This window comes from Pantoea ananatis LMG 2665, assembly GCF_000710035.2.
In the GTDB taxonomy this organism is placed as follows: domain Bacteria; phylum Pseudomonadota; class Gammaproteobacteria; order Enterobacterales; family Enterobacteriaceae; genus Pantoea; species Pantoea ananatis.
In genome coordinates this window covers 460,016-517,076 of sequence record NZ_JMJJ01000005.1, presented here as the reverse complement: position 1 = coordinate 517,076, position 57,061 = coordinate 460,016, and the positions used below count along the sequence as shown (strand labels likewise).

Annotated in this window: 57 protein-coding genes, 1 tRNA gene and 1 other annotated feature (2 of these 59 cut by a window edge); of the genes, 25 read left to right on the top strand and 33 right to left on the bottom strand. The window is 53.1% G+C overall.

The genetic code is table 11. The features are described from left to right. The 4 genes in view from EL29_RS10380 to EL29_RS10365 are tightly spaced (each overlapping or abutting the next) and all read right to left on the bottom strand, a layout consistent with a single transcriptional unit that may run on beyond the window. Positions 1-221, bottom strand: the 5' portion of a protein-coding gene (locus EL29_RS10380) for a glycosyltransferase family 2 protein (RefSeq protein ID WP_014594069.1). The gene continues 484 nt to the left of window position 1, outside the view; 221 of the gene's 705 nt are visible here — the first part of the coding sequence; the start codon lies at positions 219-221; the stop codon falls past the left edge of the window. Further along, positions 218-1,759, bottom strand: a complete 1,542-nt coding sequence (locus tag EL29_RS10375) for a protein kinase family protein (protein ID WP_014594068.1) — start codon at positions 1,757-1,759, stop codon at positions 218-220. Before EL29_RS10375 ends, EL29_RS10380 begins: the two co-directional genes overlap by 4 nt. Next, positions 1,756-2,130, bottom strand: a complete 375-nt coding sequence (locus EL29_RS10370) for an HAD family hydrolase (protein ID WP_024471924.1) — start codon at positions 2,128-2,130, stop codon at positions 1,756-1,758. The genes EL29_RS10375 and EL29_RS10370 overlap by 4 nt, the downstream gene beginning before the upstream one ends. Beyond that, positions 2,127-2,915, bottom strand: coding sequence for a hypothetical protein (locus tag EL29_RS10365; RefSeq protein WP_014594067.1), 789 nt, complete (start codon positions 2,913-2,915; stop codon positions 2,127-2,129). Before EL29_RS10365 ends, EL29_RS10370 begins: the two co-directional genes overlap by 4 nt. Positions 2,916-3,593: 678 nt before the next feature. Here EL29_RS10365 and gnd point away from each other — a divergent pair. After that, the gene (gnd, locus tag EL29_RS10360; protein WP_028715322.1) at positions 3,594-5,003 is read left to right on the top strand and encodes an NADP-dependent phosphogluconate dehydrogenase; all 1,410 of its coding nucleotides are present in this window, start codon (positions 3,594-3,596) and stop codon (positions 5,001-5,003) included. A gap of 47 nt (positions 5,004-5,050) precedes the next feature. On the opposite strand, the gene EL29_RS10355 is transcribed toward gnd, so the two are convergent. From EL29_RS10355 to hisL, 14 genes are all read right to left on the bottom strand, one after another. After that, positions 5,051-6,349, bottom strand: coding sequence for a succinylglutamate desuccinylase/aspartoacylase family protein (locus EL29_RS10355; protein ID WP_028715321.1), 1,299 nt, complete (start codon positions 6,347-6,349; stop codon positions 5,051-5,053). Between the two features lie 104 nt (positions 6,350-6,453). After that, positions 6,454-7,251, bottom strand: a complete 798-nt coding sequence (locus EL29_RS10350) for an ABC transporter substrate-binding protein (protein ID WP_028715320.1) — start codon at positions 7,249-7,251, stop codon at positions 6,454-6,456. A gap of 66 nt (positions 7,252-7,317) precedes the next feature. Beyond that, positions 7,318-7,794, bottom strand: coding sequence for a YbaK/prolyl-tRNA synthetase associated domain-containing protein (locus tag EL29_RS10345; RefSeq protein WP_013026357.1), 477 nt, complete (start codon positions 7,792-7,794; stop codon positions 7,318-7,320). After that, positions 7,781-8,116, bottom strand: a complete 336-nt coding sequence (locus EL29_RS10340) for a helix-turn-helix domain-containing protein (RefSeq protein ID WP_013026356.1) — start codon at positions 8,114-8,116, stop codon at positions 7,781-7,783. Before EL29_RS10340 ends, EL29_RS10345 begins: the two co-directional genes overlap by 14 nt. Beyond that, positions 8,113-9,429 (bottom strand): type II toxin-antitoxin system HipA family toxin, encoded by a 1,317-nt coding sequence (locus tag EL29_RS10335; RefSeq protein ID WP_028715319.1) that lies wholly within the window; start codon positions 9,427-9,429, stop codon positions 8,113-8,115. The genes EL29_RS10340 and EL29_RS10335 overlap by 4 nt, the downstream gene beginning before the upstream one ends. Positions 9,430-9,542: 113 nt before the next feature. Beyond that, positions 9,543-10,154, bottom strand: coding sequence for a bifunctional phosphoribosyl-AMP cyclohydrolase/phosphoribosyl-ATP diphosphatase HisIE (hisIE, locus tag EL29_RS10330; RefSeq protein WP_013026354.1), 612 nt, complete (start codon positions 10,152-10,154; stop codon positions 9,543-9,545). After that, positions 10,148-10,924, bottom strand: a complete 777-nt coding sequence (hisF, locus tag EL29_RS10325; protein ID WP_028715318.1) for an imidazole glycerol phosphate synthase subunit HisF — start codon at positions 10,922-10,924, stop codon at positions 10,148-10,150. The genes hisIE and hisF overlap by 7 nt, the downstream gene beginning before the upstream one ends. Then, positions 10,906-11,643 carry a 1-(5-phosphoribosyl)-5-[(5-phosphoribosylamino)methylideneamino]imidazole-4-carboxamide isomerase gene (gene hisA / locus EL29_RS10320; protein ID WP_014594060.1) on the bottom strand — a complete coding sequence of 246 codons (738 nt, stop codon included), beginning with the start codon at positions 11,641-11,643 and terminating at the stop codon, positions 10,906-10,908. Before hisA ends, hisF begins: the two co-directional genes overlap by 19 nt. Further along, positions 11,643-12,233 carry an imidazole glycerol phosphate synthase subunit HisH gene (gene hisH, locus EL29_RS10315; protein ID WP_028715317.1) on the bottom strand — a complete coding sequence of 197 codons (591 nt, stop codon included), beginning with the start codon at positions 12,231-12,233 and terminating at the stop codon, positions 11,643-11,645. The genes hisA and hisH overlap by 1 nt, the downstream gene beginning before the upstream one ends. Then, positions 12,233-13,300 carry a bifunctional histidinol-phosphatase/imidazoleglycerol-phosphate dehydratase HisB gene (gene hisB, locus EL29_RS10310; protein ID WP_014594058.1) on the bottom strand — a complete coding sequence of 356 codons (1,068 nt, stop codon included), beginning with the start codon at positions 13,298-13,300 and terminating at the stop codon, positions 12,233-12,235. The genes hisH and hisB overlap by 1 nt, the downstream gene beginning before the upstream one ends. A gap of 2 nt (positions 13,301-13,302) precedes the next feature. Beyond that, on the bottom strand, positions 13,303-14,373 hold the full coding sequence (hisC, locus tag EL29_RS10305) for a histidinol-phosphate transaminase (RefSeq protein WP_013026348.1): 1,071 nt from the start codon (positions 14,371-14,373) through the stop codon (positions 13,303-13,305). Beyond that, positions 14,370-15,677: a histidinol dehydrogenase gene (gene hisD, locus EL29_RS10300; protein WP_022623381.1), complete on the bottom strand. Its 1,308-nt coding sequence runs from the start codon at positions 15,675-15,677 to the stop codon at positions 14,370-14,372. The genes hisC and hisD overlap by 4 nt, the downstream gene beginning before the upstream one ends. A gap of 3 nt (positions 15,678-15,680) precedes the next feature. Further along, on the bottom strand, positions 15,681-16,580 hold the full coding sequence (gene hisG, locus EL29_RS10295) for an ATP phosphoribosyltransferase (protein ID WP_013026346.1): 900 nt from the start codon (positions 16,578-16,580) through the stop codon (positions 15,681-15,683). Between the two features lie 52 nt (positions 16,581-16,632). Continuing rightward, positions 16,633-16,753: a sequence feature (His leader region), on the bottom strand. Further along, positions 16,729-16,776: a his operon leader peptide gene (gene hisL, locus EL29_RS10290; RefSeq protein WP_100396937.1), complete on the bottom strand. Its 48-nt coding sequence runs from the start codon at positions 16,774-16,776 to the stop codon at positions 16,729-16,731. Its footprint overlaps the feature before it by 25 nt. Before the next feature lie 179 nt (positions 16,777-16,955). On the opposite strand from hisL, the gene EL29_RS10285 reads away from it, so the two are divergent. Then, a complete protein-coding gene (locus tag EL29_RS10285) occupies positions 16,956-17,783 on the top strand; it encodes an SDR family oxidoreductase (protein WP_013026345.1) in 828 nt (275 codons plus the stop codon). 33 nt (positions 17,784-17,816) lie between these two features. On the opposite strand, the gene EL29_RS10280 is transcribed toward EL29_RS10285, so the two are convergent. The 3 genes from EL29_RS10280 to puuD are packed head-to-tail and all read right to left on the bottom strand — an operon-like array spanning position 17,817 to position 20,437. Beyond that, positions 17,817-19,094: an NAD(P)/FAD-dependent oxidoreductase gene (locus tag EL29_RS10280; RefSeq protein ID WP_013026344.1), complete on the bottom strand. Its 1,278-nt coding sequence runs from the start codon at positions 19,092-19,094 to the stop codon at positions 17,817-17,819. Positions 19,095-19,121: 27 nt separating this feature from the next. Beyond that, on the bottom strand, positions 19,122-19,679 hold the full coding sequence (gene puuR / locus EL29_RS10275) for an HTH-type transcriptional regulator PuuR (protein WP_013026343.1): 558 nt from the start codon (positions 19,677-19,679) through the stop codon (positions 19,122-19,124). Further along, entirely contained in the window at positions 19,676-20,437 is a 762-nt protein-coding gene (gene puuD, locus EL29_RS10270) for a gamma-glutamyl-gamma-aminobutyrate hydrolase (RefSeq protein WP_013026342.1), read from the bottom strand. The genes puuR and puuD overlap by 4 nt, the downstream gene beginning before the upstream one ends. Before the next feature lie 209 nt (positions 20,438-20,646). Between puuD and EL29_RS10265 the strand changes: the two genes are divergently transcribed. Beyond that, positions 20,647-22,065: a glutamine synthetase family protein gene (locus EL29_RS10265; RefSeq protein WP_028715316.1), complete on the top strand. Its 1,419-nt coding sequence runs from the start codon at positions 20,647-20,649 to the stop codon at positions 22,063-22,065. 372 nt (positions 22,066-22,437) lie between these two features. Continuing rightward, entirely contained in the window at positions 22,438-23,796 is a 1,359-nt protein-coding gene (locus EL29_RS10260) for an APC family permease (protein WP_028715315.1), read from the top strand. Positions 23,797-23,846: 50 nt separating this feature from the next. Here the strand turns inward: EL29_RS10260 and ygbI are convergent, their stop codons facing one another. Next, positions 23,847-24,617, bottom strand: a complete 771-nt coding sequence (gene ygbI, locus EL29_RS10255) for a DNA-binding transcriptional repressor YgbI (RefSeq protein WP_028715314.1) — start codon at positions 24,615-24,617, stop codon at positions 23,847-23,849. A 264-nt stretch (positions 24,618-24,881) separates the two neighbouring features. On the opposite strand from ygbI, the gene ltnD reads away from it, so the two are divergent. From ltnD to EL29_RS10230, 5 genes are all read left to right on the top strand, one after another. Then, positions 24,882-25,787, top strand: a complete 906-nt coding sequence (ltnD, locus tag EL29_RS10250) for an L-threonate dehydrogenase (protein WP_013026338.1) — start codon at positions 24,882-24,884, stop codon at positions 25,785-25,787. After that, positions 25,787-27,049, top strand: coding sequence for a 3-oxo-tetronate kinase (gene otnK / locus EL29_RS10245; RefSeq protein ID WP_013026337.1), 1,263 nt, complete (start codon positions 25,787-25,789; stop codon positions 27,047-27,049). The genes ltnD and otnK overlap by 1 nt, the downstream gene beginning before the upstream one ends. Then, entirely contained in the window at positions 27,042-27,668 is a 627-nt protein-coding gene (gene otnC / locus EL29_RS10240) for a 3-oxo-tetronate 4-phosphate decarboxylase (RefSeq protein ID WP_014605475.1), read from the top strand. Before otnK ends, otnC begins: the two co-directional genes overlap by 8 nt. Continuing rightward, positions 27,668-28,453, top strand: coding sequence for an HPr family phosphocarrier protein (locus EL29_RS10235; RefSeq protein ID WP_013026335.1), 786 nt, complete (start codon positions 27,668-27,670; stop codon positions 28,451-28,453). Before otnC ends, EL29_RS10235 begins: the two co-directional genes overlap by 1 nt. A gap of 128 nt (positions 28,454-28,581) precedes the next feature. Beyond that, positions 28,582-29,937: a GntP family transporter gene (locus EL29_RS10230; RefSeq protein WP_014594048.1), complete on the top strand. Its 1,356-nt coding sequence runs from the start codon at positions 28,582-28,584 to the stop codon at positions 29,935-29,937. Positions 29,938-29,984: 47 nt separating this feature from the next. Here the strand turns inward: EL29_RS10230 and sbcB are convergent, their stop codons facing one another. Continuing rightward, complete coding sequence (gene sbcB, locus EL29_RS10225) at positions 29,985-31,406, bottom strand: exodeoxyribonuclease I (RefSeq protein WP_028715313.1); 1,422 nt, start codon at positions 31,404-31,406, stop codon at positions 29,985-29,987. Between the two features lie 198 nt (positions 31,407-31,604). Here sbcB and dacD point away from each other — a divergent pair, with 198 nt between their 5' ends. The 3 genes from dacD to tmaR all read left to right on the top strand — a co-directional run bounded on the left by dacD (position 31,605) and on the right by tmaR (position 34,518). Then, complete coding sequence (dacD, locus tag EL29_RS10220) at positions 31,605-32,762, top strand: serine-type D-Ala-D-Ala carboxypeptidase DacD (RefSeq protein ID WP_014605477.1); 1,158 nt, start codon at positions 31,605-31,607, stop codon at positions 32,760-32,762. 213 nt (positions 32,763-32,975) lie between these two features. Next, the gene (locus EL29_RS10215; protein ID WP_024471873.1) at positions 32,976-34,031 is read left to right on the top strand and encodes an FUSC family protein; all 1,056 of its coding nucleotides are present in this window, start codon (positions 32,976-32,978) and stop codon (positions 34,029-34,031) included. A 160-nt stretch (positions 34,032-34,191) separates the two neighbouring features. Beyond that, positions 34,192-34,518, top strand: a complete 327-nt coding sequence (tmaR, locus tag EL29_RS10210; protein WP_013026330.1) for a PTS system regulator TmaR — start codon at positions 34,192-34,194, stop codon at positions 34,516-34,518. A 100-nt stretch (positions 34,519-34,618) separates the two neighbouring features. On the opposite strand, the gene EL29_RS10205 is transcribed toward tmaR, so the two are convergent. Continuing rightward, the gene (locus EL29_RS10205; protein WP_015699965.1) at positions 34,619-35,677 is read right to left on the bottom strand and encodes a LacI family DNA-binding transcriptional regulator; all 1,059 of its coding nucleotides are present in this window, start codon (positions 35,675-35,677) and stop codon (positions 34,619-34,621) included. A gap of 92 nt (positions 35,678-35,769) precedes the next feature. Then, positions 35,770-36,684 (bottom strand): ketopantoate reductase family protein, encoded by a 915-nt coding sequence (locus EL29_RS10200; protein WP_028715312.1) that lies wholly within the window; start codon positions 36,682-36,684, stop codon positions 35,770-35,772. Between the two features lie 269 nt (positions 36,685-36,953). Between EL29_RS10200 and EL29_RS10195 the strand changes: the two genes are divergently transcribed. The 5 genes from EL29_RS10195 to EL29_RS10175 all read left to right on the top strand — a co-directional run bounded on the left by EL29_RS10195 (position 36,954) and on the right by EL29_RS10175 (position 40,842). Continuing rightward, positions 36,954-37,976 carry an LLM class flavin-dependent oxidoreductase gene (locus tag EL29_RS10195; protein WP_028715311.1) on the top strand — a complete coding sequence of 341 codons (1,023 nt, stop codon included), beginning with the start codon at positions 36,954-36,956 and terminating at the stop codon, positions 37,974-37,976. Positions 37,977-38,456: 480 nt separating this feature from the next. Further along, a complete protein-coding gene (locus tag EL29_RS10190) occupies positions 38,457-38,939 on the top strand; it encodes an Hcp family type VI secretion system effector (RefSeq protein ID WP_028715310.1) in 483 nt (160 codons plus the stop codon). Between the two features lie 30 nt (positions 38,940-38,969). Further along, the gene (tssD, locus tag EL29_RS10185) at positions 38,970-39,452 is read left to right on the top strand and encodes an Hcp family type VI secretion system effector (protein WP_028715309.1); all 483 of its coding nucleotides are present in this window, start codon (positions 38,970-38,972) and stop codon (positions 39,450-39,452) included. 35 nt (positions 39,453-39,487) lie between these two features. Beyond that, positions 39,488-40,318, top strand: coding sequence for a hypothetical protein (locus EL29_RS10180; protein ID WP_013026324.1), 831 nt, complete (start codon positions 39,488-39,490; stop codon positions 40,316-40,318). 302 nt (positions 40,319-40,620) lie between these two features. Further along, positions 40,621-40,842 carry a SymE family type I addiction module toxin gene (locus tag EL29_RS10175; protein WP_013026323.1) on the top strand — a complete coding sequence of 74 codons (222 nt, stop codon included), beginning with the start codon at positions 40,621-40,623 and terminating at the stop codon, positions 40,840-40,842. 225 nt (positions 40,843-41,067) lie between these two features. On the opposite strand, the gene aldA is transcribed toward EL29_RS10175, so the two are convergent. Then, the gene (gene aldA / locus EL29_RS10170) at positions 41,068-42,495 is read right to left on the bottom strand and encodes an aldehyde dehydrogenase (RefSeq protein ID WP_028715308.1); all 1,428 of its coding nucleotides are present in this window, start codon (positions 42,493-42,495) and stop codon (positions 41,068-41,070) included. Positions 42,496-43,325: 830 nt separating this feature from the next. Here aldA and rhaT point away from each other — a divergent pair. Beyond that, on the top strand, positions 43,326-44,360 hold the full coding sequence (gene rhaT, locus EL29_RS10165; RefSeq protein ID WP_014594040.1) for an L-rhamnose/proton symporter RhaT: 1,035 nt from the start codon (positions 43,326-43,328) through the stop codon (positions 44,358-44,360). Between the two features lie 36 nt (positions 44,361-44,396). Here the strand turns inward: rhaT and rhaR are convergent, their stop codons facing one another. Both rhaR and rhaS read right to left on the bottom strand, forming a co-directional pair. After that, positions 44,397-45,263 carry an HTH-type transcriptional activator RhaR gene (gene rhaR, locus EL29_RS10160; RefSeq protein WP_014605481.1) on the bottom strand — a complete coding sequence of 289 codons (867 nt, stop codon included), beginning with the start codon at positions 45,261-45,263 and terminating at the stop codon, positions 44,397-44,399. Positions 45,264-45,277: 14 nt separating this feature from the next. Next, a complete protein-coding gene (rhaS, locus tag EL29_RS10155; protein WP_014594038.1) occupies positions 45,278-46,099 on the bottom strand; it encodes an HTH-type transcriptional activator RhaS in 822 nt (273 codons plus the stop codon). A gap of 288 nt (positions 46,100-46,387) precedes the next feature. Here rhaS and rhaB point away from each other — a divergent pair, with 288 nt between their 5' ends. From rhaB to proR, 6 genes are all read left to right on the top strand, one after another. Next, positions 46,388-47,869 carry a rhamnulokinase gene (rhaB, locus tag EL29_RS10150; protein WP_028715307.1) on the top strand — a complete coding sequence of 494 codons (1,482 nt, stop codon included), beginning with the start codon at positions 46,388-46,390 and terminating at the stop codon, positions 47,867-47,869. Then, positions 47,853-49,109 (top strand): L-rhamnose isomerase, encoded by a 1,257-nt coding sequence (locus EL29_RS10145; RefSeq protein ID WP_024471870.1) that lies wholly within the window; start codon positions 47,853-47,855, stop codon positions 49,107-49,109. The genes rhaB and EL29_RS10145 overlap by 17 nt, the downstream gene beginning before the upstream one ends. Positions 49,110-49,119: 10 nt before the next feature. Next, positions 49,120-49,962 (top strand): rhamnulose-1-phosphate aldolase, encoded by an 843-nt coding sequence (gene rhaD, locus EL29_RS10140; RefSeq protein ID WP_028715306.1) that lies wholly within the window; start codon positions 49,120-49,122, stop codon positions 49,960-49,962. Next, a complete protein-coding gene (gene rhaM, locus EL29_RS10135) occupies positions 49,952-50,266 on the top strand; it encodes an L-rhamnose mutarotase (RefSeq protein ID WP_024471869.1) in 315 nt (104 codons plus the stop codon). The genes rhaD and rhaM overlap by 11 nt, the downstream gene beginning before the upstream one ends. A 284-nt stretch (positions 50,267-50,550) precedes the next feature. Next, the gene (locus EL29_RS10130; protein WP_028715305.1) at positions 50,551-50,877 is read left to right on the top strand and encodes a type II toxin-antitoxin system RelE/ParE family toxin; all 327 of its coding nucleotides are present in this window, start codon (positions 50,551-50,553) and stop codon (positions 50,875-50,877) included. 31 nt (positions 50,878-50,908) lie between these two features. Next, on the top strand, positions 50,909-51,211 hold the full coding sequence (gene proR, locus EL29_RS10125; RefSeq protein WP_028715304.1) for a transcriptional regulator ProR: 303 nt from the start codon (positions 50,909-50,911) through the stop codon (positions 51,209-51,211). A 521-nt stretch (positions 51,212-51,732) separates the two neighbouring features. Here proR and EL29_RS10120 read toward each other — a convergent pair. Further along, positions 51,733-51,808: transfer RNA gene (locus EL29_RS10120), tRNA-Asn, on the bottom strand. Positions 51,809-52,128: 320 nt separating this feature from the next. Between EL29_RS10120 and EL29_RS10115 the strand changes: the two genes are divergently transcribed. Further along, positions 52,129-53,250, top strand: a complete 1,122-nt coding sequence (locus EL29_RS10115; protein ID WP_028715303.1) for a Gfo/Idh/MocA family protein — start codon at positions 52,129-52,131, stop codon at positions 53,248-53,250. Positions 53,251-53,329: 79 nt separating this feature from the next. Here EL29_RS10115 and EL29_RS10110 read toward each other — a convergent pair whose 3' ends face one another. The 4 genes from EL29_RS10110 to EL29_RS10095 form a co-directional block, all read right to left on the bottom strand. Next, a complete protein-coding gene (locus tag EL29_RS10110) occupies positions 53,330-54,157 on the bottom strand; it encodes a glycosyltransferase family 8 protein (RefSeq protein WP_015699982.1) in 828 nt (275 codons plus the stop codon). A gap of 1 nt (position 54,158) precedes the next feature. Then, complete coding sequence (locus EL29_RS10105) at positions 54,159-55,556, bottom strand: D-arabinono-1,4-lactone oxidase (protein WP_013026309.1); 1,398 nt, start codon at positions 55,554-55,556, stop codon at positions 54,159-54,161. A gap of 73 nt (positions 55,557-55,629) precedes the next feature. Further along, a complete protein-coding gene (locus EL29_RS10100; RefSeq protein WP_013026308.1) occupies positions 55,630-56,268 on the bottom strand; it encodes a TetR/AcrR family transcriptional regulator in 639 nt (212 codons plus the stop codon). Between the two features lie 170 nt (positions 56,269-56,438). After that, a protein-coding gene (locus EL29_RS10095) for a LysE family translocator (RefSeq protein WP_014594030.1) crosses the window boundary here: on the bottom strand, positions 56,439-57,061 show its 3' portion. The gene runs 4 nt beyond the window's last position; only the last 623 of its 627 coding nucleotides appear in the window; its start codon lies beyond the right edge, outside the window; the stop codon is at positions 56,439-56,441.

Below are 57,061 nucleotides of genomic sequence, written 5' to 3'. Positions count from 1 at the left end.
TCTTTGATACCAATTTTATTTATTTCAGAAGCCACGAAGGAGGGCGTGTCGTAGACATCGCGACAAATAAATATAAATTTTTCGGAGTCATAGTAATCTTCAAATGTTTTGACTGACCATTCAAATAGAGTTTTTCCATGAGCTTCAAGTTTGTACTTAGGTTGAGTATAGCCTGCTTTGAAGAAACGGCTGCTGAGGCCAGCCATAGGAATAATGATCATTGTTTTACTTCCTTATAAAGATTTATAGCTGTTGCTACAAATGCTGCCTGCCGATCCGGCCTGTCATAATGTAAAGGTAACATTGATAAGAACAATGTTGTCGTAATCGCGAGAATTTCTTTATAAGAAAAAGCTGATTTTTCGAATTGTTTTTTTACTAAATCGCTAAGATCAGCGCTGCTATCAGGGATAGTTAATTCAAGTGTTACACCATCATCATTAACAATAAACCTGTCAGAAATTATGTAATCGTATTTACCAATTGCTGAGTGTAATATTTTAGCAAGATCATAACGAATGTCACCATAGATACTTATTATCCCATTAAAGTCGATTCCTCTGGGATCAATAACTTTAATGTCGTTTTTCTTGAAATCGTACAAAATATTACTGAAACAAAAATCACCATGGATGAAAGTACTTTTTGATTCTTTACTAATTAGATCATGCATCTCATAAAGCATTTTTTTAAGCTCAAACTTATTTCCTTCAGAGTCTTGAATGATCTTTTTGTAGCGAGGATTGTCTTTAGTAAATTCGTCAAGGCGGTCTTCATTCTTAGATACTAATGATGTGTAGAAATCTTCATTAACAGAACTCGCAGGAATTTCATAACATTTTTCTATAAAGTTAAAGCAAGACGTTATGATGTGAGCCCAGATAGCCTTGGGATGGTTACCATAAACAAATAATTCGGTGAGAGTAGGAGAATAAAGGTATTCAAGCTTATATTTATAAACTTCGTTTTCATCACCATGACTTATCAGCATCGGAGCGTAATAAGCCATTTCTTCTGGGATTTTACTAAACCAATTAGCTTCCGCCTGAAGCTTTCCTTTCTTAGCCGAGCGTTTTTCTACGTAATACTTGTTTATAGTCAGTTCATTGAACGCTCTTGCTGTAGAAACAATTGTCTTGGAGTCATAAAAAGTATTTAGATGACCGAAATCGAGCCAGTCTTCGCGATATTGTTGGCTAAAAGGTGTTGTTTCGTGATATTTTACCAAACTTTCTGCGAGTTCAAATTTAGAGCTTATTAAGTTGCGGATTAACAGTTGTGGTTTAGATATAGCCAAAATGCCGCAAAATACGGATTCATTACTTTCAAACGCATTATTCATGACCATCCATGAATAATTGAAGTCTGAGTGTGCAGTAAATATAACATCTTTATTTTTTTCATCAATATTTAAAGGTGAACGTAATAAGGTATCACCGTAATAAATAACAACGTGCTCATCTTCGGCACTACAACTCGAAGCCAAGCTAAAAGCAATGCTTTGACCAAGAGAAAAATTTTCATCAATACGAATTATTTCCACAGATAATTCGGATAAAACCTTTTCATCCCATGAAGACATATTATAACTCTTGGGTAGCGTTAAAAATATCTTCTCATCTTTACTTTCTTCACGGATGTGTTTTATTTGATAAGTGTATAGTCTTTTATTTCCTACGGGAAGAAAAGCTGGGGGGAGTTGTCCAAACTCGGCACGTAGATCCTGATCAACATACTGAGCTGATAATATGATAATCATTTTTCTTTCCTTAGCAGCTCAATTATCTCATCATAAGACATATTAATAAATTCACTCGGGCGAACAGCCTTATCATCTATATAGAATCCTTCATGACCGCACCATGGTTTTCCGACATAGATTTCGTCGTAAGGTATCTCATTTTCTTCTAACCACTTAATGATAACCGGTAATGTATTCTTGTTAATAAGCCCTACATTGTTATTAAACGAATTCATATTTCTACTTGTGTTTAAGACTATAGTAAAACCCAGGGCCTTGTATTCTCTGATTTTTTCTAGCAAGTCCCTGTTGACAATGGCATCTTCATATCCATTTTCACCTTTACCTTTTGTCAGGGTCATATCAATGTCAACAATCAGTTTTTTCATGGTATATGTTTCTTTAAGTTGTCGATTATGCAGAATTTAACGATAGTCCTGAGTACAATCATTGGAATACCGACATAGCATTTTATTTTTCTATATAAGTATACTTGTTGCTTGATTATTTCAAAGATGCTGAGCGTATTTAAATAGGCTCTTTTTTTCTCGTTTAATTTGTAAAAAGGTGATTTTATAAATTTAATTTTAAAACCTGATTCCATTAAGTTATATATCATTAATTGGTCGCTAACATAACCATACTTTTCTTTGAAATATATCTTATGGATAGTCTTTTTAGAGAATATTATTTTTTGTAAGGGCGCAAGGAGCGGTCTGCCTTTAATAAAGTTTGTTTTTATAATCTGCTCTGCGGATTTAATATTTAATTCTTTTTCAGAAGTATTTTCTTTTAATTTCATCCAACTATTTATGAAATAGTCATTTATATATAAATCACTGTCCATTTCTAGAGAAGGAAAGTTCTCAAGTAATAAATCATCTCCACAAAAGTAGAACGAAAATGTCTTAAAGTTAAAGTTTCTTGTTGCGTTATCGACTAAAAACTTCCAGTGAGCGGTTCTGTCAAGTTGAGAATCTGGATGAATAATGAGCACGTTTTCATTTTTGTCGAAAAACGATCTACAAAAATCAGCACTTTTTTTGTTAGGTAGGCTGATAAGAAAGCTCAATCTTCTTGACTTTTCGCAATATAGATCACTCACTTTATTTATCAATTCAATATCTACGTCTTTCATTGGAATAAGAAAGAGATGATCATACGTATCAAGCATTAGGGTGACCGTTTGATTTGGTATCGTTGTAGCCTACTGATTTTATTGGTTTCTTGAAGGCACGCTACCGCCCCAGGCTTTACAGCTACCAGTGCACTAGGTTGAAGTCTTCAAATTTTTTTTTCAAAAGCTTTGCTACAACAAAAGCTTATGCTGCAGTTTTTGGGCTATTTTTACAAGTTGGCGCATGCCATTCGCATTTTAATTCCCTTAAAAAACAGCAAGTTGAGGTGATTGTCAAGCAATCATAAAATAATTTATACGCATAAATTTAAATGAAAACTAGTAAGAACTTTCTGTAATGCAGTTGGCATTCTCATGTTTGTCTAGGTTTCACCTTTTATGCTAAATCTCCATAACTATACGCTTTTCCGCATAAATTCACCAACTCCACCAATACTGTTTGGTTTTTTTATATACTATTTATATGGTTATTTTTACATACTCTTACGCTTGTGCAACTCTCACTGCCTAAGTGATAGCTAATCTTACCTTTGATCGAACTTACAAGGGCTTAACTAACTCTTAAGTCTATAAATCTATGGGGTTTTAATAACCTTTGGTGTTTTCTAAATCGCATCAATCACTACCTCTTTTGAACCAGAGTGAGTTAACATGTCCCTCACTTTTGTTCATACACAGTTGTGTGTGATGTGACCCTTCAGACAGGAGTAAAAAATGTCCAAGCAACAAATCGGTGTTGTCGGTATGGCAGTCATGGGCCGCAACCTGGCTCTTAACATTGAGAGCCGCGGTTACACCGTTTCTGTCTTCAACCGCTCGCGCGAGAAGACCGATGAAGTGATTGCTGAGAATCCAGGTAAGAAGCTTGCGCCGTTCTACACCGTTGAAGAGTTTGTTGATTCACTGGAAAAACCACGCCGCATTCTGCTGATGGTGCAAGCAGGTGAAGCGACTGACAAGACTATCGCCTCACTCACCCCGCATCTTGATAAAGGCGATATCCTGATTGATGGTGGTAATACCTTCTACAAAGATACCATTCGTCGCAACAAAGAACTTTCTGATCAGGGCTTTAACTTTATCGGCACCGGCGTTTCCGGTGGCGAGGAGGGCGCTCTGAAAGGTCCATCTATCATGCCCGGCGGTCAGAAAGAAGCGTACGAGCTGGTTGCCCCTATTCTTGATAAGATTGCTGCTCGTGCTGAAGATGGTGAAGCTTGTGTTTCCTATATCGGGCCGGACGGTGCGGGTCACTATGTGAAGATGGTTCACAACGGTATCGAATACGGTGACATGCAGCTTATCGCAGAAGCGTATGCGCTGCTAAAAGGTGCATTGGGTCTGAATAACGAAGAGCTGGCCGCGACCTTTACTGACTGGAACAATGGTGAACTAAGCAGTTACCTCATCGATATCACCAAAGATATCTTCACCAAAAAAGATGAAGATGGTCATTATCTGGTTGATGTTATCCTTGATGAAGCCGCCAACAAAGGTACGGGTAAGTGGACCAGCCAGAGTTCTCTGGATCTCGGTGAACCACTGTCACTGATTACCGAATCTGTATTTGCGCGCTATCTGTCTTCACTCAAGACTCAGCGTGTAGCGGCTTCAAAAGTTCTGAGCGGTCCCCAGGCCAAAGCCTTTACGGGTGATAAAGCGGAATTCGTTGAAAAAGTACGCCGTGCGCTCTATCTGGGCAAGATTGTTTCTTACGCTCAGGGTTTCTCACAGCTGCGTGCTGCGTCAGAAGAGAATAACTGGGATCTGCACTACGGTGAAATCGCTAAGATTTTTCGTGCTGGCTGCATCATCCGTGCTCAGTTCCTGCAGAAGATTACTGATGCTTATGCAGCAGATGCGGGTATCGCTAATCTGTTACTGGCACCTTACTTCAAAGATATTGCTGATCAGTATCAACAGGCGCTGCGTGATGTGGTTGCTTATGCTGTACAGAACGGTATCCCAACGCCGACGTTCTCAGCAGCCATTGCGTACTACGATAGCTACCGTTCAGAAGTGCTGCCCGCTAATCTGATCCAGGCACAACGTGACTATTTTGGTGCTCACACCTATAAGCGTATTGATAAAGACGGTGTGTTCCACACTGAGTGGTTAGATTGATCATCTGACATCAAAGCACTATAAGGCTTCCCTCGGGAAGCCTTTTTTTACCCCACCAACAAATCCCCACTCCGCACCGACTTCTCTCCCGCCAGCCTCAACACCAGCATCCCTGCCGTGGCAAATCTGGCCCAGTGCCGGGCATAAAGTATCCCGCCAAACTCCGCCACCAGTGGCGTGATATGGTCCGTTACCGGATCGACAATCTCCGCCACCACTTCACCTGGCCTGATAAGGGCGCCCAGCGGTTTACGATGCAGAATCAGTCCCGAGACGGGCGAGTGAACGTATTCGCAACCGGCAAGCGGGGTGGGCGGATTTTTCAGCGCAGGTGATGATGCTGACGTACCCTCGGTGTGACGCTGCTTAATAATCCTGCTTTCATCGGCAGCCTGAGCAAGACCCGGAGCCCCGAGTCCTGTACCGCTCTCATCAACGCCGACTAAATCTTCGCCTCCGCTGGCGACGGATACCAGCTCATCCCCGCCAATCACCGGTGCCGCGACCTCGACAGAAACGGCAGCCTCATCGGCGGTAATGTAGCCCGATTCCTGCAGCGCGCTGATAATCGCATCGGCATCCTGTTCCGCCTGCTCTGGCGACACGTCGCGTACGCCACGGAGTTCAAGGGTTACGGGTAATAAACCCTGCGGCATGGGGAACTGTTCGGCAAAACGTTCTGCCAGCGTCAGCCAGGGCTCACAACAGGCTTCATCAAATGGCTCCCCGCCGGAAACTTGTGCCAGCAGCTGAACTTCACTACCTAACCAGCGTGCCAGCGGTTCGACCGCAGGCCATGCGTGCGGTGTGGTATAGAGGTGCGGCAGGGCTTCCCAGTCGCAGTGTAGATCGATCATTAAATCCGCCTGGCTCGCCATGCGCATGAGCGTGAACCGCTGCGCTTCCAGCTCCGTTTTCGGTACGGTATCGCGGTAGTAGCGATCGATTGCATCACGAATCAGTCGCTTGTTTTGGGTTTCGTTTGGCGTCAGTACGCCAGCCAGATCGTTAGCCAGCGTGGTGCCGAGTGATGGAAACTTACGGTTAAAGTCTTGTCCAGTCTGCGTATGGAAGCGTCCCAAATGGGTGCCATGCCAGTGCTGGCCTAGCGCAATAGGATTTGAAACCGGGATCAGGGTGAAAGAGGCTTTTAACCGTCCGGCTGACTCCAGCGTTTGCAGACGTTGTTTCAGGTACCACGCAACCGCCATGCCAGGTATTTCATCGCCGTGTAAGGCAGCCTGGATATAAACCTGTCGCGTAGCGTCATCGCCAAAATGAAAACTGATAATTTCACGCTGGGTGCCGAGAGAGGCGCTTAACAAGGGGTGATGTTGTTGGTACATACCGTGTTAATGTCCTTTTGTCGGTTCAGGGCGACAAGGGCCGCCCATAAAGTCATTGAGTATAGCCCTGCACAGGCAGGAGAGCGAAAAAGCCCGCCATGACGTTACTTCTGAATCGAAATATCGGTTGAGAAATAGCGCTTCTGAATCTTATCAAAGGTGCCATTTTTCTTAATTTCATCAAAGGCTGTATCCAGCGCGGTCTTCAGCTCGGCATCCCCTTTACGCAGACCAATCGCCGTGCCCGGTCCAATAATCGGATCCTGAACAATCGGGCCTGCCAGCGCAAAATCTTTGCCCTGCGGCTGTTTCAGAAAACCATTGGCGGCCTGCGCCGCGTCGGTAAAGACCGCGTCAAGGCGTCCGGCCACTAAATCGCTTTCCACCTGAGCCTGATCGCCGTAAGGCACCACAGTCACGCCATGCGGCTGCCATTTTGCGCGGGCATAACGTTCCTGCACCGTGCCCTGTTCAACACCCACCGTTTTCCCTTTCAGCGACTCTGGCGTCGGTAACAGGCCAGACCCTTTGCGTGCGATAAGCTGAGCGTGGGTATCGTAAAGCGGCTGGGTAAAGTCTATTTGCTTCAAACGCTCTTCTGTAATGCCCATGTCAGACAGGATGGCATCGAATTTACGGGCTTTAAGTGCCGGGATCATGCCGTCGAACTGACTTTCCACCCACACGCACTTCGCCTGCATTTGTGCACACAGGGCGTTGCCTAAGTCGATATCGAACCCCACCAGTTTGCCCTGCGGTGTTTTTGATTCGAAAGGCGGATAGGTGGGATCGACGGCGAAGCGGACCTGTTCGATTTTTGCCTGTGCGCCGAATGCGCAACCAGCAAGCACGGCCAGTGCCAGCGCAGCGCGCAGGCGAATTTTGAGGGTTTTCATTGCCATAGTTCAGATCTTCTGTTGTCGTAATGTTGTATCACGCAGAGTACCTTTCGACCGGGGTGATGGCAATTAGAGGATGATTTTCACAGTGTTAGCCCCACAAAGTGCACGGTAATCCTGGATGTTCAGGATCACTGAGTGGTCCAGCACGCCCGCATTAAACGCAATCTCATCGTAACGTTCAAACAGCAGCGGATCGACTATCGGCAGCAAATCAGGATGAAAACTGAACGGGGGAATCGCACCAAATACACAGCCCGTCAGCGCATCGACCTCCGCAGGTGAGGCAAGGGATGCCCGACGTCCTCCCACCGCTAAGGCCACTTTACTGAGATCGGCCTGCTGGTCGGCGGGCAGTACCGCCAGAACATGCTGTTTGATCCCATTGCCTTTCACATGGCACACCAACGCCTTTGCACCCTGACCGATTTCCGTGCCACGAATCGTTGCCACCGCTTCACATTTGCCGGTCGCTTCGTGCTGCATCAGGCGATAACGTGCGCGATTTTGGTCGAGTAGGGCAATTAATTTTTCATGAGTAGTCACGGTTCTCTCCCTGAGCAGTGAGTTGCAGCATCAGTGTCTGCAGCATATGTGGTTGACGCGGTAGCACGCCAGTTTTCAGACCCAGCGGTCTTAAGGCCCGGTTGAGCGTACTCAGGGTCGTATTTTCTCTGTCCTGCTCGATATCTGATAGTGTCCGGCGGCTAATCCCTGCCAGCGCTGCATAGCGTTCCTGTGAAAATCCCAGCACGTTTTTGCGAAGCTGCATCAGGAGTTCACCCTGTGACAATTTTTCTTCAAGAAACTGCTGAAGAAGGTTTAGCAGCATTGCCTCGCGTTCAAACGGTGACAGCGTTTTCTTCATAGTTGCCAGCCTTCAATACGCTGATCCAGATAATCAAAGCCAAGAGCCGGCATAGTCAGAATCGATGCTGGTATACCTCGCTGAAGCAGACGCTCTTTGAGTCCGATAAGCTGTCGGGCCAGTACGGCCAGCTCAGCCAGTAATCTGTCCGATGGCACCAGGTCATCCAATGCGGCAGCAATCTTTTGCCATTGATATTGTCCCCCCTCCTCAAAAGGCGCCCCCCATTGCGTCGTGCGTACCACGCCTTCAGGATCCGCTTTCATCGGCGCAAAATCATAGATGGGTGCAAGCCACATGCCGGTGTCCTTTTTCAGAATCGCGCTGTTACGACCATGATTATCAGAATTGCCAAACGCAATATTCAGCATGTCACGTTTTACCCACTCAATGACGAACGCCTCTTGCGCGCGTCTGTCAGGATTAAGGTGTGTAATCAGCGTGCTAATTACCTCAAAATGATTGAGATAGCTGCCTGGCGGTTTTCGCATTATTGAATAGACAGATTCCAGACCATACATCACTTTTTCGCCCGCGATGTAAGACACATCAAAGCGGGGTAACCATAAGGAAGGATAACGGCTACCTTCACACAACTTCATTTTTTCACAGGGAATGGTGTCGAAACCCATCGACGCTAATTCATGATAGTAGTGGTATTCGGCGCGAAGTATGTCGCAATCGATCGCGCTGCGCGCACCGCGCGGATACTTCACCAGATAATGCGCATCCTGATTGTGTACATCGTCCTGCCAAGTATCTATCCATACCTCATCCTGTGGCGTATAGCGCAATAAGAGTTTTGGCGCTTCACCGCCAGCCCCGGTCGCTCCACCGCTGGCTGCACCCATTTGCTGAGCGTACGCCAGAAAATCACTGTCACGTTCGATGGCCCATTCAGACGGAAAACGTCGGTCACGTAGCTGACTTTGCGCGGGTAACGCGGGTATCGACTCTTTGATGCGCTGGTTTCCCACTGGTGCAATTGTGCCAGATTTCAGCAACCAGAAATCCTGCTCAGCGGCAGACTTTCCCTGTAACCCAAGCTGCTGAATCCAGTAACGTCTACTGGCACCTGCAGGCATAATGTCATCCAGAAAGGTAAACCACGGACGAGCCGCATAGCTGCCAATAAGCATGACCGGGTAATTCAGACTGCAGCTGGCATAATCATTCCGATCAAGATATTCAACAGCGTAGTCAAAGTTATAGGCGAGTAAAGCGGGACTTTCACGTCCCTGGTGGGGATGTTGGATATTGAGCTGGGCAGCATCATGCCAGCGGCCCTTAATAAACAGCTGGAGTGTGAGCATGACAACTCCTGTTGAGCAACATTATGCTCAATAATAGCGTTTAATTAATTTTTTGAGAAGGATACTGCTCAGAATCCGCATAAAAGTGGAATTCTGAGCAGTATATTGCACCGTTATTTATGACGGGCGCGCAGATTACTGATGATCGTGCTGAGATCTAAATCCTGGTCCTGCAGCAGAACCAGCAGATGATAGATCAGATCCGAGGCTTCGTTAGTCAGCTCTTCGCGATCGTTCACCGTCGCCGCCAGTGCGGTCTCCACGCCTTCTTCACCGACTTTCTGCGCGATGCGCTTGGTGCCGCTGGCATAGAGTTTCGCGGTGTAAGAGCTGTCCGGATCGGCGCTTTTACGTGACGCCAGCAGTTGTTCCAGCTGATAAAGGAACGTCCAGTCCGGTGCAGCAGGCGAGAAGCAGCTGGAGGTGCCTAAGTGGCAGGTTGGGCCAATCGGGTTCGCCAGCACCAGCAACGTGTCGTTGTCGCAGTCCGGCGTGATGCTGACGACCTGCAAAAAGTGGCCTGAGGTTTCACCCTTTGTCCACAAGCGGTTTTTGGTGCGTGAGAAAAACGTCACGTTACCGTCCTGCAGGGTTTTATTCAGCGCATCCTGATTCATATAACCGTGCATCAGAACTTCACCCGACACGTTGTGCTGGACGATAACCGGCATCATGCCTTGGGTCTTTTCCCAGTCTAACCGGGACAGCTGTTGTTCAGTTAACACGCGCGAATCTCCACACCGTTGTCGATCAGAAAGCGTTTCAGCTCGCCGATATTAATAATCTGTTTGTGAAACACCGAGGCCGCAAGAGCACCGTCAACGTTGGCCTGCTCAAAGGCCTCAAGGAAGTGGACCATGGTACCGGCTCCGCCAGAAGCAATCAGCGGCACCTTGCACACGTCACGGACTTTCTTGAGCTGCACCAGGTCATAGCCGTTGCGTACGCCGTCCTGATTCATCATATTCAGGACAATTTCGCCTGCGCCCAGCTTTTGCACTTCCTGTACCCAGTCCAGCGTTTCCCATTGGGTGACGCGCGTCCGGGATTCATCGCCCGTATACTGGTTAACGTGATATTTACCGCTGGCATCATCGAACCAGGTATCAATGCCCACCACAATGCACTGCACGCCAAAGCGGTCAGCCAGGCGGGTAATCAACGAAGGATCGGCCAGGGCAGGGGAGTTAATGGAGATTTTATCCGCGCCAAACTCCAGAATCCGGGCCGCATCTTCCGGGGTTTTAATGCCGCCGGCCACACAGAAAGGAATGTCGATAACCTCCGCCACGCGTGAAACCCAGCTTTTGTCTACAACGCGGTCGTCCGATGAGGCGGTGATATCATAAAACACCAGTTCATCGGCACCTTCCTCCGCATAGCGCTGCGCCAGCGGCACGATGTCGCCAATAATTTCATGGTTGCGAAACTGAACGCCCTTAACCACCTGACCGTCGCGTACATCAAGACAGGGAATTATCCGTTTTGCCAGCATGCTATTGCCTCCGAAACTGTAAATTTACCTTCCAGCAGCGCACGTCCGACAATCACGCCCTGAACGCCGCTACCGCGTAAGGCGGCAATATCACTGAGTTCACCAATACCGCCCGAAGACTGAAACGCAATCTGTGGAAAACGTGCGGTCACTTCTTTATACAGGTCGACGTTAGAACCGCTGAGCGTACCGTCACGGGAAATATCTGTGCACAGAACATGCTTCAGGCCAACGGGCTGAAACTGTTCGATGACCTCTTCCAGCGTGATACCGGACGCTTCCTGCCAGCCGCTGATGGCGACCTCTTTGCGGTTCGCCGCATCGATGCGCACGTCCAGCGCCAGCACGATGGCGTCCGGGCCAAATTCGTTAAACCAGGCTTTGACTTCCTCAGGCTGTTTGACGGCAGTCGAACCGACCACCACCCGGCTGGCACCGGCATCCAGCAACGCTTTTACGTCATCCCGGTTACGGATACCGCCGCCAACCTGCACGACCGCCTCAACGCCGTTGAGCAGCTTCTTCAGTAAGGCAATCTGGCGTTTAGCCGGATCTTTGGCACCGGTCAGATCAACAAGGTGCAATACCGTTGCCCCCTGGCCGGCGTAGTCCTGCAACCGGGGCAGCGGATCGCTGCCGTAATCACGCTGTTGCGCATAATCACCCTGATGGAGGCGCACGACCTTGCCATCGATTAAATCTAAAGCGGGGATAATCATCACATCTCCAGGAAGTTTTTCAGCAACTGTGCGCCCACTTTGCCAGAGCGTTCCGGGTGGAACTGCACGCCAAAGAAGTTATCTTTCTGCACTGCGGCGGTAAAGGCCTGGCCATAGTGGCACTGGGCAATGGTGCTGGCATTCACCGGCATGGCATAGCTGTGGACGAAATAGAAATAGCTGCCTTCGTCGATGCCGCGAAACAGATGATTGCCCGCCTGAGCGGTAATCTGGTTCCAGCCCATGTGGGGAAGCGGTAATCCCTGTGTATCCATCAGCGAGACAGGATGGTCGATAATGCCCAGCGTCGGCACGCCACCGTTCTCTCCACTGTGGCTGCCCAGCAGTTGCATACCCAGACAAATACCCAATACCGGTTGCGTACAGGCCTTGACCAGCTCAATCAGCTCGCGCTCCAGCAGCTGGTTCATCGCGGCCTGCGCGGTTCCCACGCCCGGCAAAAACAGCTTATCGGCGCGCAGCACCACGTCAGGATGACGGCTGACTTCCGGCGCGTAGCCCAGACGCTCAACAGCCCATTTTACCGACGACAGGTTGGCACAGCCCGTATCCAGGATCACCACGTTCATCAGAGCACTCCTTTCGAGCTCGGCAGGGTATTTCCCTCAACGCGAATGGCCTGGCGCAGCGTGCGGCCAAAGGCTTTAAACAAGCTCTCTACGCGGTGATGGTCGTTTTTACCTTTCGTCTTGAGATGCAGGGTACTCATCATGGCGTAGGACAGCGAACTGAAGAAATGTTCCACCATCTCCGTGCTGAGATCGCCCACGCGCTGGTAGCTGAATTCGGCTTTGAATTCGATATGTGGACGACCAGAGATATCCAGCGCGCAGCGCGCCAGGCACTCGTCCATTGGCAGCACAAAACCAAAACGGCCAATGCCGCGCTTGTCGCCAAGGGCTTTCAGCAATGCCTCGCCCAGCGCCAGACCGGTATCTTCAACCGTGTGGTGGTCGTCGATATACAGATCGCCTTTCACTTCGATATTCATACGAAAGCCGCCGTGCACCGCAATCTGATCCAGCATGTGATCAAAGAAGCCCACACCGGTGTTAATCTTGCTGCCGCCTTCGCGATCCAGCCACAGTTCAACGCGAACCTGGGTTTCTTTGGTGTTGCGCTGCACCAGTGCGTAACGATCGCGTTGCGTCAGCTGCTGCTGAATGGCCTTCCAGTCCTGACCTTCTGCACCATAGCGAATACCCTGAATGCCCATATTCTCGGCCAGCTGAATATCGGTCTGACGGTCGCCAATCACATAGCTCTGAGCCGTGTCGAGAGCGCCCTCTGCCAGCCAGGCTTCCACCATTTTGGTTTTTGGCTTGCGGCAGTCGCAGTCATCTTCTGGCTTATGGGGACAGATCAAAATATCGCTAAAGCGAATGCCCTGGGAAGCCAGAATCTGCATCATCAGATTATGCGGGCCATCAAAATCGGCCTGAGGAAAACTGTCCGTGCCCAGGCCGTCCTGATTGGTGATCATGACCAGCTGATAGCCCGCGTCCTGTAATGCCAGTAAGGCGGGGACAACATCAGGTTCGAACGCCAGCTTATCCATCCGATCTACCTGAAAATCCTGCGGAGGTTCAGAGATAATCGTGCCGTCGCGGTCAATAAAAAGGGTCTTCTGACTCATGCTTACTCCAGAGATAAGGCTTGCAGCGCGGCGATCAGGCGCTCGCACTCTGTTCGGGTTCCTACAGAGATACGCAGACAGCCTGCAAGGCCGGGGTTCTTGTTTTGGTCACGCAAAATAATGCCCTGATCCCACAAGGTTTTAAATACCCTGGGCGAGTCAGTAAAGCGCACCAAAATATAGTTGGTTTCGCTGGGAAATACCTGCTCGACCGCGCGAATCCGCGGTAACTGCTCAAACAGCCAGCTGCGATTGGCATTCAGCTCGGCTACGTGCTGACGCATCAGGGCAATGCCTTCTTCGCTCAGTGCCTGGCCTGCCACGTCGGCGACCGGGGTGGCAAGCGGATAGGGCGCAATAACTTTCATCAGCAGATCGATAACCGTCTTATTGGCCAGCGTAAAGCCACAGCGCAGGCCCGCCAGCGCGAAGGCTTTTGATAACGTACGCAGGATCACCAGGTGCGGGTAATCCTTTAACCAGCCCGCCAGCGTCGCCTCGGGACAGAATTCAATATAGGCTTCATCCGCCACCACCAGCGCTTTTCCGGCGGTCATAGCCAGCAGCTGACGGATAGCGTCCTGATCGATCAGGTTACCGGTGGGATTATTCGGGCTGCACATATAGACGACTTTCACGCCGTCCAGCTGTTCGGCGATGGCGGGCAGGTTTAACTGCCAGTCTTCCCGCGCCGGAACGGTACGGTATTCAATGCCGATGGTTTCGGCACTGACGCTGTACATGCCGTAGGTCGGCGGGCAGAAAAGAATGGCATCTTTGCCCGGCTCGCAGAAGGCACGCATCAGCAGCTCAATGCCTTCATCTGCGCCACGGCTGACCAGTACCTGCTCTGGCGTAAGCCCGGCATAGGCCGCATAGCGGGTGATAACCTGTTTCGGCTGGCACTCCGGGTAGCGATTCAGGGTTTGCTGCGACAGCTCGAAGGGCACCGGCAGCGGGAATTCGTTGGCATTCAGCCAGACATCGCCATTGCCCCCCAGGCGGCGAGCTGACTGATAGGGCGTCAGCGCACGCACGTTGGCGCGTGCCAGCTGTTCAATTTCCTGACTCATGCTTGCTCCTTGAGTGCGGCAACGCGCAACGTGACGGCATTTTTGTGGGCGTGCAGCTGTTCAGCGGCCGCCAGGGTTTCGATGGTCGCCGCCAGGTTCAGGAAGCCCTGCGGCGTCAGCTCCTGTACCGTCATGCGTTTCTGAAAGTCGGCCAGGCCCAGGCTGGAGCATGTCGCGGTATAGCCGTAGGTCGGCAGCACGTGGTTGGTGCCCGAAGCATAATCTCCTGCGGATTCCGGTGACCAGTCGCCCAGGAAAACCGAACCGGCGCTGGTAATCTGTTCCACCAGATCCCGTGGCGTGCGGGTTTGCAGAATCAGGTGCTCCGGACCATAGCGGTTGGAGATCGCAATGCATTGCTGCATATCCCGAGCGACGATCAGGCGGCTGCTTTCCAGTGCCTGGCGGGCTGTCGCCGCACGTGGCAACTGGGCCAGCTGATCCTCCACCGCCTCGGCGACGCGCTCGGCCAGCGCCAGCGAAGGCGTCAGTAAAATCACCTGCGAGTCAGGGCCGTGTTCCGCCTGCGACAGCAGATCAGAGGCAACGAAGGCCGGTGTGGCACCTTCATCGGCAATCACCAGCACTTCCGACGGGCCAGCGGGCATATCAATCGCCGCGCCATCAAGGCACTGGCTGACCTGACGTTTGGCTTCGGTAACCCACGCGTTGCCCGGACCAAAAATTTTATCTACCTTAGGGATGCTTTCGGTGCCAAAGGCCAGGGCGGCAATCGCCTGTGATCCACCCACCTGGAACACTTCTTCCACACCGCAAAGTTTGGCCGCGTAGAGAATTTCATCAGCAATCGGCGGGGGCGAGCACAGCACCACGCGACCACAGCCCGCAATCCGCGCCGGGGTAGCCAGCATCAGAACGGTAGAAAACAGCGGGGCAGAACCGCCCGGAATATACAAGCCCACCGATTTCATCGGGCGCGTAATTTGCTGACAGCGCACGCCGGGCTGCGTTTCCACATCCACCGGCGGCAGGATCTGCGCACGGTGAAAGGTTTCAATATTGCCAATGGCCACGGCCATCGCCTGTTTCAGCTCGTCACCAAGGCGATCGCTGGCCGCCTGCATCTGCTGTGGCGTAACGCGCAGGTCGTCTGTTTCAACCTTGTCAAAGCGCGCGCTGAATTCTCGTAAAGCCGCATCGCCTTCCTCTTTCACTCTGACCAACACATCGCGCACGATCTGGCTGATGCTGTCAGACGAGGCGAGCGCAGGGCGTGCCAACAGCGCCTGCTGCGCCTCGCTGCTGCAGGCTTCCCAGTTCACGGGCGTCATGATTCTGCTCATCGTTTACTCCAGCATTTTTTCGATTGGCAACACCAGAATTGAACTGGCACCCAGCGCTTTGAGTTTTTCCATGGTTTCCCAGAACAGCGTTTCACTGCTTACCATGTGCATCGCCACGCGGCTGACATCGCCGGCCAGCGGCAGAACGGTAGGGCGCTCGGCGCCAGGCAACAGGCTGATCACGTCTTCCAGACGCTCACTCGGCGCGTGCAGCATGATGTATTTGGATTCGCGCGCTTTAATCACGCCCTGAATACGGGTCATCATTTTATCAATCAGCTCCTGCTTGGCCGCTGGCATCTCGCCGTCGCGCTGAATCAGCACGGCTTTCGAGCGATAGATGACTTCGACTTCGCGCAGGCCGTTCGCTTCCAGCGTCGCGCCGGTGGACACCAGATCACAGATGGCGTCGGCCAGACCGGCACGCGGGGCTACTTCGACCGAGCCGTTTAATAAACAGGATTTAAAATTGATGCCTTGCTTGTCGAGGTACTGCTTTAACAGGTGAGGATAGGAGGTGGCGATACGGGCGTTATTCAGGCACTGTGGGCCGGTATATTCGTCATCAACCGGCATTGCCAGCGACAGGCGGCAGCCGCCAAAATCCAGGCGACGTAGCGTGAAGTAACGCGGGTCTTCGCCCTGCGCGCGGCGGTCCAGCATCTCTTCTTCCAGCACGTTCTCGCCGATAATGCCCAGATCCACTACGCCGTCCATCACCAGTCCCGGAATATCGTCATCGCGCACCCGCAGGATATCAATAGGCATATTTTCCGCAAAGGCGATCAGACGCTGTTGCTGAAGATTAATTTTGATACCACAGCGCGCCAGGAGCTCGCGTGAATCATCGCTTAATCGACCTGATTTCTGCATAGCTATGCGTAAACGGCTATTGTCTAACATTGTTCCTGTCCCCTTGATTGACCTGTCCTGAATGATTGATTTGCGTCAGCCCATAAAAAAACCCCCGGAAGACGATCTTCCGGGGGTTCTCTTGCGTTCGCACCACTGGAAGATCCTAGACGTCTTCCAGCACACATCGCCTGAAAGACTAGTCAGGGTGATGGTGGTGATGATGGTTGAACTGAACGCGTGTCATAAAATTCTCGATTAATGAAATCTTATTCATTTGTGTGGAATTAACCTAACGAAGATAGTTGAAATTGGCAACTCTTTTTTAATGTTGATATTCGCAAAGCGCCGAAACACTTTGAACTGGTTTGCAACTCAGGGGGAGCTTAAGATGGAAGAATCTTTGAGTCTGCAGCAGGAGACAACATGAAAAAGGTCGCAATAGTAGGACTGGGTTGGCTGGGCATGCCGTTAGCCATGGCGTTGAGCGCCCGAGGCTGGCAGGTGACCGGCAGCAAAACCACGCCGGATGGCGTTGAAGCGGCCCGTCGCTGCGGGTTAGACGCGTTTCAACTGGAACTGACGCCCGACCTTATCTGCGATGCTGAAGATCTGGATGTGCTGTTCGACGTTGACGCCCTGGTCGTTACCTTACCCGCCAGTCGCACGGCAGAGGGCGGGGACGCCTACGTCCAGGCGGTACAAAACGTGGTAGACACGGCGTTGGCCCATAGCGTACCGCGCATTATTTTCACCAGCTCAACCTCCGTGTACGGCGGCAGTTCGGGGATCAAAACGGAAAAAAGCCTGCTGCAGCCGGAAACTACAGCGGGCAAAACGCTGGTGGATCTGGAAAACTGGCTGCACGATCTGCCCGGTACCAGCGTGGATGTTCTGCGTCTGGCGGGGCTGGTGGGGCCTAAGCGTCATCCGGGACGTTTTTTGGCCGGTAAGCAGGCGCTACCCAACGGTTCCCACGGGGTCAATCTGGTTCACCTTGATGATGTGGTGGAAGCGATCATGCTGCTGCTGCAAACGCCCAGGGGCGGCCGGACCTTTAACCTGTGCTCTCTGAAACATCCGTCCCGCGCGCACTTTTATCCCGGCGTGTCACGCCAGCTCGGCATGACGCCGCCGACTTTCGCCGCCGAGGCGAGTGACGACAGCGGTAAGCTGATAGACGGTTCGCGTATCTGTCATGAGCTGGGTTTTGAGTACCGCTACGACGATCCCCAAAAAATGCCGCTGGAATAACGCTGGCGCTGCCCTGCACGCGCAACCCGGTATTTACACGCCGAGCCTGTCGCGCAGCGCATACCATGCGGCGCCCATCGCCGTCAGTGGCACTTTAAACCGCCGTCCGCCAGGGAAGGGCAGATGCGGAAGCTTCGCAAAGGCGTCGAAGCGCTCCGCATCGCCGCGCAGCACTTCGCTGATAAGCTTGCCGGAAAGGTGAGTACAGGTGACGCCGTGACCGCTGTCGCCCTGCATAAAATAAACGTTGTTTTCCAGCCGACCAAACTGCGGCATGCGCGACAGCGTCAGCAAAAAATTGCCGCTCCAGGCGAAATCAATTTTTACGTTGTGCAACTGCGGAAAGGTGCGCAGCATCTTGGGACGGATCATTTTCTCCACGTCGCCAGGTTCCCGCGCGCCGTAAACGACGCCGCCGCCGTATAGCAGGCGGTTATCTGCGGTCAGGCGGAAATAATCCAGCAGATAGTTACAGTCCTCGACCGAATAGTTATTGGGTAACAGCGCAAGCGCCCGATCGCGCGACAGCGGTTCGGTCGCGATAATCTGCGAGCCGCACGGCATGCTTTTCCGGCTCAGGCGTGGTTCCAGCTCCGAAGGTAAATAGGCGTTACCCGCGAAGATCAGAAAAGTGGCACGCACTTCACCTTGTGCTGTTTTCACCCGGTTTGGCGCACCATAGTCAACGCTTAACGCAGCAGAATGCTCATAAATGCGTCCGCCGTGACGACGAATCGCTTCGGCTTCGCCCAGCGCCAGATTCAGTGGATGCAGATGCGCACCACGTTTGTCGAGTAATCCGCCGACATAGCGTTCTGTCGCGACTTCCCGCCGAATGCCCCGTTCGTCCAGCAGTTCCAGCTCATGATTGCCATAGCGCGCCCAGGCCGCTTTTTGTTTCGCCAGATGCGCCATCTGACGAGAATTAAAGGCGGCAAAAATGCCACCCGGGCGGTAGTCGCAGGCGATCGCATAACGATCGATACGATCGCGGATAATATCCCCGCCTTCAAACATCATGCTGCCCAGCATTTTCGCGGTGTCTTTGCCATAACGCTGTTCAATCACATCTACATCCCGGCTGTAGGAGTTCACTGCCTGTCCGCCGTTGCGACCGCTGGCACCAAAACCGACCCGTGCGGCTTCAAGCAGTACCACATCATAGCCCGCCTCGGTTAAAAACAAACCGGCTGACAGGCCAGTAAAGCCCGCGCCGATAATGCAGACGTCACACTGAATGCTTTCCTGTAATACTGGCCAGGGCGCATGTGGATTCATTGTTGCGGTGTAGTAATTTTCCACATAATTCATATTTAGCTCCTTGGCAGACGGCCCCCATCAAAAATTGGCGGGCGTATGGGCACTGACGATGCGGCAGGGCACATCGGCAAGGTTGGTAAAGCTGTGCGGCAGGCCGGTATCAATGACGTAACTCTCACCGGCAGACAGGTGAAATTGCTGGCCGTTTATCTCCAGAACGATCTGACCTTCCAGCAGCGTACCGGTTTCTTCGCCCGCGTGGTGCAGTTTTTCCCCGGTACTGGCACCGGGAAGATAGGTCTCCAGCAGCATGCCCAGGGCGCGCTTTGGGGTGCCGTTATCAATCAGCTTCAGTGAAACGCCCCGGCTGCCGATCTCCAGCAGATCCTCGGGCCGGACAACCACGTTGGGCGCATCCTGGCTGTGAGGTTCGGAGAAAAATTCCGACAGCGACAGACCATAAACTTTCAACAGTTTTTGTAGCGTGCTGACCGCCGGGCTGACCTTGTCCTGCTCAATGGTGCTGATGGCACTGTGCGTCAGGCCAGCCAGTTCAGCGACGCGCCGTTGAGATAATCCCATCGCCTGGCGAATTTGCGACAGCCGACGTCCGGGAGCCTGATTCGCATCATTCATTGCTGCTTTTCCCGTTGATAATGACGCGCGGCCTGAATAAAGCCGTTAAACAGCGCAAAGGACGGCGTTGCGGGTTTCAACTGCCACTCGGGATGCCACTGTACTGCCAACGCAAAAGGATGCCGGCTGAGGCTGACCGCCTCAATCAGGCCATCTGGCGCCCGGGCTTCAATGCGCAGCTGTGGCCCGGTTTCGCGTATCCCCTGATGATGAACGGAATTCACGATTAACGGCGCCGGGCCGAGCAGCGCGGCCAGTAGCCCTCCGGGTTCAATATTCACATCATGGGCAGGTGCGTACTGTTGCGACAGCGGGGCAGCGTCATCGTCGTGATGGCGCTGAAACTGTGGATGCTGATTAAGATGACGGTAAAGTGCGCCGCCGTTGGCTACCACCAGCTCCTGCATGCCGCGGCAGATGCCAAAGAGCGGGAGTTGCTTACCCACGGCGTGTGTGATCAGATTAAAGGCCAGCCTGTCCCGTCCGACATCCGCGTCGGGTTCTTCGCCTGCTTCACCATACAGCCAGGGTTCAAGGTTGCTGGGGCTGCCGGTCAGTAAAATTCCGTCCAGCGCAGCCATAGCGTTTTCTGATAGATGAGGGGCAGCCATAAGCTGATGAGGCAGCGCAAGCGGCACGCCACCGGCGGTAACGACGGCATCAAGATATTTATTGTGCACCGACTGAACCGGATGCCCGTGATGATGCGTCTGACACATCACTACGCCGATCAACGGCTTGTCAAAAATAATGCCCATCTTTCCCCCTCAACAGCTGTTCGAAATATTTGACGAAAAGGGCATATCTGATGGTTAAGTGTGCAATATTTTGTCAATCTAGCAACCCACTGCCGGATCTTCAAACAGATTTGTTACATTTGCACACTTTTTGTGTTAGCGCTATGTTAGAGGTGTGGCGGTTTTTTTGAGCATTACGCACTCCCATTTTGTGGTTAAAGGCGGATGAAATCATGACTAACCTGGTAGAAGTAGAAGACTTCACGTTGCACAGTGAAGAGAGACGAACCAGCGCGTTCCAGCAAGAGGTTAAAAACTGGCTGGAGCGCCACCCTGAAACCCAGTACGTTGATATTTTACTTAGTGATTTAAATGGTGTTTTTCGCGGTAAGCGTATTCCCGTCTCCGCGCTGGCTAAGCTGGAAAAGGGCTGCTACTTTCCCGCCTCGGTCTTTGCCATGGATATTCTTGGCAACACCGTTGAAGAGGCCGGACTGGGACAATCCCTCGGTGAGCCCGATAATCTTTGCCTTCCCGTTCCCGGCACGCTCGTTCCCTCCGCCGCCGATCCGCAACACATTGCACAACTGCTGCTAACCATGTGCAACCAAGATGGCACTCCCTTTGACGTTGAACCCCGAAATGTCCTGAACCGGCTGTGGCAACAGCTGCGTAACCGTGGACTGTTTCCGGTGGTAGCGGTAGAGCTGGAGTTCTATCTGGTCGATAAAAAGCGCGACGCGGAAGGTTTTATTCAGCCGCCCTGCGCACCGGGCAGCGACGATCGCAATATGCAGAGCCAGGTCTATTCCCTGGACAATCTTGATCACTTCTCTGAAGTCTTACGGGATATCGATACCCTGGCCCGCCTGCAGGGCATTCCTGCCGACGGCGCGCTGGCGGAAGCGTCACCGGGGCAGTTTGAAATTAACCTGCATCACACCCGGGATGTCCTGAGCGCCTGCGATCATGCCATTCAGCTTAAGCGCCTTATCCGGCAGGTGGCTGAGAATCACGGTATGACCGCTACCTTTATGGCGAAGCCCTATGAAGACTATGCGGGCAGTGGGATGCACGTACACATCAGTATGCTGGACGCGGCCGATCACAACGCCTTTGCCTGCGACGACGGCAGCGACTCTCCGCTGCTGAAGCGCACCCTGGCCGGTATGATCGATTTAATGCCGGCCTCCATGGCGTTGCTGGCCCCTAACGTCAATGCCTTCCGCCGTTTTGTCCCGGAGGCGTACGTGCCGTTGCAGGCCTCGTGGGGCCATAACAACCGCACGGTGGCGTTGCGCATTCCCTGTGGGGATATTGAAAGCCGCCGAATCGAGTATCGAGTGGCGGGAGCGGATGCTAACCCCTATCTGGTGATGTCCGCGATTTTAGCTGGCATGTTGCACGGTCTGGATACGCAACTGCCTTTGCCGCAGCCGGTTAAAGGCAATGGTCACGAGGCGGAAGGGTTAGCGTTACCCATCCGTCAAAGTGATGCCCTTACCGAGTTTGAAAGCAGCTATCCTTTACAAAAATTACTGGGTGAGAAATTTGCCAAAGTGTGGTTTAGCTGTAAAAATTATGAGCTAATGCAGTTTGAAAGGTTAATCACTGCCACAGAAATCGACTGGATGTTAAAGAATGCCTGATTAATTTTTTGCATTCTCTGCGACAACGTCTTGAAATAATGCGTTGGGTTGGGGCAAAATACGCCTCCTGCAAATTCAGAACATAACCGACGCTCACCGCGTCGGTTATTTTTTTGCATGTTACAACAGAGTGAATTTTCACTGACACAAACGAGGCCGGGCGCGTACCCGGATAGATAAACACTGAAAACACGCACCCGCGTGAGATTGAGGATGTAAAGATGGGGTTGTTTAACACACTGCCAGCGCAGGCTGGTACACGTTTTCGTGATGACTACGGCGCCGCTGCCGCAAACCTTACTCCCTGTCGCTTAATGCGCAGTATCCTTGTGAATCAACCCAGTCAGGTTGCTGCGCAAGGAGGACTGAAGCATGTCGCTTAATACCTCTGCTGCACCACAACGTGCTCAACTGAAAAAAACGCTGACTTTACTTCCGGTCGTCATGATGGGCTTAGCCTACATGCAGCCTATGACCCTGTTCGATACCTTTGGTATTGTGTCGGGCCTGACCGATGGTCACGTTGCCACCGCCTATGCTTTCGCCCTGATTGCGATTCTGTTCACTGCCGTGAGTTACGGTAAGCTGGTACGCCGCTTCCCATCTGCGGGCTCCGCTTATACCTACGCTCAAAAGGCAATCAGTCCGCACGTCGGTTTTATGGTGGGCTGGTCATCGCTGCTGGACTACCTGTTCATGCCGATGATCAACATCCTGCTGGCAAAAAACTATTTTGAAACCCTGGTACCAGGCATCCCCTCGTGGATTTTCGTGGTGCTGCTGGTGGGCTTTATGACGCTCTCCAACCTTAAGGGAATCAAAACCGTCGCCAACTTCAACAGCGTGATCGTGATCCTGCAGGTTGTGGTGATGGTCGGTATTACTGCCATGGTGATCTACGGTGTGGCGCACGGTGAAGGTGCAGGAACAGTGGTAAGCAGCAAACCGTTCTGGTCGGAAAACGCCCACGTGGTGCCGATGATTACGGGAGCGACCATCCTGTGTTTCTCTTTCCTGGGTTTTGACGGCATCAGTTCGCTGTCGGAAGAAACGAAAGATGCAGAACGTACCATTCCGCGTGCGATTTTCCTGACCGCGCTGATTGGTGGCCTGATGTTTATCGTGGCCTCGTACTTCCTGCAGCTGTACTTCCCGGACATCTCGCGCTTTAAAGAGCCGGATTCCTCACAGCCGGAGATCATGCTCTACGTCGCGGGCAAAGCGTTGCAGGTCGGTATCCTGATCTTCTCCGTGGTCACCGTACTGGCTTCCGGCATGGCGGCGCACGCGGGCGTATCACGTCTGATGTACGTAATGGGCCGTGATGGCGTATTCCCGGAGCGTTTCTTCGGCTATATCCATCCGAAATGGCGCACGCCGTCACTGAACGTGATTCTGGTCGGTGCCGTCGCGCTGATGGCCATCAACTTCGATCTGGTTACCGCGACTGCGCTGATTAACTTTGGTGCGCTGGTGGCGTTTACCTTCGTTAACCTGTCGGTGATTGCGCAGTACTGGGGACGTGAAAAACGTAACAAAACCCTGAAAGATCACTTCCAGTATCTGGTTCTGCCGATGCTGGGCGCGCTGACCGTTGGTGCGCTGTGGGTTAACCTGGAGCAGAGCTCGATGGTTCTGGGCTTGATCTGGGCCGCCATTGGTATTCTCTACCTGGCCTTTGTGACCCGCAGTTTCCGCAATCCGGTTCCCCAGTTTAGCGAAGAAGTGTAATCCCCCTGGTCCTGCTCTGTGCCCAATAACGGGACAGAGCAGGGCTGTTCTTATTCGCTTTTTCCGGCCATCATCAGTTCCCAACTTCCTGCCTGTAACGCATTTCGTCCTGCGGTATTCAATTGATCATCCGTCACGATCACATCAAACTTCTCCAACGGTAAGGCCAGCCACGTCGCGATTTTATCGTACTTAGAGCTGTCGCTTAGCAGGATGCGTTTGCTGCTGACCTCGCACACGGCCTGTTTAACCGCCACCTTGTCTTCATCCGGCGTAAACAATCCGCGCAGCCCCCAGCTTGAGGTGGACACAAAGGCGATATCTATCGCAAGTTGACGCAGGTGGCGTGCCGCCGCATCGCCAATGCAGGAGCGGTTATCCCGGCACACCGTACCGCCGGTGTGAATCACCCGACAGCGACTCGCCTCCATCAGCAGATTGGTCACCATAAAATCATTAGTGACGACCAGCAGATCCTCCCGATCGGCAATTTCCCGCGCCAGCGCCAGCGTGGTGGTGCCGGCATCCAGATAGATGCAGCTGTCAGGCGGAATAAGCTGAGCGGCTAACTTGCCAATGGCTTTTTTTTCTTCATTGAACAGGGCCGTTTTGGTCAGATGTGAGGGCTCGCTCGCCAGCCTGTTAGCGGAACGAACACCGCCCGACACCGAGAGTACCGCGCCCTGTTCTTCCAGCTTTTGCACATCCCGGCGAATAGTCATATGTGACACGCCAAAACGCTCCGTAAGCTCGTTAATGCTCATTACGCCGCGCTCTGCCACCAGAGCCAGAATCTGTTGATGACGCTCAACCGGAATCATAACCACCTCGTTTTATCATTTTTTCACATTGTAGAGCATCGTCATGTGAAGAAACATGGAAATTTTGACTCCATTTTTCTTGAAAAACCGCGCATTAACCGCCCGTGAGTGGGAGTAGCAAGCGGTGAGTGATGTGAAAAAATGTTTTACAGCGGCCTCTGTGAGTTAATTTATGTGAATAAGAACACGTTTTTGCGCGTCGTTTATTGGCACTATTAACAACAGAAATCAAAAATTCACTTAAATTAACAATGGAGGCCAGCGATGCCAGTTTCACATATTTGTGTCATAGGCTTAGGCTCAATGGGAATGGGCGCCGCGCAGTCCTGCATTCGTGCCGGGCTGTCAACCTGGGGCGTGGATCTGAATCCGCAGGCGCTGGATGCGCTGCGTCAGGCGGGCGCGCGCGATGCTCAGACGTCGGCGCATGCCTTTGCCAGCCAGCTTGATGCTGTGCTGCTGCTCGTGGTGAATGCCAAACAGGTTAACACGATCCTGTTTGGCGAGCAGGGGCTGGCCGCCAGGCTGAAGCCAGGCACGGCGGTAATGGTTTCTTCCACCTTGTCCGCGCAGGATGCACAGCAGATCGCCGCAAAACTGGCGGACTATCACCTCCTGATGCTGGATGCACCGGTATCCGGCGGGGCGGCCAAAGCCGCCAGCGGCGAGATGACCGTGATGGCGTCCGGCAGCGACGAGGCGTTTGCTGCCCTGCAACCGGTACTGGATGCGGTGGCCGCGAAGGTTTATCGCGTCGGCACGGAAATCGGTCAGGGATCGACGGTCAAGATTATTCATCAGCTGCTGGCTGGCGTGCACATTGCCGTCGGGGCCGAAGCCATGGCGCTGGCCGCCCGCGCCGGGATCCCGCTGGAGACGATGTATGAGGTGGTGACCAATGCGGCCGGCAACTCGTGGATGTTCGAAAACCGTATGCGCCATGTCGTCGATGGCGACTACCGACCGACATCCGCGGTAGATATCTTTGTCAAAGATCTCAACCTGGTCGCCGAGACGGCGAAAGCCCTGCATTTCCCGCTGCCGCTGGCCTCCACCGCACTGAATATGTTCACCGAGGCCAGCAATGCCGGTTATGGCCGTGAGGATGACAGTGCGGTCATTAAAATCTTCAGCGGCATTACGCTGCCTCAACGCGAGGGGGAAATCTGATGCGGTTAGGGGTCATTGCCGACGATTTTACCGGCGCAACCGACATTGCCAGCTTTCTGGTACAGAACGGGCTTTCTACCCTTCAGTTTAACGGCATCCCGAAACAGGCCGCTGTGCCGGATGCACAGGCCATTGTGGTCAGCCTGAAATCGCGGTCCTGCCCGCCCGCGCAGGCCGTCAGCCAGTCGCTTGACGCGCTGCGCTGGCTGCAGGCGCAAGGCTGTGAGCGCTTTTATTTTAAATACTGCTCCACGTTCGACAGCACCTCCGCGGGCAATATCGGTCCGGTGACGGATGCGCTCATGGCCGCACTGGATGAGACGCTGACGGTGATCTGCCCGGCGTTGCCGGTGAACGGGCGCACCGTTTATCAGGGTTATCTGTTTGTGGGTGAACAGCTGCTGTCGGATTCCGGCATGCGCCATCATCCGGTCACGCCAATGACCGACAGTAACCTGCTACGGCTGATGGAGAGCCAGAGCACGGGAAAAGCCGGGCTCATCTCTGCGACCACGATAGAGCAGGGTGCAGGCGCGATATCACGGCAACTTGAGCAGCTGCGTGCTCAGGGGGTGAATTACGCGGTGCTTGATACGCTTACTGAGCAACATCTGCTGAACCAGGGCGAAGCACTCACCTCGATGCGGCTGGTCACGGGCGGCTCCGGGCTGGCGATTGGCCTGGCGCGCCAGTGGTCAACGACCCACCGCGATGACCCGCAAGCACAGCGCGCGGGTTACCCACAGGGCCAACGGGCGGTAGTGCTCTCGGGCTCCTGCTCACAAATGACCAACCGCCAGGTCAATGCCTATCGCCAGCAGGCATCCGCCCAGGAGATCAGCGTGTCGCGCTGCCTCAGCGACGAAAAGTACGCCGAGGCGTTATGCGACTGGGTCGCAGAGCATGCTGATGAGCCCCTCGCACCCATGCTCTATGCCACAGCGGATGCGCAACAGCTGCAGTCGATTCAACAGCACTATGGCGCACAGCGCAGCAGTGAGGCGGTGGAGCAGCTGTTTGCCCAGATAGCTCGCACGCTGAAGTCCCGGGGCTGGCAGCGCTTTATCGTCGCAGGCGGCGAAACCTCTGGCGTGGTCGCCCAAAGCCTGGGCGTGACTGCATTCCATATTGGTCCGGTGATTTCGCCCGGCGTGCCCTGGGTGAGAGATATCGGGCAGCCGTTGTCACTCGCGCTGAAGTCAGGCAATTTTGGTGATGAACAGTTTTTCCGCCGCGCACAAACGGAGTTTTCCCATGACTGAACAACAGGCCCGTGAAGAGATGGTCAGGCTGGGCGCATCTTTCTTCCAGCGCGGTTATGCCACAGGATCGGCCGGTAATCTTTCGCTGCTGCTGGACGATGGCACCCTGCTGGCGACGCCCACCGGCTCCTGCCTGGGCGAACTGGATGCCCAGCGCCTGTCTAAAGTGACGTTACAGGGGGAGTGGATAGCCGGGGATAAACCCTCAAAAGAGATCGCCTTTCACCGGGCGCTCTACCTGAATAACCCCGACTGCCGGGCAGTGGTTCATCTGCACAGCCACTATCTGACCGCGCTCTCATGCCTGCAAAATCTGGACAGCCAGAACTGCATCCGCCCGTTTACGCCCTACGTGGTAATGCGGGTGGGCGATGTGCCGGTGGTGCCCTACTATAAACCCGGCGACGCGCGACTGGCGGAAGATCTGGCTCTTCTGGCGCCGCGCTACCGTGCTTTCCTGCTGGCGAACCATGGTCCGGTGGTGGTGGGCAAATCCCTGCAGGAAGCCGCGGACAATACCGAAGAGTTGGAAGAAACCGCACGCCTGATGTTTACCCTGGGCGACCGGGCCATTCGCTATCTTACCGCCGACGAAGTCGCCGAACTCAGGAGCCGATAATGCCAACGTTTGCAGCTAACTTATCTACCCAGTTCAATGAGGTGCCCTTTCTGCAGCGCTTTGCCGCCGCTGCACAGGCGGGCTTTGACGCGGTTGAATTTCTGTTTCCTTACGACTATCCGGCTGAGCAACTGAAAACGCTGCTCGATGACAACGGGCTTAAACTGGTGCTGTTCAATACCGCACCGGGCAACGTGGCTGCGGGGGAATGGGGGGTTTCAGCCATTCCCGGCCGGGAAGCGGAGGCAAGAGCCGATATCGACAGGGCTCTGGACTACGCGCTGGCGCTGGATTGCCCACAGGTGCACATCATGGCGGCAACCGTCCCTTCCGGTGCCGATCGCCAGCAGTATGTTGAGACGTTCATCGGTAATATGCGTTATGCAGCAGAACGCTTCGCCCCACACAACATCCGGTTGTTAATCGAAGCGTTAAATCCCACCACTAAACCCCATTATCTCTATGCCAGCCAGTATCAGACGCTGGAGATGGTTGAGCTCATCGATCGTCCCAACGTCTTTACCCAACTGGATCTGTTCCATGCCCAGATGGTGGACGGCAATCTCAGCCACCTCATTCGCCACTACGCCGGGCGTTATCAGCATGTGCAAATCGCCGCCGCGCCCAGTCGTCATGAACCTGACGAGGGCGAGATCAACTATCCCTGGCTGTTCAGCCTGCTTGATGAGGTGGGTTACGAGGGCTGGATCGGCTGCGAATATTTCCCGCGCGGGGACACCGTGGAAGGGCTGAGCTGGCTGGCGCCCTGGGCGAAACACCGCTGAGTTAAGGTTAAAAAATCACACCGGTGCTGCGGCAGCGGTGCAGTTCTGGTCGTCTTTAAAACGGACCAGCACCAGGTAGAGCTGTAGCCAAAAAACGCTAAAAAAGATAACTATTCCAGAGGTTTACTATGACGACTGCGTTGCTGTTAGCCATTGCGACCGCCAGCATTGTGATTTTGCTGTTGCTGGTCATTAAAGCCAAAGTCCATCCCTTTGTCGCCCTGTTGATTGTCAGCCTGCTGGTGGCGATCGCCACCGGTATTCCGGCTGAAAAAATCATGGAAACCATCATCAGCGGTATGGGTGGACTGCTGGGGCACATCACCATCATTATCGTGCTGGGAGCCATGCTCGGGGCGATTATCGAAGCCTCGGGCGGCGCCGAGTCGCTGGCGCAGCGCTTCAGCAAAACGCTGGGCCTGAAACGCACTGTCGCTGCACTGACCATGGCCGCCTTTATTCTGGGCATCCCGGTGTTTTTTGAAGTGGGTTTTATCATTGTTATCCCGCTGATCTACGGCTTTACCAAAGTGGCGCGGGTTTCTCCCCTGAAGTTTGGCCTGCCAATGGCCGGTGTGATGTTAACGGTACACGTGGCGCTGCCCACCCATCCGGGTGCCGCGGCCGCTGCGGCCATTTTGCACACCGATATGGGCTGGCTGATGATGTTGGGGATTCTGGTCTCGGTGCCGGTCGGCATTTTAGGTTATTACGTCGCAAAGGTGATGAACCGTCGCCAGTATCATCTGTCGGTCGAGGTGCTGGAGCAGCTGCAGATGGCGAAGCCGGAAGGCGCGCAGAAGAAAAATGAACCTGCACCGCCGGGTGCGCTGACCATAAGCGGTTTGATTGTGGTGCCGATTGTGCTGATTGTATTAGGTACGCTGTCTCACTCGCTGCTGGCGCAGGACAGCCTGCCAGGTAAAATCATGACGGTTATTGGCACACCGCCCATAGCGCTGCTGATTGCGTTGGGCCTGGCCGCCTGGCTACTGGGCATCCGCCGTGGCTGGAGCAAAGATAAGCTGGAAGATCTGACCGGCCGGGCCATTCCGGGATCGGCGAGCGTGATTCTGGTGGCGGGCGCGGGTGGGGCCTTTGGGAAGGTGCTGGTGGAGTCCGGCGTCGGTAAAGCGCTGGCGCTGGCGCTGGAAACGCTGCACCTGCCGTTAATCCCCGCGGCCTTTATTCTGTCGCTGGCGCTGCGCGCCTCGCAGGGATCGGCTACCGTCGCGATTCTTACCACCAGCGGCCTACTGACGCAGGCCGTGACCGGCATTGATGATATGCACCGTGTTCTGGTCACGCTGGCAGTGTGCTTTGGCGGGCTAGGGCTGTCTCATGTCAACGATGCGGGCTTCTGGGTGGTGACGCGCTATCTGGGCCTGTCGGTAGCGGATGGATTAAAAACCTGGACGGTACTGACAACCCTGATGGGGATGACCGGTTTTGTTCTGACGTGGGCGCTGTGGTTTGTGATTTGATATGTTGGCCGGGAAAGGCGATTCGCGTTTTCCGGCCAGTCTGAGCGTCAGGACACCAGTTCCTGCGCATACAGATACAGCGCTTTTAACTGGGCCAGCTTTTCCTGATCGCTTTCATGCAGGCTGGCCAGCGATTCCAGCTCCATCAGAAACGACTGCACCTTATCCGGATTCAGTACTTCGCGACGGTGCTGCAGCCAGCGCTGTTGTTCAGCATCATCCAGGGTGCCGGGGAAGTTCCGCGCCCGATAACGAAACAGCAGCTTCGCCACGCGCGGACTGTCAAACGTCAGATCCAGCGCGGGCAGGTTAGCCGGCGCCGTCTGGCGAATAATGTTCATGCCCGCCCGATCGGCATCGCTAAAGAAGCCATCGTAGAGCTGGGTATCCACATCATCCGACGGCGTAAAGGGTTCCGCATCGGCAAATATCGCCACCAGCTTTTCACGTATTTCAGGATGCTGACGCAGCGTCGCCAGATTATCCAGACAAGACTTGCGATCGATGCCCAACCGCCCGGCATCTTCAGGCCGCAGGGTATTCGCCGGAGCCAGCACGGGGCACTTATTGATGTGCACCAGCTTAACGGGAATGGCTGATTGATCGCCCAACTCGCTTTTGCGCGTGTAGAGACGTTCGCGCAGGCTGTCGGTATCCAGTGTTAAAAGCGGCGTCATATCGCCGGCCAGGTCGACCACGATCAGCGCATTGCGGTTATCCGGATGCCAGGCAAGCGGCACCACCCAACTGGTATTGCCGCGTGCTGCGCCAAACATGCCGGAAACGTGCACCAGCGGCTTCATCTGTGGAATATCGATCAGGGTCATGAGTTTGTTTTTGTTGCGATGCGTAAACAAAAACTCGAACAGCTTAGGCTGTTTCTCTTTCACCAGTTTCGCCATTGCGAGTGTGGCATAGACATCCGACATCGCATCGTGGGCGTTTTCATGGGCTACGCCGTTGGCTTTGGTCAGGTGCTCCAGCCGGAAGCTGGGAAAACCGTCTTCATTTTCGGGCCAGTTGATGCCTTCGGGCCGCAGCGCATAGCAGGCACGCATCACGTCCAGCAAATCCCAGCGAGAGTTACCGTTTTGCCAGCTCCAACCGTAGGGATCGTAGAAGTTGCGGTAGAAAATATTGCGTGTCACTTCATCGTCGAAGCGCACGTTGTTGTAGCCCACCACGCAGGTTTGTTCGGCGGTGAACAGGGCATGAATGCGGGCGGCAAACTCGGCCTCGCTGACGCCCCGCGAGGCGGCAATTTGCGGCGTAATACCGGTAATCATTACCGCTTCAGGCTGGGGCAGATAGTCGTCCGGCGGACGGCAGTAAAACACCTCTGGCTCGCCAACCGGATTAAAGTTGCTGTCGGTACGTAACCCGGCAAACTGCGCCGGACGATCCCGTGACGGACTGGTGCCGAAGGTTTCGTAATCATGGAATAAGAAAGTGAATTCAGAGGCGGGCACGTCGCTGTCCTGTCTGCAAAAAAATCAACGTTCAGGATAGTCTTCTGCGCTCGCCAGCACAACCGTACTGACCAAAGCTGCGTGGTGGCACCCGGCAGTTCATATTTTTTTTCAATTTAATTAAACCTTCTTAAGGCTTTTGCCGTAAAACGTCCGGCTGTTCCCGTCTGTTTTATTTGTGCAACTAAGGATGAAGTGTTGAAAAGGCGTCTGTTAATTACCGTAACTGTTTTTTGGGCTTCGCTGGCACAGGCCGACGATATGCCGTTTCCCGTGACGCCACCGGCGATCGATGCCGCATCATGGGTGCTAATGGATGCCACCACGGGGCAGGTGCTTACGGCGGGCAATCCCGACGAACGCCGCAATCCGGCCAGCCTGACCAAGTTAATGACGGGCTATGTCGTTGACCGCGCCATCGATCAAAAGAAAATTACGCGCGACGATATGGTCACCGTGGGGAAAGACGCCTGGGCCGCAGGCAATCCGGTCTTTAAAGGTTCATCGCTCATGTTCCTGAAACCAGGCGATAAGCTGAGCGTGCGCGACTTAAGCCGCGGTGTCATTATCGATTCGGGTAACGATGCCTGCGTGGCGCTGGCCGATTATGTCGCGGGCAGCCAGGACAACTTTGTGAAGTTGATGAATCATTACGTGGAGAAACTGGGCCTGACCAATACCCATTTCGAAACCGTCCACGGTCTGGATGCGCCAGGACAGTTCTCCAGTGCGCTGGACATGGCAAAGCTGTCTCGCGCCATCATCGACGGCGAGCCGGATTTCTATGCCATGTACCGTGAGAAAACCCTGACCTGGAATGGCATCACTCAGAACAACCGCAATGGTCTGCTGTGGGATAACAGTCTTCACGTGGATGGTCTGAAAACAGGTCATACCGAAACCGCAGGATTTAATATCATCGCCTCAAATGTGGTCGGTCAGCATCGCCTGATTGCCGTGGTGATGGGCGGTAAAAGCGCGAAAGGGCGCGAAGAGCAGGCGCGTAAACTGCTGGTCTGGGGCCAGAATACGTTCGACACGGTCCAACTGTTCCATGCGGGCAAGAAGATCGGCAGCGAACACGTGTGGTACGGCAATCCGCATCAGGTTGAGGTGGGCACGGCAAATGATGTTTACCTGTCGCTCCCGCGCAGTGAAATTCCGAACGTGAAAGCCAAATACGTGATTAACCGTAGCGATCTGGAAGCACCGCTGAAAGCCAATGAGAACATTGGTGAGATTCAGGTCATGGATAAAGACAAGCAGATTGCCAGTTATCCGCTGGTGGCGCTCAGTGCCGTTAACGAAGCCGGCATGTTTAGCCGCCTCTCCGACTATCTGAAACGTAAGTTTTAATCTCAGGCCACGCGCACCTGCCTGCCGGGCAGGTGCCGCGAGGGCTCGCATCGCAGGACCCTATTGCCACCTGAACGTTTTATTTTGCTGATTTACCGCCACAGGTTGGTGATAATGGCCCAATGTGTCACGTATTGACTAAAATATTGACGGCGCGCCAGGACTCACACGGTGCATCGCGTAGAATCACCTCTTTACCCGCGGACAGCTATCTTGCGCTCTGATAAGCCCATCTCTAATCTGGAATTCTGGTTATATCGCCATTACCGTAGCGTGCACGGCTTGCGCATCGCGGTGGCGTTTCTTTTTGCCTTTTTGTTTGTGCGGATGACCGGCATTCCCGAAGGCACCTGGCCGCTGATTACGCTGGTGGTGGTGATGGGGCCGATCTCCACGTGGGGCAATGTGTTTCCCCGCGCCATTCAGCGCATTGGCGGCACGATTGCCGGGTCAATTTCGGGATTGATTGCGCTCAAGCTGGAGATGATTTCGCTACCGGGCATGCTGGCCTGGTGCGCGCTGATCATGTTTATCAGCGGCTATCTGACCCTGGGAAAGCATCCCTATATGGCGCTGTTGATTGGCATTACGCTCTGCGTAGTGGTCGGCGCGCCAATGGGGGATTTCACCGTCGCCATGTGGCGTGGCGGCGATGTGATTTTAGGCTCGCTGCTGGCGCTGATATTTACCGCTGTCTGGGCACAGCGCGCCTACATTCACTGGCGTATCCAGCTTTCGGATACGCTGGGCGAGATGGCAAAAATCTATCATGCAGGGTTTTCCGCTAACCTGGTGGAAAAGCCGCGACTGAATAAGCCCTTTGGGAAGTTGCTCTCCAGCGTCATCAAAATGCGCGCGCTGCTGGAGCCGTCCAGCAAAGAAACGCGTATTCCTAAATCGGTATTTGAAGCGATTCAGACCATAAACCGTAATATGGTGTACACCATTGAGATGCAAATTAATGCCTGGTGGGCATCGCGGGAAAGCCATCTGATTATGCTGAATGCGCCGACGCTGCGCCGTACCCAGCAGATGACGGAAAACGCGCTACGAACGTTGTCGGAGATGGCGGTGAAAGGGGAAACCTATGACATCATCGCGGCCAACCATGAGTTAACGGAAATCGTCAATGAACTTAAGCAGTTGATCGCCAGCGGCAGTGACCGTCTGGAGGAGACGCCAATTTATGGCTATGTCTGGTTGAGTCTGGAGCTGGCGAAGCAACTGGAGCGCATGACGGACTTACTGCGTCTGGCGCTGCGTAAATAATCACCTCAGACAATGACTTAATGCGAAACCCGGTTTTTTTGCGCTAAGATAAGAGCCAGTCCGAATTTAGCTGTGAGAATTGCCCTTAAGGCTGGCTAGCCGCTAAGCTGATCGTTTTGACTCTCTCCCTGCTTTAGCAGGCTTAAAGAAAGGTGCCATCATGGAAAATGCCAAGCAATCATTTCAGGACGTACTTGAGTTTGTCCGTACGTTTCGCCGCAAGAACAAACTGCAGCGTGAAATTGTCGATAATGAGAAGAAAATTCGTGACAACCAAAAGCGTGTTCTGCTGCTGGACAACCTGAGCGAATACATTAAACCCGGCATGAGCGTGGAAGCGATTCAGGAAATCATCGCCAGCATGCGTGCGGACTATGAAGATCGCGTGGATGAATACATCATCAAAAACGCCGACCTCTCGAAAGAGCGCCGTGAGCTGTCTAAAAAGCTCAAGACCATGGGCGTGGGTGAAACCAAAGCGCCGTAAGGGTGCGCGAATAACGGAAACCCTTCGCTGCTGATAACCGGCCCGCGCAACCTTCAGGTTGGGCGGGCTTTTTTTATGGCTGAGAGACGTCGGTGAAGACTTAGCGGGTCAACCTACGTGCAATCTGCTGGAGTTGACGCGCCAGATCCGATAAGTCCAGGTTTTGGCTGGCGGGCGCTGCGGTGGTTTCTCTGATCACCAGCATCGGCTCCAGGGTACGTGACGCCACCGCTTCACCCCGCAGTTCGGCCAGCACCTGATCCACGCTGTGGGTGCCGAGCTGCTGAAGATCCTGGCGAATGGTGGTCAGTGGCGGCTGGTACCAGGCGCTTTCTGCCGTGTCATCGTAGCCGACAAGAGAAATATCGCCCGGAATCGCCACGCCGTGCTGATGTAGCGCCCGCATCGCGCCCAGCGCCATCTCATCATTCGCCACTAAAAGCGCCTGGGGCAGGGCATTCGGGAGTTGCGCCAGCATCGCCTGATAGCCGGATTTGGCGCTCCAGTCGCCGCGCAGGACGCAGCAGGGAGATAACTGATGCTCTGCCAGCGCCTGACGCCAGACCGCTTCGCGCTGACGAGCCGACACTGAGCGCACCGGGCCATTCAGCAGGCCAATTTGCCGGTGCCCGAGCGCAATCAGATGTGCAACGGCGGCACGCGCCCCTTGTTCGTTTGAATACTGGCAATGAGATACGAGAGCATGGGGATCGGCATCCAGAAACAGCACCGGCTTTTTACCGCACATCACGCGGATTTTTTCCGCCTCGGCCGCCTCTAACGGCATATTGATCAGCACCGCATCCACGCGCTGGGCCATCAGTTCATTCACTGTCGCTTCCGCATTATCCTCACTGTCCATCGCGATCACCAGGTGATAACCGGCGCTGGCGGCGCGCTGCTGAATGGCCGAAGCAATCTGCGCCGGGGCCATCAGGGCCAGGTTACTGGTTGCAAGGCCTAAGGTTCGGGTCGCTTTTCCCGCCAGCTGCTGTGCGACCCGATTGGGCACATAGTTAAGCTGCTGCATCGCCGCTTCAACTTTTTCACGGGTGCGGGGGGAAACCTGCTCAGAGCGGTTAAGCACGCGAGAAACCGTTTGATAGGAAACGCCAGCCAGTTGGGCAACATCATCAAGGGTCACAGAGCGGGACGTCATTATTCCTCCAAAAGATGAGGCAGCGAGTGTAACAAAATTCCGTTACTCGCGCGTCCTGCGACGACGCGGCTGCTTTCCCATCACATCCGTGTTTAACGGTTCTGTTGATAGATTTGCAGGTTAACATTCACCGCATTCAACAGTGGCACAGTCATACCATGACGACTGGCTCGTAGCAGCAGGTCGCCAATGATCGTATCGGCTTCAATAGCAAAACCCTGGGTCAAATCACGATACATGGAGGAGGTCATCGGCGTCGACGGATCGTTCAGCAATTCATAAATTTTTGCGGTAACGGCAGGGCGGGGCTGATAGCCCTCCGCGCAGATAACCTGAAGCACCTCGCTGTAAATGCCCTGAAGCAGCATCTCGCCACCGGCCTGGGCCAGTATCTGTTGCGTGTTCCCCCGCGCCAGACAACACACCGCGCCGAGCGTGCTTAACAGCAGCCATTTTTCCCATAACTCACCGATAATATTGTCGGAAAAAAACGTTTCCACGGCACTACCACGTAGCGCGGCATCGACCTGCTGCAGTCGGTCATCGTTGTTGCCATCCAGTGCGCCGTAATAGATCTGGTGTAAGGGCGTCAACTGCACCACATGGCCTTTATCGTTCAACGTGGCGTTGATTTTGCACAAGCCACCGATCACCCGATCGGCACCGAAGTGGGTGAGCAAGGTGTCAATATGCCGCATGCCATTCAGAATCGGCATGATCAGGGTTTGTGGCCCGACAGCCGGCTGGATGTCGTGAATCGCCTGCGCCAGGCCGGTACTTTTAACCGTTAAGATGATTAAGTCGTAATGCGCGTCAAGCCTGGCGGCGGTGACCAACTGGGGTTCAAGCGTTTCCTGCCCTGAGCGGGTCTGCAACACCAGGCCGGTTTGTTGTAACTGATTAAAACGGCCTTCACGGACCAGGAAGGTCACATTCTGCCCGGCCTGTATCAGCCGTGCGCCAAAATAGCCGCCGGTTGCCCCCGCACCTACAATCAAAATACGCATCCCTTCTTCCTCCATTGAACGCATCTGCCCAGATGCAGGGCAGTGATTTACGTTATGCGTTAAAACCCAATCTGCCCGCAAGCATTATTACAATCTGCACCCACACAGAATAGTGCACTGACCGCAGTCAGGTCAGCGCAAGCTATGTCAAAATTCTTGAATGTAGCGCTTAAGGATATTCACTATCCGTCACGGCGCGGCTGGCGTAACCTTATTTCATTGAGGTTTATCACGCGAAAGCATTGTTCTTTCGTCAGGAGACGTTACAGATGAAAAAGATTGGTTTTCTCTCATTCGGCCACTGGACGCCATCATCGCAGTCCGCCACGCGTTCTGCTCAGGACGTGTTGCTGCAGTCTATAGATTTAGCGGTAGCGGCAGAAGAACTCGGGGCCGATGGTGCCTATTTCCGTGTGCATCACTTCGCCCGCCAACTTAGCTCGCCGTTTCCACTGCTGGCAGCGGTCGGCGCTCGCACCAAAAAAATTGAAATAGGTACTGGCGTTATCGATATGCGCTATGAAAATCCGCTCTATATGGTGGAGGATGCCAGCGCTGCCGATCTGATTTCCAACGGTCGCCTGCAGTTGGGCCTGAGCCGCGGCTCGCCAGAGCAGGTGATTGAGGGCTGGCGCTATTTTGGTTATGCGCCGCAGGAAGGCGAGACGGATGCGGACATGGGCCGTCGCCACACAGAAGTTTTCCTTGATGCGCTGCGTGGCGAAGGTTTTGCCAAACCGAATCCACAGCCGATGTTCCCGAATCCACCGGGCCTGCTGCGTCTTGAGCCGCTGTCTGAAGGCCTGCGCGATCGCATCTGGTGGGGTTCGGGCTCCAACGCCACGTCAGTATGGGCGGCGAAGATGGGCATGAACCTGCAAAGCTCGACGCTCAAAGATGATGAAACCGGCGAGCCGTTCCACATCCAGCAGGCAAAACAGATCCGCGCCTACCGTGAAGCATGGGAAGCGGCGGGGCACTCGCGTAAGCCACGGGTTTCCGTCAGTCGCAGTATTTTTGCGCTGGTGAACGATATGGATCGGGCTTACTTTGGCCGCAGTGGACAGGATCAGGATTCAGTCGGTTTTCTGGATGAGAAAACCCGTGCCATCTTTGGTCGCAGCTATGCCGCCGAGCCGGAAAAACTGATCAAACTGTTGGCAGAGGATGAGGCGATTGCTGAAGCGGATACACTGCTGCTCACTGTACCGAATCAGTTGGGCGTGGACTACAACGCACACGTCATTGAATCGATTCTGAAGCACGTGGCACCGGAGCTGGGCTGGCGTTAAGCCTGCTTGATCTTGCCAGATTAACAACCCCACACAGTCATCGCTGCGTGGGGTTTTTACTAAAATAATAATGCCTCTTCTACTGTAATATTTCTCACATTCCCCGCCGATAATATTGCTGGCCAGTGCAGCGAGATGTTTAGCGTTATTAACCTCTGAAACTATCAGCCGCTGAAAACATCAGCTTTCAGATTTATCTCAATAATACATTGTTAGTTGTAAATTAATTGACATGAAGTTGTGTTAATTTTATTAATGTATAAAGGCCTTCAAGGTTAACTGTATTCTGTTTACCTGACATATTCATATTTACTGAGAAAACTCTCAGGCGTTACTATTTCTGTTAGCACGATGCAACAGCATTGACATGCTGCTGCCTGTTTCTTAATGCAAATGGCTCTAAATTCTGTCTGAACCTGCCGAATATAACGGATTGCAACACCCGTTTCATCATTATCACAGCGTAATCGGAAAAAATTAATGGCGATTGATATTTATTTGAAAGTTGAAGGGACTACTGGAGAATCACAGGACAGCAATCATAAAGGATGGACCGACGTGCTCTCATTTAACTGGGGGGCTTCGCAACCCGGTAATATGGCGGTAGGTGGCGGTGGCGGCTCAGGAAAAGTGAATTTCAACGATCTGCGTGTTAAAGCGTTAATCGACAAATCCACTGCTGCCATTCTTAAATACTGCTCCAGCGGAAAGCATGTTTCAAAGATAGAACTGTCGGTTTGCAAAGCCGGTGGCAACCAAATTGAGTACACGAAGATTGTGCTGGAAGATGTACTGGTTACGGCAACGGATTTTAACGGAGTAGGGCAAGGTGACACCATTGTGGTGGACTACGCCTTTCAGGCATCCAAAGTGTCTACCAGCTACTGGGAACAAAGTGCCAGCGGTACCAAAGGGGCGGAAAGCAAAGCTGGTTGGGATATTAAACAAAATAAAGAGAGCTGAGTTAATCCGCCCTTAAAATAAAGGTGAAAAATGGCTATTGATATCTTTTTGAAAATAGATGGAATTGAAGGTGAGTCGCAAAATGCAAACCATAAAAAATGGATAGATGTTCTGTCATTTAACTGGGGCGCGCAGCAACCAGGTAATATGTCCGTTGGCGGTGGTGGCGGTGCGGGAAAAGTGAATTATCGCGATTTAAGCGTTGAGGCATTGATCGATAAGGCCACACCGGCGTTAGTGAAATATTGTGCCAGTGGTAAACATCTGCCAAAAATTCAGCTGTCTGTTTGCAAGGCAGGCGGGCAGGAAGTGGAATATACTCGCATCACGCTTGAAGATGTGCTGGTTACGCAGACTGACTTTACCGGCATTGGTCACGCGTCCACGCTGGGTATGCAGTATTCCTTTCAAGCCAGCAAGGTTGCGCTGGAATACTGGGAACAGGCTTCTCAGGGAACGAAAGCCGCTTCTGTGCAGATGGGTTGGGATATCAAGAAAAATAAAGAAAGCTAATCAAAGGAACTGTTACATCTTAAAAAGAGGTTATTATGGCATTTCCAGGCATACATGTGATTGAGGGACTCACGACGAATCCCAGTTTAAATTCTGATACTTCAGGCAGCTTTTTACCCTCTGAAATTCTCAAAGAATCATTGATTCTGATGAGTTCGCTTGAGCCGATGGAAATTGCCAGTCTTTCTAAAAGGGAAACCAGTGTTATTGCCAGTGCGTTGAACGATTATAAAAATAACAGTAACAGTCGTTTTAAAAATCCTCCCACAGAGCAGGCTACAGGGCGGCGGCCGAATGGTGAGATAAAGCATATTAACAATCGCATACTCGGCATTCCTGTACAGCATTATAATACCACTTCAATGGGAGCCGTTGCGTTAAGTTCAGCCACCTTATTGGCAATCTTTTGGACCTCAACTGCAGGTTTATTTAGCATCGTTGGACGAAGTATCGTCCCTGCTGTGGCGAGTCTTGGCGGAATTGGTTTATCGTACCATTCAAATAACCGCACCCTGTCAATTAATCAATTAGCTGCGCATTTGAAAAATCTGGCAGACAATTTTAACAGCGCGCATGATGCGCTCGTTGCTTTTTCTCAGAAGGCAAAGTTGAAAAAACATAATTTTAAACCCTCCAAAGACACAGAGCCGACTTTTGCAGGGGAGGTCATATCTAAAAACCCTATTCCAGCAGCACACCGTGAAAGAATGTCGTATATTTTAAATCAATTTACTTTTACAGAGTATCAGCGCGTCGAGCTCATTGGTGATAGTGCGAATTTTGTGAAGCTGTTTTTTAATCAGAATGAGCAATTGACTTTAACAAAGATTGAATATGGCTACCTGACTGCGATGGATATTCCCTAATTCCGCGCCCGTCAATCTAAACCTCCAGATGGTGCATTTTAACGCTTCGGCAACCCAGATGAATGATCCTTGATAAAAGGGGCATAAGTCAAATTGTGCGAGCCGGGTTCCAGCACCTGGCTTGTTATCATCTACTTCAGGCGCTATGTTTTATCTGCTTTGTAAAAGCAGATAACGGGACGCTAAAAACGCTACTGGCCAGACAGCCAGCATAAATTTTTAACAGATATGCTTTTAATTTTTTACAGCCATGGCTGGCGCATTGTGTAAATACACCATCATCAAATAAGGGAGATTATTCAATGTCTGTTACCACGCTTAATCTTGTTCAGAAACCGTCTTCCGCGATTTCAAAAACTCAGCGCCGGTACAAAGTCGGCTACGTACCTAATTTTGGCGACACCAGCACGCCTGCGCTGAATATCAGCGGCAAATGGTTGCGTGAAGCCGGATTTGATACCGGCACGCGGGTCTCGGCAGAAATTAGCGAAGGATGCATTGTGCTGCGGGTCGATAAGTCATAAAACGGAAAGGTGTGATTGATTGCTCACTTCTCAAAGGCAGCGTTGCGGGTTGCCCCTTGAATTCAGGTCAGGTGAGCATAAAACCGCCTGGCCTACTTTATTGGCAGAACAAACAGATAACGCGGTTTCCTTCACCGCGTGAATTCAGTTGCCAATAAGGAAATGCCATCCGTTTAACCTCCTCAGGGTGCGACCCGGCAGGGCCGCAAACCGCCGTCGTTAACACTACAAATACACAACATGCGTTTGCAGATATTCCTCGAGCCCATGGCGACCATCAGCACCGCCGATGCCCGACTTGCGCCAGCCGGCATGGAATCCCTGCATGGCTTCAAAATTCTCGCGGTTAACGTAGGTTTCACCAAACTTCAGCTGACGCAGGGCGGTCATCGTGGTGGTCAGGTTCTGAGTGTAGATTGAGGAAGTCAGGCCGTACTCACAGTCATTGGCCAGTGCGATAGCTTCTTCGAGCGTTTTAAAGGTCATTACAGGAAGCACCGGGCCAAAAATTTCCTCACGCATAATCTCCATCTCTTGGCGTACGCCGGTAATAATCGTGGGCTCGAAGTAAAAGCCCTTGCGGCCCGCCCGTTTACCGCCCAATACAACCCTGCCGCCTTCTTCTACTGCCCTGGCAACTTTTTGCTCAACCCGCGCCAGCGCGGCGGCGGTGATCAGTGGCCCCATATCGATATCGTTTTTTTCAGCCGGATTGCCAAACGTCACGTGTTGCATCGCCTCTGTCAGTGCGCTGATAAAGCGGTCATAAATCCCTTCCTGTACATAAACCCGCTCTGCGCAGTTGCAGACCTGACCTGTATTAATGACGCGTGAGCTGACAATGGCCTTTACTGCCAGATCGAGGTCGGCATCATCCATTACAATGGCCGGCGCTTTACCCCCCAGCTCCAGAGAGACTTTGGTAACGTTTTTTGCTGCCGCTTCCATGGCGGCAATCCCGGCATTAACGCTGCCCGTCAGGCTTACCAACCCCACTTTTTCGTTGCCAGCCAGCTCCTGACCGATCTCAGGGCCGTAGCCGTAAACAACATTGAACACACCTTTTGGAAGGCCGATATCCGCAACGATCTGTGCAAACAGGGCCGCGTTATTGGGCGTCAACTCACTCGGTTTTATCGCAATCGTATTGCCGGTAATCAGTGCCGGCGCCGCTTTACGCGCAATCAAAAAAAACGGGAAGTTCCACGGTAAGATGCCGGTAGTAACGCCAATCGCTTTTTTAAAGACGAAAATATTTTCATTAGGACGATCGCTGTTCACAATCTCACCTTCGTAGCGTCGCGCCCATTCGGACATGTAGTCCAGGTAATCAGCAGTAAAAAGCACTTCGGTTTTTGCCAGCCCCTGGGTTTTACCGCCTTCTGCCACGATAGTGGCGCTGAGTTCGGGTTCACGCTGACGAATGGCTGTGGCAATTTTACGCAGCCAGCTGCCGCGCTCCACGGCCGGTAAGGCTTCCCAGCCCGGCTGCGCGGCATCGGCAGCGGCGATAGCGTCTGCGGCGTCCTGACGCGTGCCTTGAGGAATGCGTGACAGTAGCGCTTCGGTAGCAGGATTAATCACTTCAATCCACTTATCGCTGTGATTAGGCACAAAAACACCATTAATGAAATGTTGATGATGTGTTGTCATATGCAGGGCTCCGCTTTTAACTCGTTAACGTTATGTGAAAACAGAGTGAAACAGATTACGACGATACACCTTTTTATCTTTGCCAAAGCCACACTGCAGATGGCAGGGAAGGGAAGAAAGACACGACGAAGCCAGCATTTCCACGGCGTGTTTTGTTATCTGAGCGGTCAGCGTCTTATAAAAAGGGTCGACGGGCTGGAACCCTGTATTCGCCAGCAAATGCCGGAACGCCTGGGATGGCGATAAGCCCGTGCCTGCCCGCGCAGTCAATGACGAAGCGGTAGGCTTTTTACGGGAGGCATCCCCGGCCAATTGTCCTTTCGGTTTGCCCTGCCACGCAAACGTCTCATTGCGTGACTGCAGTTAATAACATGCGCAGCGACTACTGCGCTGAATCGTAGAGTGCTTATCCAACATCATGCGATCTCCCGCTGATCACAGTATCCCCACTAGCCTTGATTCATATCACAAACCTTTTCTGCCGACCGTTTTCCCTCTTCGTCCGCCAAACCATCTTTGCAGCGAACCCGCAGCTCAACTTTATGTCATTGCCACGTTAATAAGCGTGCTGGCAGTAAGATTAAAACTGTGCCGATCAACACAACAAACAACAAAAATATCTCGAATAATAAGCGGTTTAGGTAAAACGTCCGGTTACTGTCCTTAAATGTGAATTTGTGATCTTTATGTTGAAAATTCACCGGATTTTGCCAGCGACCTGTGTTTTCCGGCAGCCATTCAAAGGCTGAGTGAAAGCAGCTCCCACTAGACTGCTGCTTATCAGGAAACGTCGGTTTCCTGTTTGGCCTCAACCTTGCGAAGGAATAACAATGAACAGTGCCATTATTGCCGGTATTTTCTGGCATCTGGTGGGTGCCGCCAGTGCCGCATGTTTTTATGCGCCGTTTAAACAGGTCAAAAAATGGTCATGGGAAACCATGTGGGCAGTAGGTGGCTTGATGTCGTGGCTGATTTTGCCATGGGCAGTCAGTGCCGTGCTGCTGCCGAATTTCTGGGCGTACTACAGTAGTTTCAGTCTGTCACAGCTGCTACCTGTGTTTTTGTTTGGTGCAATGTGGGGCATCGGCAATATTAACTACGGCCTGACCATGCGCTATCTCGGCATGTCGTTAGGCATCGGTATTGCTATCGGCATTACGTTAGTCGTCGGGACACTCATGACGCCGTTGCTGCAGGGCCGTTTTGTCGCACTCTTTAGCTCGGCTGGTGGCCGTATGACGCTGCTTGGCGTTCTGGTCGCGCTGATTGGCGTGGCAATTGTATCGCGAGCCGGTTTGCTGAAAGAGCGCGCGCTGGGCATTAACGCCGAAGAATTTAATCTGAAGAAAGGGCTGATACTGGCGGTTATCTGCGGTATTTTCTCGGCCGGCATGTCCTTCGCTATGGATGCCGCAAAGCCGATGCATGTTGCGGCAGCTAATCTGGGTATTAATCCGCTGTACGTGGCGCTACCCAGCTATGTGGTGATTATGGGCGGTGGTGCGCTGATTAACCTGGCGTACTGCTTTATCCGCCTGGCGGTTAAGCCGGAGCTCTCCCTCCGCCGGGACTTCTCCGTGGCAAAACCGCTGTTAATTGCCAATATCGCTTTCGCTATTCTTGGCGGCACCATGTGGTATCTGCAGTTCTTTTTCTATGCATGGGGCCATGCCAAAATTCCACCGCAATATGACTTTGTCAGTTGGATGCTGCACATGAGTCTGTATGTGCTGTGTGGTGGTCTGGTCGGACTGATGCTGAAAGAGTGGAAATCTGTCGGGCGTCGTCCGGTTAGCGTCCTGTCGATTGGCTGCATAGTCATTATCATCGCTGCCAATATTGTCGGGCTTGGCATGGCTGCCTGACTCCGCAGAGATAAAAGCCTGATGCGTTAACGCGTATCAGGCTTTTGCGTTATCAGTTAGCGTGGCGCATTGCGGTACAAAACGTTGCCGCCAGGCACTGGGCGTCATGCCGGTTTCACGCGTAAACACCACCGAAAAATAGTTACTGTCATCAAAGCCGCAGCGTGAAGCAATCTCGCTGATTAAACTTTCCTGGGTGCGCAGTAAGTATTTTGCCTGACAGAGTTGAAGCTGACGCAAATAGTGGCCAATTGTCATGCCGGTTTGCTGGCGAAACAGCTGTTTAAGCGCTCGCTCGCTGAGTTGGTGCTGCTCGCAAAAGTGGGCGAGGTCAAACGGACGGCTGATATCGGCCAGCAGCGACGACATCAGCAGATCAAGCTGTTCGCCTTCCGGTAGCGCCCAGGAACGATCGGCCGCGTAACCGTGGCGGCGCAGAATCAGCGCCAGCTGTAAAAACAAGGCTTCAGAAAGCTGAATGGACAAGGGATCGTTTTTGCGGCTTTCCCGCTCCAGTTGGCTGATGACGCCACGCGCCAGGGCCATACCGTGGGTGGTTAATCGCCAACCGGACTGAGCATTCTCTTCCTGAGGCGGTATAAGCTGGCTCCAGTCAAGATCGAGCCGAAAGCGATCGCGGCAATAAAGAATGTTGTCGAGCGCCAGGTCATGGACGCTGTCATAGCTATGGCAGTCGCTGTCGCGAATATAAAACACATCGCCGCAGGTAATCAGCCAGGGGCGATCGTTGAGGATGTGCAGCCCGTTGCCGCGCCAGACAATTACAATCTCGCTAAACCTGTGTTGATGAGGCGGGAAAGAGGGTTGTGGCATACGTTCGGCCACTGCAATGGGCAGGTTTCTGGCAGGAAAGTAGTCCTCGCGCGACAGAATTAGCGACATATTAAAAGCTCCAGTTACCACATCTGTTGACGCTCCATGCGGGGCGCGTAGCCAAATTCACGCCGGAACAGCGTGGAGAAGTGGTTGCTGTCACCAAACCCACACTGATAGGCGATGTCCGTTATACGCATATCGCTGTGGCGAAGCAGATGACGCGCCTGCAATAACCGCAGCCGATTCAAATAACGCTGTGGCGTACTGCCTGTCTGCTGCTTCATCTGGCGGTGCAGCGTACGCAGCGACAGTGAAAAGCTGTCGGCCAGCGCCTCCCATACGATCTCTTCACTGTAATGCTCATTCAGCCAGTCAAGCAATCGGTGCAGTCTGGCTTCCTGGTCCTGCGCGTTGTCATTGCGAGCGGCCTCACGTAGCAACACCAGCATTTGCAGAAAGAGTTGCTCCTGATGTGCCTGACGTTCGAGTGACCACAGAGGTTGCTGCTTCATCTGTGTCACCAACTGCAAAGCGTGCCCCATCACTTTTTGATTAATGCGCCAGTGCGACGCGTACCGGCCGTCCTCTTCACGCGGCAATAGTGCCTGCAGCCCGGAAAGAAAGCGGAACGCCCCCGGGCTTCGGTACAGCACATTGGTCAGGCAAAGGTTGTCGGTTTTTTCATACAGATGGCGATCGTGGTCGCGTACAAAGCACACGCAACCGGCACTCAACGCCTGCGGCTGACCATTAAACACATGAATACCTGATCCCTGTTCAACCAGCACAATTTCATGGAAATCATGGTGATGCTCTGGAAAAGCCTGCTGTGGCACGCGTGGCTCGATGGCAATGGCGTAATTTCCGGCGGGAAAGAAATCCGCGCTATGCAGAACGGTCATGGCTTGCTCTCCGTTAACAATGTTGCAACTGAGTCTACGCAGGCGCTGCGGACATCACCTTGAATTTTGAACGGGGCGGCGCAAGAAAATGGCGAATTATTTAAGATCGCCTAAGTGATTGATAGAAATGCGGCAAAGCTCACAACTCTATCGTCACGCGGTTCTGTGAGCTGTCTCACGAACACCTTTGCAAACCTGCCAGCGAAGATCCTCTGCTGGCACTGCGCCTAAGGTGGCAGGCCTGCAGGCTTTTTATTCTGTAGCCATGTCATTTCAGGAAAACATGCCATGAATATGCGTAACATCGTTGCCATTGATTTAGGCGCATCCAGCGGGCGCGTGATGCTTGCGCAGTGGACGTCGGACAACCAGCAAATCGCTCTGCGTGAAGTCCGTCGTTTCGCGAATCAGCGGGTTCAGCGCAGCGGCTATGACTGCTGGGATCTGGATCGTCTGGAGCAGGACATTCGCGCCGGACTGCAGCAACTGGATGATGAAGGCATCGTGCCGGACAGCATGGGTATTGATACCTGGGGCGTTGATTTGGTACTGCTGGACGCAGACGGACATCGCGTTGGCGAAGCCGTGAGCTACCGTGACAAACGCACCGAGGGCCTGATGGCCCGGGCGATTGACGATCTCGGCCAGCAGGCGATATACCAGCGCACCGGCATTCAGTTTCTGCCATTTAACACCCTATATCAGCTGCGCGCGCTACATCTGCAGCAGCCGGACTGGCAGGCGAGGGTGAAATATGCGCTGATGATTCCAGACTATCTGCACTATCGCCTCACCGGCAAAATGAACTGGGAATACACCAACGCCACCACCACGCAGTTACTGAATATTCAAAGTGGTGAGTGGGATCGTGACTTGCTGGACTGGGCTGGCGTCGACTCCGCCTGGTTCGGCACACCGCATGCACCGGGCAATAACGTGGGTTACTGGGCCAGCGCCAGCGGCAAGCGGATCCCGGTGATTGCCGTAGCCACGCACGATACGGCCAGCGCGGTGCTGGCCACGCCACTGATGCACGACGATGCAGCCTATCTCAGTTCAGGTACCTGGTCGCTAATGGGGATTGAAAGTCTCCAACCCTATGTGAATGCGACTGCTTTACAGGCCAACATAACCAATGAAGGCGGCGCGGAAGGTTACCGGGTGCTGAAAAACATTATGGGGCTATGGCTTTTACAGCGCGTCTGTAGCGAACTGAACATCCGCGACTTGCCCCTGCTTATTGCGGATGCCGCAAAGCAGCCAGCCTGCCGCTCGCTCATTGATCCTAACCACCCTCGCTTTATTAACCCAGACAACATGGTGCAGGCAATCCAACATGCCTGTGCTGAACAGGCGATGCCGATACCGCACACTGCGGCCGCACTGGCACGCACCCTCTTTGACAGTCTGGCGCTCTTATATCGCCAGACAATGCTGGAACTCGGCCAGCTACGCGGCACACCGCTACGGCAGCTGCATATCGTGGGCGGCGGCAGCCAGAATCCTTTACTCAACCAGCTGTGTGCCGATGCCTGTCAACTGCCGGTGATTGCCGGTCCGGTAGAAGCCTCCACGCTGGGAAATGTGGGTTGCCAGCTCATCGCGCTAGGTGAACTGCGTGACGTCGCGGATTTGCGCCGCTGCATCAGCCGTAATTTCCCGTCAGACATCTTTGAACCGCTCGACAACAGCGCGTTTGCGGCCCATCAGGCGCGCTTCACCGCGCTGCTCCAACCTGCTAAGGAACTTGCATATGACAAAGCTGATTGAACAGGCCTTTGACCTGGCGAAACAACGTTATGCTGAGAATGGCGTTGATGTGGACCTTGTGATGGCGCAACTGGATGAGATCCCGGTCTCGATGCACTGTTGGCAGGGTGATGACGTGCGCGGTTTTGAAAATCCCAACGGGCAACTCACCGGCGGTATTCAGGCCACCGGCAACTATCCGGGACGGGCACGCAACGCCGACGAATTGCGCGCCGACATTGAAAAAGCCATATCGCTAATCCCGGGCGCAATGCGCCTTAATCTGCACGCGATCTATCTTGAAAGCAGCCAACCCGTTGAGCGCGATGCCATCGAGCCGAAACACTTCAGCAACTGGGTAGCGTGGGCAAAAAGCAACAGGCTGGGGCTGGATTTCAATCCCACCTGCTTTTCACATGCAAAGAGTGCCGATGGCTTTACGCTGTCGCACGCCGATTCAGGTATTCGCCAGTTTTGGATCGACCACTGTAAAGCCAGTCGCCATATTTCGGCTTACTTTGGTGAACAGCTCGGTACGCCTTCCGTGATGAACATTTGGGTGCCGGATGGCATGAAAGATCTCACCATCGACCGCTTTGCGCCGCGCCAGCGCCTTGCCAGCGCGCTTGACGCGATCATCAGTGAGCAACTCAACCCGCAACACCATATTGATGCTGTGGAAAGCAAACTATTCGGGATTGGTGCGGAAAGCTACACCGTGGGTTCCAACGAATTCTGCCTTGGCTACGCCAGCAGCCGGCAGATTGCGTTGACGCTGGACGCCGGGCATTTCCACCCGACTGAAGTGATCTCCGACAAAATCTCTACCGCGATGCTGTACGTGCCGCGCCTGCTGCTGCATGTGAGCCGTCCGGTGCGTTGGGACAGCGATCATGTGGTGCTGCTCGATGATGAAACCCAGGCGATTGCCCATGAGATCGCCCGCCAGAAACTCTTCGACAAGGTGCATATCGGTCTCGACTTTTTTGATGCCTCAATCAACCGCATTGCCGCCTGGGTCATTGGTACGCGTAACGCCAAAAAAGCGTTGCTGCGGGCGCTGCTGGAGCCCAGCGATCGGCTGCGTAGGCTGGAGAGTGAAGGGGATTTCACTGCACGGTTGGCCCTGCTGGAAGAGCAAAAGTCGCTGCCGTGGCAGGCGGTGTGGGAAGCATGGTGCCTGCGCCATGACGTTCCTGCCGATGCCAGCTGGCTGAGCGACGTCCGTCATTACGAACAACATACTTTGCGTCAACGTTAAGGGATAAACCATGCAAAACATTCTGACATCCTGGTTCGTGCAGGGGATGGTAAAAGCCACCAGCGATATGTGGTTGAAAGGCTGGGATGAGCGTAACGGCGGTAACGTTAGCCTGCGCCTGCTTCCCGAAGAAGTGCAGGACTTCGCCAGCGACTTTTATGCCGAACCGCGCTGCATTGAACTGAGTAAACCGGCACCGGCGTTAGCTAACGACTGGTTTTTAGTGACCGGGTCTGGCAAGTTTTTTCGTAACGTACAGCTCGACCCGGCAGACAGTCTGGTGCTGCTGCAGGTGGATGACCAGGGGTTGTCGTATAAAATTCACTGGGGATTAAGCAACGGTGGGCTGCCGACCTCTGAACTGGCGGCGCATTTCCAGTCGCACAGCGTACGTAAGCAGGTGACTCAGGGAAGCGATCGGGTGATTATGCACTGCCATGCTACCCACTTTATGGCGCTGAGCTATGTTGTAAATCTGGATTCGGCACGCTTTACGCGCCTGTTGTGGGAAGGCAGCACAGAGTGTCTGGTGGTGTTCCCGGACGGGGTGGGCATTTTGCCATGGATGGTGCCGGGCACTGACGGTATCGGCCAGGCTACGGCTGATGAGATGGAGATCCACAGCCTGGTCATGTGGCCCTTCCACGGCATCTTTGGCGCGGGTCCTAATCTTGATGAGACCTTTGGCCTGATCGACACCGCTGAAAAATCATCGGAGGTTGTCGTAAAAGCCCTATCTATGGGCGGTATTCGTCAGAGCATCACCACCGCGCAGCTGATCGCGCTGGGTGAACGCTTTAACGTTAAACCCTGGCAGGCAGCACTGGATGCGGAGCGCAGCGATGTTACGTAAAGCTTTTGTCATGCAGGTGCATGCTCACTGCCACGATGAATACCTGCGTCGCCATTCACCCATCTGGCCGGAACTCGAACAGACGCTAAAAGCGCATGGTGCCCATCACTATGCTATCTGGCTGGATGCCGATCGTGACCTGCTGTTCGCCAGCGTTGAGATTGAATCAGAAGCCCGCTGGCTCGCGGTGGCGCAAACCGAGGTGTGCCAGCGCTGGTGGGCATCGATGAAAGATTTAATGCCGTCTAATGCGGATAACAGTCCGATAAGTGCAGAGCTCAAACCGATGTTTTTTCTGCCTTAGGGAGCTGATGGACAGAACGACACAATCCCGAACCGCGCATAACCAAACCCGCTAGCCATAGCGCGGCAGGCCGAATGGCAAAAAACATAAAGCCCGCTCGGGTTTCCCTGAGCGGGTTTATAGATACAGATCGTAAAACGCTAAATGTCCTCGTAGCCATTCACTGAAACAACCGAATGCGCCTTCAGCTTTGCAGCAATACCGTATGAACCCCTCATTCCTTCGCGCCATACTTCTCTTTATCGCTTTACACCTATATAGCATTTAACCTATATCCCGGGGTTGTGTGGCCGATTAAAACAACGGATACGTTTGACTGCTGGTTTACCTCGCTTAGCGATATCGACAGGGCTGACGTGCTTGCAGCATTGTTGGTCCTGCGGGAGAAGGGGCCGGGTTTGTCCAGACCTTATGCCGATACGCTCAAAGGCTCCCGCTATAGCAACATGAAAGAACAACGTATCCAGAGCCGGGACGATCCTTTACGGGCATTTTTTGCCTTTGACCCGGCCCGAACCGGCATTGTGCTTTGTGCTGGAAATAAGGTCGGCAATGAAAAACGTTTTTACGACGCGATGCTCCCGGTTGCTGACCGGGAATTTACGCACTGACTTAACGCATTAAAAAATAAGGAGTAACGCGATGGGCAGAACGCTGGAACAGCTTATTGCGGATGAAAAAAATGACGTCGTGGATGAAGCTCAGGCGATGGCGACGGACATCCTGCTCAATATTCACCTTGCCGAACTGCGTGAGAAAGTACAAAAAACGCAGGTAGAAATGGCGCAGGCGCTGGGCATCAAACAACCTACCGTTGCAGGAATGGAAAAACCGGGGCGCGACCTGAAGCTGTCCACGCTCAAACGCTATGTTGAAGCGACCGGTGGCAAGCTTCGCCTTGATGTTGAACTGCCGGATGGTTCTCACTACGGTTTTGTGTTTTAACCCGCAGGGCCGTTCAACGTAGCCAGCCGATCGTTTCTTAGGGTTTTGCACGATGCCTGCGCGACGGCCTCAACGCATTTACCGTTCGCGCGGCGACGCTTTCAGCCAGGTGTTGCTGCGCGAGACAGCTGTTCTTTGTCAGTCGTTAACGGATAAACTCGCGCTGCTGGCGGGCATCGGAAACAAAGTAAAACCTGCGGACGGGCACCCGCACGATATAGGGTTCTTTTCGGATGAAGCGATAGTTGAATACCAAAGACGTGAATCGCCTGAATCAACAAGCAGAGACGGACCATAAGAATCGGTCAGTTCAGGGGGTTTGCAAGACGTGATAATACGGATTTTCAGGGCTGACAGGGTGCAGGTTTGTCATGCCATTATCGAACTGAAATAAAAGGAATCGTACAACTCAATTCGCCGGACGCGCAGGGTAGGTCAATACGCGTCGGGGAACATTTTCACGCTAACTTACGGCAACCTGGCTGAGCAGGTACGTATCAGTAGGCCTGAAAACAGGAAGATGGCTCCTCTGACTGGACTCGAACCAGTGACATACGGATTAACAGTCCGCCGTTCTACCGACTGAACTACAGAGGAATCGTTTGAACGGGGCGCATATTATCGACGTCCCGCAAGCTTGTCAAAGCTCTTTTTCACAAAACTGTCTAATTGCTGAAATACTCGCCAACTCCCGCGTTTTAACCGTTTCGCTTAGCGTACTGACGCAATCGAATAGCTGTAATTTTGCACCTTTTATTCAGTAAACAGAATCTCCGTTTCATTTTTATAAAGCTTTGCACGACATTCCCTCACGAATGTTCTTTATGTTCGTCACATTTATTTCATTTTTAATTTGAAATACTCCTAAATGGAATTTAAATTTCATTTAATCCTTTCTCTGTCAGCCCGGAGTTAAAATGAACAAAGTCAGAATCGGCATGATCGGTAGCGGCTATATCGGTCGTTGCCACGCGATTGCCTATGCCCAGGCACCCGCGGTGTTTGCGTTAAAAGGAGAGATCGTGCATGAAATGCTGGCAGAGGTTAATCCCGAACTGGCCGCAAAGCAGGCTGCCACCTTTGGTTTTTCACGCTCTACGGGCAACTGGCGCGAGCTGGTGAGCGACCCGAATATTGATGTTGTGGACATCTGCGCGCCCAATTTCCTGCATAAAGAGATGGCGCTGGCCGCCATTGCTAACGGCAAACACGTGTATTCCGAGAAGCCGTTATCCCTGACGGTGGCCGATGCGCGGGAAATGGTTGAAGCGGCCAATAGAGCAGGGATTAAAACCCTGGTGGGCTTCAACTATATGAAGAATCCGACCAGTCAGCTGGCAAAAGAGATCATCGCGCGCGGTGAAATTGGCGAGGTGGTGCACTTTTACGGCACGCACAACGAAGACTATCTGGCGAAACCGGAAACGCCACTCGACTGGCACTGTCAGAAAGCGCTGGCCGGGTTAGGTGCGCTGGGCGATCTGGCGGCGCACATCGTCAATATGGCGCACTACCTGGTGGGCAATATTGCGGAAGTCAGTGGGGACATGATGACGGTGATTGCCACCCGTCCTGACCCAAAGGATCTCAGCCGTCAGTTACCGGTTGAAAATGAAGATCAGGCCAGCGCCTTGCTGCGCTTTCACAACGGTGCGCACGGTGTGATTGAAACCTCGCGTATCGCCTGTGGGGCTAAAATGGGGTTGACCTATGTCGTGACCGGCACCAAAGGTACTCTGCGTTACACTCAGGAGCGCATGGCCGAGCTGGAACTGTATATCCATGATGAACCGACGGGGCGGCAGGGCTTTAAAACCCTGCTGACCGGCCCTGCGCATCCGGACTATGCTAACTTCTGCGTCTCTGCAGGTCATGGTATTGGCTTTAACGATCAGAAAACGGTAGAAATTCGCGATCTCATTAATGGCATTGCCGCTGGCGACCCTATGTGGCCTGATTTTGCAGAAGGATTGCAGGTGCAGAAGGTGCTTGAGGCCATCGCGCTGTCGGCGGCAGAAAGGCGCTGGATGGCGGTATAGCCTTTTAGTGACATTATACAAAACCAGTCCATGATCCGGATGTGGCCCCGGGCTTAGTGCCGGGGCCGGTTGATGCTGATCAGGCTGAGACTTTATCCCACCACAGTTTATCCATCGCATAATAGCGATCACGCTGACTAACAGGCTGAGACAAATCGCGCTGCCACGGCTTATCCAGAATGTAATGCAGGTTCTTCACCTCTTCACATTCCCACAGCTTATCGTGCTGGAAACGCAGCGTTTTTAGGGCATTGTAGACATAGGAGAGCGGCAGCCACTGGCCTTTAAAAGCCTCGTTCAGCAAATCCTGCTCTGAAAAGGCGTACTGGCTCAGGTCCTCTATAGCGGCAATGCGCGCTTCAAGTTTTTCAAAAACGGCGTTATCAGGCTCCAGCACCAGAAAGCCGCCGTTGAGGTAATAATCCACATGTGCGGGCGGCGACTCCTCACGTTCCTGCCAGGTGTAGTGGCAGAACTCGGGCTGCCAGCTGTCGGGATAGGCCTCGATCTGATTCGGATTGCAGCGGCAGGCGTGGCAGGCGGCCAGCGCATGGTCACCCAGATCCAGCGAGAACAGCTCATCCATGTTCTGAAGTACCAGCATATCGGCATCCAGAAAGACCACCCGCTGATAATCGGTCAACTGCCAGGCGCGCAGTTTGGTCCAGACTTCACCAAAACGTTCAGATGCATACTGCGGGTTCAAATCGCTGTGCGGATAAAGCCCCTCCACACGTTGGATTACGCAGCCTTCCTCTTCCAGGATCGCGCAGTCTTGCTCATCAATGGCAGCGGTTGCCATCACGACCAGGGGCCAACGCGTTTGACTTTGAGTGAGTGAACGGTGCAGCGCTTTTACGCCGACCAGATAATCCGGTTGCGTCAGTAAGGTTACCCAGGCAAACATATCATCCCTTATCGAATTGATTAAACAGTGCAGCGGTGTAGTCGTTGCTCAGACGGCCTTGCGGATCGAACTGCTCACGCAGAGCACGGAAGGACGCCCAGTGCGGGTAGAGATCCTGCCAGCGGTACAGCGAGGCGTCGTAATACTTGCCCCAGTGAGGGCGACCGCCTTCTTCTGCCAGAAGCTTCTCCACCTCACTTAAAAAGTGCAGGCCCGCTTCTGAAAGGGAGCCGTCGTCGGCGTAATACACCACAAAGCCAAAGAAGCAGGTGGGCTGGTCAAAGGCCGGGCTGAGCCATGCCGATGACGCACCTGTACAACGCAGGATGATGGGATAGTGCATATGCGGGCGATTGTCGGCGTACCAGCGTTTAATCTTGCTGATGACTGCTGGCGTTTTTTCCAGCGGTACGCCAATTTCGACGTTGATCTGCGGCACGGCGATACCGCGACAGAACAGCTGATAGATGTCGCCTGTCACATCGGTAAAATCCCGAAAGCGCGTTACGGTACGGAACTGTTTGCCGCCCTTGCCGTGAATTTGGGTGTCGCGATGCATGTGTTCCAGCGTCTGATCGATCGTGTCGTTGAGGCTGTCGTCGCCTTCATCGGCGTGTTCCACCACCTCACGATCGTTCTGCGCATAATGGTGGCTCTCCTCCTCGCTGGCCTGATGTGCATTCCAGACGTGGATAAAATTGTCATCCACAAACCACCAGGCTTTGCTGAGTTCGTATTCATCATTCCAGCGCAGCAAATCACTTTCCAGGCTGTCCGCCGACACCGCATTTTTATGGCAGGTGAAAATACGAAACGGCTGCGTGCGCAGGGTCACTTCGGTCACAATACCCAGCACGCCCAGCGACACCAGTGCGGCAGGAAAATCTGCATCGCCACGTGACAGCTCACGGACCGAGCCGTCGCTCAGCACCATGCGAATGTGCTCAGCCTCATCGGCAATGGAACTCTGGTGCAGGCCCTGACCGTGAGTGCCGGTAGCCATCGCGCCAGCCAGCGTCTGAACCGAAATCACGCCGGGTGAGGAGGCGAGCATACGATCCATTTCCGTTAAGGTACTGTAGATTTGTTCCAGCGGGGTCGCGCCGGCGAACGTGACGCTGTGTGCATCACTGCGGATCAGGCCGGACAGTGCACTCAGATCCAGCAGCAAATCATCGGGGTGCACGGCCAGCATTCTGCCTGGGGAGTAGGTTTTACCGGTTACGCGCACTTTGCCGCTTGACTCACGCAGTAACTGCCGGAGTGCGGCCTCGTCAGCAGGGCGTTTAACCTGCTGCTGCGTACCAATCTGCGCGTTTTGCGCCCAGTTCCAGACTGCATCATCTTGTGGATCAAGGTGGGTCTGGCGAAGCGGATAAAGGTTGGCGTCTTTGCTCAAACTGCTTTCCTTACTTAAGTGATATTAAGAATACCCCTTAAGCATAGACTATCGCTTTCAACGCCCTGTGAGCCTACTGATGCCGACAGATATAACGCAGCGTGGCCGTCACCGCTAACTGGCGATTGCGGCTGATAATATCCTCTTCACTTTTGTCCGGACTGAACAGCGTATTAAACGTGAACCGGTTAGAAACCTGATGTACGCAGATACTACTGATAAGGCGATGTACATCCAGCGTGTCCAGCGGCTGAATAAACAGCCCCTGCTGCTGACCGCGCGTCAGGATGTCATCCAGCAGATCCAGCGCGCTGCGGTTAAGCTGGCTCAGCCGCACGGATTGTGAGATGTAGCGTCCGCGAGAGAGGTTCTCCATGCAGATCAGCCGAATAAAATCAGGATGCGAAACGTGATAATCGAAGCTGGCCTCAACCAGTTTCGTAATGGCCTGTCCGGGTTCCATTGCCGCCAGATTCAGGCCGGTTTCATGTTCCCTGATCTGCTGATAAACCTGCTCCAGCACATCAATATAGAGCTGCTCTTTATTGCCAAAGTGATAGACCACCATGCGTTTCGTCGTCTGAGCACTCTCGGCGATCTGCTCCAGCCGGGCGCCCTGCATGCCGAACTCAGCAAAGATTTTGAGTGCGCCAGCCAGAATGCGTTTTTTAAGCCCTTCAGGATCGTTTTTGCGTTTTGTCGTGTCCGTCATAGTGCTCAGTGGGTTGCCAGGTAACGAGAAGGTAAGGGGGCGATATTACCACAGCGTAACCATGCGGGTGGGGATACAGCAGTAAAATCCCCTTTAAGCAGGATGAATCAGCCTGTTCTGAAGCCCCGTTATCCACAAGGCAGCCGTCACCTACCTGTTATTTCGCCGAGTTACAGCGTTTTAACAATCATACCCATGGCGGCCAGCAGCATCATCACGCCCACGACCCGGTACATGATCCGCAGCGAGCGCGGGCGGGTCAGAAACACGCGGACTTTCACCGCCGCCAAAATAAACATCGCGCCCACGGCCAGTAATACGGCAGCGGTAACGGGAACCAGTACGGCGCCCCAGAATTTCAGTGAAATTGCCTCCAGGGAAATAACGAGCGGCAGTATTGCCAGATAAAAGGCAATCGTTTTGGGGTTGCCCAGCGTAATACTCAGCCCCGACAGCCAGGCGGAGACCAGTTGCTGACGGGTAACCTTCTGGTCAATGCTGATAGCACGGGGTTGATAAGACCAGAACTGCCAGGCCAGATAGCCCAAATAAAGCGCCGCCGCCCAGTTAATCAACGTAAAGAGCGCGGTATAGGTCTTGGCCACAATGCCCAGACCAAATACGGCCAGGGTTAAATAAAACACATCGCCCATTATCACGCCGATAAGCGCAGCAAAGCCTGCCAGTGAACCCCCATTGATGCTACGCGCAACGATCGTCGTCATCCCAGGGCCCGGAATCGCGGCGGCCAGTCCCAGCGCCAAAATATAAGGCAGTAATTCAGTATGAAGCG

Excerpts from the sequence above, each read along its gene's own strand:
- EL29_RS10375 (WP_014594068.1), bottom strand. The coding sequence starts at position 1,759 with ATGATTATCATATTATCAGCTCAGTATGTTGATCAGGATCTACGTGCC.
- EL29_RS10370 (WP_024471924.1), bottom strand. The coding sequence starts at position 2,130 with ATGAAAAAACTGATTGTTGACATTGATATGACCCTGACAAAAGGTAAA.
- EL29_RS10365 (WP_014594067.1), bottom strand. The coding sequence starts at position 2,915 with ATGCTTGATACGTATGATCATCTCTTTCTTATTCCAATGAAAGACGTA.
- gnd (WP_028715322.1), top strand. The coding sequence starts at position 3,594 with ATGTCCAAGCAACAAATCGGTGTTGTCGGTATGGCAGTCATGGGCCGC.
- EL29_RS10355 (WP_028715321.1), bottom strand. The coding sequence starts at position 6,349 with ATGTACCAACAACATCACCCCTTGTTAAGCGCCTCTCTCGGCACCCAG.
- EL29_RS10350 (WP_028715320.1), bottom strand. The coding sequence starts at position 7,251 with ATGGCAATGAAAACCCTCAAAATTCGCCTGCGCGCTGCGCTGGCACTG.
- EL29_RS10340 (WP_013026356.1), bottom strand. The coding sequence starts at position 8,116 with ATGAAGAAAACGCTGTCACCGTTTGAACGCGAGGCAATGCTGCTAAAC.
- EL29_RS10335 (WP_028715319.1), bottom strand. The coding sequence starts at position 9,429 with ATGCTCACACTCCAGCTGTTTATTAAGGGCCGCTGGCATGATGCTGCC.
- hisF (WP_028715318.1), bottom strand. The coding sequence starts at position 10,924 with ATGCTGGCAAAACGGATAATTCCCTGTCTTGATGTACGCGACGGTCAG.
- hisA (WP_014594060.1), bottom strand. The coding sequence starts at position 11,643 with ATGATTATCCCCGCTTTAGATTTAATCGATGGCAAGGTCGTGCGCCTC.
- hisH (WP_028715317.1), bottom strand. The coding sequence starts at position 12,233 with ATGAACGTGGTGATCCTGGATACGGGCTGTGCCAACCTGTCGTCGGTA.
- hisB (WP_014594058.1), bottom strand. The coding sequence starts at position 13,300 with ATGAGTCAGAAGACCCTTTTTATTGACCGCGACGGCACGATTATCTCT.
- hisC (WP_013026348.1), bottom strand. The coding sequence starts at position 14,373 with ATGAGTCAGGAAATTGAACAGCTGGCACGCGCCAACGTGCGTGCGCTG.
- hisD (WP_022623381.1), bottom strand. The coding sequence starts at position 15,677 with ATGAGCAGAATCATGACGCCCGTGAACTGGGAAGCCTGCAGCAGCGAG.
- hisG (WP_013026346.1), bottom strand. The coding sequence starts at position 16,580 with ATGTTAGACAATAGCCGTTTACGCATAGCTATGCAGAAATCAGGTCGA.
- EL29_RS10285 (WP_013026345.1), top strand. The coding sequence starts at position 16,956 with ATGAAAAAGGTCGCAATAGTAGGACTGGGTTGGCTGGGCATGCCGTTA.
- EL29_RS10280 (WP_013026344.1), bottom strand. The coding sequence starts at position 19,094 with ATGAATTATGTGGAAAATTACTACACCGCAACAATGAATCCACATGCG.
- puuR (WP_013026343.1), bottom strand. The coding sequence starts at position 19,679 with ATGAATGATGCGAATCAGGCTCCCGGACGTCGGCTGTCGCAAATTCGC.
- puuD (WP_013026342.1), bottom strand. The coding sequence starts at position 20,437 with ATGGGCATTATTTTTGACAAGCCGTTGATCGGCGTAGTGATGTGTCAG.
- EL29_RS10260 (WP_028715315.1), top strand. The coding sequence starts at position 22,438 with ATGTCGCTTAATACCTCTGCTGCACCACAACGTGCTCAACTGAAAAAA.
- ygbI (WP_028715314.1), bottom strand. The coding sequence starts at position 24,617 with ATGATTCCGGTTGAGCGTCATCAACAGATTCTGGCTCTGGTGGCAGAG.
- ltnD (WP_013026338.1), top strand. The coding sequence starts at position 24,882 with ATGCCAGTTTCACATATTTGTGTCATAGGCTTAGGCTCAATGGGAATG.
- otnK (WP_013026337.1), top strand. The coding sequence starts at position 25,787 with ATGCGGTTAGGGGTCATTGCCGACGATTTTACCGGCGCAACCGACATT.
- otnC (WP_014605475.1), top strand. The coding sequence starts at position 27,042 with ATGACTGAACAACAGGCCCGTGAAGAGATGGTCAGGCTGGGCGCATCT.
- EL29_RS10235 (WP_013026335.1), top strand. The coding sequence starts at position 27,668 with ATGCCAACGTTTGCAGCTAACTTATCTACCCAGTTCAATGAGGTGCCC.
- EL29_RS10230 (WP_014594048.1), top strand. The coding sequence starts at position 28,582 with ATGACGACTGCGTTGCTGTTAGCCATTGCGACCGCCAGCATTGTGATT.
- tmaR (WP_013026330.1), top strand. The coding sequence starts at position 34,192 with ATGGAAAATGCCAAGCAATCATTTCAGGACGTACTTGAGTTTGTCCGT.
- EL29_RS10205 (WP_015699965.1), bottom strand. The coding sequence starts at position 35,677 with ATGACGTCCCGCTCTGTGACCCTTGATGATGTTGCCCAACTGGCTGGC.
- EL29_RS10200 (WP_028715312.1), bottom strand. The coding sequence starts at position 36,684 with ATGCGTATTTTGATTGTAGGTGCGGGGGCAACCGGCGGCTATTTTGGC.
- EL29_RS10195 (WP_028715311.1), top strand. The coding sequence starts at position 36,954 with ATGAAAAAGATTGGTTTTCTCTCATTCGGCCACTGGACGCCATCATCG.
- EL29_RS10190 (WP_028715310.1), top strand. The coding sequence starts at position 38,457 with ATGGCGATTGATATTTATTTGAAAGTTGAAGGGACTACTGGAGAATCA.
- tssD (WP_028715309.1), top strand. The coding sequence starts at position 38,970 with ATGGCTATTGATATCTTTTTGAAAATAGATGGAATTGAAGGTGAGTCG.
- EL29_RS10180 (WP_013026324.1), top strand. The coding sequence starts at position 39,488 with ATGGCATTTCCAGGCATACATGTGATTGAGGGACTCACGACGAATCCC.
- EL29_RS10175 (WP_013026323.1), top strand. The coding sequence starts at position 40,621 with ATGTCTGTTACCACGCTTAATCTTGTTCAGAAACCGTCTTCCGCGATT.
- aldA (WP_028715308.1), bottom strand. The coding sequence starts at position 42,495 with ATGACAACACATCATCAACATTTCATTAATGGTGTTTTTGTGCCTAAT.
- rhaT (WP_014594040.1), top strand. The coding sequence starts at position 43,326 with ATGAACAGTGCCATTATTGCCGGTATTTTCTGGCATCTGGTGGGTGCC.
- rhaR (WP_014605481.1), bottom strand. The coding sequence starts at position 45,263 with ATGTCGCTAATTCTGTCGCGCGAGGACTACTTTCCTGCCAGAAACCTG.
- rhaS (WP_014594038.1), bottom strand. The coding sequence starts at position 46,099 with ATGACCGTTCTGCATAGCGCGGATTTCTTTCCCGCCGGAAATTACGCC.
- rhaB (WP_028715307.1), top strand. The coding sequence starts at position 46,388 with ATGAATATGCGTAACATCGTTGCCATTGATTTAGGCGCATCCAGCGGG.
- EL29_RS10145 (WP_024471870.1), top strand. The coding sequence starts at position 47,853 with ATGACAAAGCTGATTGAACAGGCCTTTGACCTGGCGAAACAACGTTAT.
- rhaD (WP_028715306.1), top strand. The coding sequence starts at position 49,120 with ATGCAAAACATTCTGACATCCTGGTTCGTGCAGGGGATGGTAAAAGCC.
- rhaM (WP_024471869.1), top strand. The coding sequence starts at position 49,952 with ATGTTACGTAAAGCTTTTGTCATGCAGGTGCATGCTCACTGCCACGAT.
- proR (WP_028715304.1), top strand. The coding sequence starts at position 50,909 with ATGGGCAGAACGCTGGAACAGCTTATTGCGGATGAAAAAAATGACGTC.
- EL29_RS10115 (WP_028715303.1), top strand. The coding sequence starts at position 52,129 with ATGAACAAAGTCAGAATCGGCATGATCGGTAGCGGCTATATCGGTCGT.
- EL29_RS10110 (WP_015699982.1), bottom strand. The coding sequence starts at position 54,157 with ATGTTTGCCTGGGTAACCTTACTGACGCAACCGGATTATCTGGTCGGC.
- EL29_RS10100 (WP_013026308.1), bottom strand. The coding sequence starts at position 56,268 with ATGACGGACACGACAAAACGCAAAAACGATCCTGAAGGGCTTAAAAAA.